The organism is Parvularcula oceani (assembly GCF_000733125.1).
Taxonomy (GTDB): Bacteria; Pseudomonadota; Alphaproteobacteria; order Caulobacterales; family Parvularculaceae; genus Parvularcula; species Parvularcula oceani.
On sequence record NZ_JPHU01000008.1, the window covers coordinates 112675 to 170345 of the forward strand.

Below are 57671 nucleotides of genomic sequence, written 5' to 3' on the forward strand. Positions count from 1 at the left end.
GCGGCCGCGACACGGTGAGCGGCGCCACCGCCTGCTCGATGACATCGCCATCGGCATTGGTGACGACGACCTTCACGCCGGACGTGCCGACATCGATTCCTAGAAACATGGCGCAGCCTCCTCAGCGGCGAATTCAGGCCCGGTCGGGTGCGGCGCGCAGGGCGGCGGCGACCGCCTCGCGCATCGGCTTCGCCTGGTAATTCGAATCGTAGAGCGTCGGACGCTTCTCGACATCGTCCTCGCGCGGCATGAAGCCCTGGAGCCAGCTGTGTTTGTCGACCATGCCCCATGCCAGCAATTCCTTGGTCTGAGGGTAGGACAGCATGAGGTCGAGATAGTCTCTCGTATAGCTCGCGATCAGGCGGTCCCGCATCTCGATGTCCGGTCCGAGATCGGTGTCGTTCACGTCGAATTCGGTCAGATAGATGTCGAGGCCCATGCCCACGACCTCGTCCACGAAGGCGCGCCAGGCGCGCTGCTTTTCCGGCGTGTATTCGTTCGGCATGTCCTCGTTCGAATGGGACTGGATGCCGAGCGCATCGATGGGCGCGCCGTTCGAGATGAGACGTTCGAGCAGGCGCAACACGCCGGTGCGGTGGGTCTCGTGTCCGCCCTCCCACGACATGTAGTCGTTATAGGCGAGGGTGGCGCCGGGCGCCGCTTCCTTGGCGGCGAAGAAGGCGTAGTCGATGGCCTCCGGCCCCATCGCCCGCGTAAACGGCGTCTCGCGCAGCTCGCCCGTCGCGGGGTCGACGGCTTCGTTGATCGCGTCCCAGGAATAGATGAAGGGACTGTAGCGGCCCGCGACGCGGCCGATATAGCTGTCGAGGAAGGCTTCCGCTTCGCCAGCGGTCGCGAATTCGGTCTCGTTGAGCCAGTCGGGCAGCCAGCGCGGATGCGACCAGATAAGGGTGTGTCCCCGCATGCCGAGGCCGTTATCCTGCGCGAAATCCGCCAGCGCATCGCCGGGCGCGAAGTTCCACGCATCGGGCTGCGGCAGGATCGTGTAGAGCTTGTGCGCGTTCTCCGCGACGAGGACGCCGCATTCGCGCCGGACGATTTCGAGGTAGCGCAGATCGTCGAGCTGCCCCGCGCTCATCGCCGTGCCGAAGCGGAGGCCCTTGGCCTGCGCTAGCTCGTGCAGGGGAACGAAGGCATCGGTGCCGGCCACGCCCTCAGGCGAAACGGGGCCCGGGGTCTGTCCCGCACAGGCCGCGGCGACGGCCGAACCGCCAAGAAGCGTCAGAGCCTGCCGCCGGGTGAAGCGTGTCATGCGGAACCTCCCATGGTCCGGCGGCTTGATCCGCCGTGTCTGCCGCGCGTCCTGTTCCACCGGCGCACGATTGTGTTAGCGCTACCACCGGGAAGGTCGCCGCGTCCAGAGCGATCACCAGAGGAGCGTACCATGCAGACATCCGTTTATGCCTTGAGCCTGCTTCCCTTGATCGGCCTCGCCGCCTGCCAGGCGGACGGATTTCAGGCCGAAGAGAGGACGGGGCAGGATATCGCGGAAGATGTCCTGACTGCCCGCTTCGACAGCTTCACCTATGAGGGGACGGTGCCCGATGGGCTGCCGGAGCCGGAGGCGGGGCAATACCGCAACCCAGTCCTCAGCGGCTTCTATCCCGACCCCAGCATCACCAAGGGCGAGGACGCCTATTACCTCGTCACCTCGACCTTCGCCTATTTCCCCGGCCTCCCGGTCTTCCGCAGCACCGACCTCGTCAACTGGGAGCAGGTCGGCAATGTGATCGACCGGCCCGGCATGCTCGACTTCGACGGCCTCGGCCTGTCGCGCGGCGTCTTCGCGCCGACGATCGAATACGAGGACGGCACCTATTACGTCGCCAATACCTGCGTCGATTGCGGGGGCAATTTCATCGTGACGGCGGAGGACCCGGCAGGGCCGTGGTCCGATCCGATCTGGCTGCCCGAAGTCGGCGGCATCGATCCGAGCGTCTTCTTCGATGAGGACGGCAAGGTCTATGTCATCAACAATGACGCGCCGGAGGGCGAGCCGCGCTATGAGGGGCACCGCGCCATCTGGATCCGGGAAGTGGACCCGGAGACCTTCCAGTCGATTTCCGAGCCGCAGGTCCTGCTCGACGGCGGCGTGCGGCCCGAAGAGAATCCGATCTGGATCGAGGGCCCGCACATCTACAATATCGACGGCCGCTATTATCTCTGGGCGGCAGAAGGCGGCACGGCCGTCAATCACAGCCAGGTGGTCCTGCGCTCTGACGACGTGCTGGGGCCGTATGTGCCCTATGAGGACAATCCGATCCTGACCCAGCGGCACCTGCCGGCGGACAGGCCGAACCCGATCACCTCGGTCGGCCATGCCGATCTCGTCCAGGACGACGAAGGCGGATGGTGGGCGACCTTCCTCGGCGTGCGGCCCTACGAGGGCGACACCTACAATACCGGTCGCGAGACCTTCCTGATGCCCGTGCGCTGGGAAGACGGGTGGCCGGTCATGGTGCAGGGCGACGAGCAGGTGCCTTACGTCGCCGACCGCCCGGCGCTGCCCGAAGGGGAAGCGCCATCCGTGCCCATCTCCGGCAGCTTCACGCTGGGAGAAGACCTCGAGGGACCGCTCGAGCCTTACTGGATGACCGTGCGCGTTCCGGACGAGGACTGGTATGCGGTGGAGGATGGCGCGCTGGTCATCGAGGCGCGGGACGAGCGGCTCGGCGACAAGGCCCAGCCTTCCGTCCTCGTCAGGCGCCAGCAGCATCGAAGCGCGGCCGCGCAGACCGAGATGACCTTCACGCCGCGGGATAGCGGGGACGAAGCGGGCCTCCTCGTCATGCAGAGCGACGAGTATTACTACGCTCTCGGCCTCGGCCTGGACGAGGCGGGCGAGCCGGTCGTTCGCCTCCGCCGCCGCGCCGGGCCCGGCATGGATGAGCGGGGCGAGGTCATCGCGAGCACGGCCTATGAGGGCGCGCCCGGCGCGCCCCTCGACCTGCGCATCGCGGCCGATGACGGAGATTACGATTTCGCCTTCCGGCCCGCGGGCGGTGAGTGGCAAGTCATCGAAGAGGATGCCGACGGCACGATCCTGTCCACGCGGGTCGCGGGCGGTTTCGTCGGCGCCACCTTCGGCATGTATGCCGAGGGCGGCGAGTAGGCGGCCCTCCCTCAGGCGGCTTCGAGGTCGCCTGAGGAACAGTTCTCGCGAATGAACTCGGCGTGCGGCGGCATATGCTCGGCGCAGGTCGCGATGGTCTGGCGGATATGGTCGAGCCGCCGGGCCGTCTCTTCGTCCGACAGCACGTTCGCCACCGGGTCGTATCCGCCCGGCTTCACGTTCTGACCGATCAGGACCGAGAACCAGCTCGTATCGTTGAACAGCTCCTCGTTCTCGCGGAACACGCGCCCGTGCGAGCGGAAGAGGCGCATCTTGTCCTCGAGATAGTCCGGGATGCTCATTTCACGGACATAGTCCCAGAACGGCGAATCGTCCCGCTGCGTCGCGTGGTAATGCAGGATGAGGAAGTCGCGGATGCGTTCAAACTCGAAGGTGGTGACGCGGTTGTAGCGGTCGATATCGGCCTGTTCGAAGCCGCGGTCGGGGAACATCTGCAACAGCTTGGCGATGCCGCTCTGTATGAGGTGGATGGAGGTCGATTCGAGCGGCTCGAGGAACCCTGCGGACAGCCCGATCGCAACGCAGTTCTTCACCCAGAACTTCTTCCTGTGCCCGGTGGTGAAGCGCAAATGGCGCGGCTCGGCGAGCGGCTTGCCGTCGAGATTGGCGAGCAGGGTCTCGGTCGCCTTCTCCTCGGAAAGATAGGGGCTCGAATAGACATAGCCGTTGCCTAAGCGATGCTGGAGCGGGATGCGCCACTGCCAGCCCGCCTCGCGCGCGGTCGACCGGGTATAGGGCAGGAGCGGGCCGGTGCTCTCGCAGGGCACGGCGACCGCCCTGTCGCAGGGGAGCCAGTGCGACCAGTCGTGATAGCCGGTCTCCATCGCCTGCTCGATGATCAGGCCGCGAAAGCCCGAGCAGTCGATGAAGAGGTCTGCCTCGAACTGCCGCCCGTCTTCCAGCGTGACGGATTGCACGAAGCCGTCTTCGCCGCGCAGGGCGACATCGCCGATGCGGCCCTCGACGCGATTCACGCCGCGGCCCTCCGCCTCCTCGCGCAGGAATCTGGCATAGAGGCCCGCATCGAAATGGAAGGCATAGGCGATCTTGGACAGGGGCGAATTGCCCGCCTGGACCGGCCGCATGAAGAGGTTCTTCTTCGCCGCGATGGACTGGAGCGAATAGCGCGCCAGCGCATCCGGGTCCGCATCCGGGTGGTTCTTGAGGAAATAGGCGTGGAAGGACACGCCCTCCATGTCGAGGCCATAGGGTCCGAAGGGGTGGATGTAACGGTCGCCCTTCCGCCCCCAATCCGCGAACTCGATGCCGAGCTTGAAGGTGCCCTTGGTGCGGCGGACGAAATCGTCCTCGTTGATGCCGAGCGTGCGGTTGAAGGTGCCGATCTGCGGGATCGTCGCCTCGCCGACGCCGACCGTGCCGATGGCATCGGATTCGATCAGCGTGATGTCGCAATAGTCGTTCTTGAGGAGCTTGGAGAGCGTGGCCGCGGTCATCCACCCGGCCGAGCCGCCTCCGACGATCAAGATGCTGCGAATCTGGCGGTCGGTCATGAGGAAGTCTCCGGCGGGTGCGGGCGGGCGGCGCAGTGGCGTTCGATATAGGCGGCGTGTGCCGGCAGCTGCGGCGCCGTGGACTGGATGGCTCTGTGGGTGCCGGCGAGGAGCTTGCCGACCGCCTCTTTCGAAAGCGTGTCGGCCAGCGGATCGTACCCTTCAGGGCGCACGCCCTGTCCCCACAGCACGGCCAGCCAGTTGTCCTCGCCGAACAGCTCGTCCTCGTGCCGGAAGATCCGGCCCTTGGAGGCGAAGAGTTCGATCCGCCTGCGCAGGCTTTCGGGGACCTCCATCTCGCGGAGATACCGCCAGAAGGCGCCGTCGCGCTCGGTGCGGTGATAATGCAGGATCAGGAAGTCGCGCACCTGTTCGAATTGCAGCGCCATGAGGCGGTTGTATTCCGTCCGCTCGATCTCCGCGAAGCGGCTGTCCGGGAAGAGGGCGAGGAGCTTGTGGATGCCCGACTGGATCAGGTGGATCGAGGTCGATTCGAGCGGCTCGAGGAAACCCGCCGAAAGGCCGATGGCGACGACGTTTCCGACCCATGCCTCTTTCCGCCGCCCTGTGGTGAAGCGCAGATGGCGCGGCTCGCCGAGCGGCTGTCCCTCGAGATTGGCGAGGAGCGTCTGTTCCGCATCCTCCGCCGACAGATGGTCGGAGCAATAGACGAGGCCATTGCCGGTCCGGTGCTGGAGCGGGATCCGCCATTGCCATCCCGCCTCGCGCGCAGTGGATCGGGTATAGGGCAGAAGCGGCTCCGTCCGCGCGCTCGGCACCGCGACGGCGCGGTCGCAGGGCAGCCAGTGCCGCCAGTCCTCGAACCCGGCCTCCATCGCGCCTTCGATGAGGAGGCCCCTGAACCCCGAGCAGTCCACGAAGAGATCGCCCTCGACGACCTCTCCCGAAGCGAGGGTGACAGAGCGCACGAAGCCGTCCTCCCCGCGCAGGGCGACGTCGACGACCTTGCCCTCGGTCCGCCGCACGCCTGCCGCCTCCGCATGGCGGCGGAGATAGGCGGCATAGAGGCCGGCATCGAAATGGTAGGCATAAGCGAGCGAGGAGAGCACGTCGCGCGGATCGCGCGAGGGCGGCAGGAAGCGGTGCAGATAGGCGGCGGCTTCGGACAGGCAGAACTCGCCGAGATCTGGGATGCGGCCTTCGGCGCGTCCTCTCAGCCAGAGCTGGTAGAAGCGGATTCCTTCGGCGTCGTGCCCGTAGCTGCCGAAGGGGTGCATGTAGCTGTGCCCCGGCCGGGTCCAGCCCTCGAACTCGATGCCCAGCTTGAAGGTGCCCTGCGTCTTCGACAGGAAGTCGTTCTCGTCGATGCCGAGCAGGCCGTTGAACTGCGAGATGGGCGGGATCGTGGCCTCGCCGACGCCGACGGTTCCGATGTCGTCGGACTCGATCAGCCGGATGCGCGTCCTGCCGCCCTTTTGCAGACGGGAGAGGGCCGCTGCCGTCATCCAGCCGGCGGTGCCGCCGCCGACGATGACGACGTCGCCGATCGGGGCCGCGCTCATCGTCCGCCCCCCGCCGAACGGCGGCGCGGGGCGTGAAGGATTCTTGCCACCTCGCCCTGGTCCTGTGCGGTTTCGGCGGCTCTCAGCACGGCCCGCCGGTGCTGCTTGAGCCGAGAGCGCGCCTCTCCGGCGGGCACGGTCTCCGTCAGCGGATCGTATCGGCGCGGCATCAGGCCGTGACCGAGCATGACGGCGAGGTGGCTGTCCTGATCGAAGCTTTCGCCGTCATAGGTCACTACCCGCCCGCGGCTCTCGAACTGTTCGATTTTCCGCGCGAGGGGATCGTCCGGCGCAGGCTGCGCGGCCCTGCCGGCAAGGATGCGGTGAAGGCGCTGGAAATCGGCGAGGCGCGCATAGGCTTCGCTCGTCACGCGGTTGAACTCTTCGCGCTCGACCCGCTGATCGGCGCCATTCGGCAGAAGGCCGCGCAGGGCCTCGATGCCGATCTGCGCGATCCGCATCTGCGGCATTTCGAGCGGCGGGAGACGGCATGCCGCAGCGCCGATCGCGACAAGGTTTCCGCGCCAGGACCGCGCCTGCCAGCCAAGGCGCCCTTCGCCGCCGGGGCCGCCGCTTCTCAACCTGATGCTGCGGCCGGCGAGGGGGATCAGGATATCCTCTGCGTCCTCTTCGAGGCGCATGCGCGTCGCCGAGAGGTTCGGCTGGGTGCTGTCCTCCGACCAGGCGAGGGCGGGGGCGGCGCCAGCGTCATGCCAGCCAGCCGCCGCATCGGGCGCCGTTCCGGTGCAGTCGAGATAGAGATCGGCGCGGAGATCCGCGCCGTCCTCCAGCCGCAGCGCGTCAATGCGATCGTCATTCCCGGGCAAGGCCTGCGCGAGGCGCGCGGCCCGCTTCGCGCCGTAGTGCAGGGCCGCGCGCTGCATGAACTTCGCATAGGCCGCTCCCGAAAGGTGCAGGCCGTATTCCGGCAGAGGCAGGCCCTCGACCTCCGCCTGCGGCAGGAAGCGGCCGCTGCGGGCCAGGACCGCGCCCAGCCAGTGCGGCTCGAAGCCGCCTTCGTCGCCTTGAACCTTCAGGCGCAGCCAGTGCTGGTGGAAGGCCGCGCCCTCGAGGCTCGGGCCCGGGGCGCCGAAGGGGACGACGAAGCTGCGGCCCGCTTCCCTCTCATGGAGGGTGCCGAGCCTGAAGGTCCCCTCGCAGGCGCGGGCGAGATCATGCTCGTCGAGCCCCATGGCGTCGTGAAGGCCCCGCATGCTCGGCAGGCTGGCGAGGGCGGGCGGCGCGCCCGCATCCTGAGGCGTCGGAACGACCACGACTTGCGTCATCCGCCCCAGGAGCCGGGCGAGAAAGGCCGCGCAGAGCCAGCCCTCCCATGTTTCGCCGAGGACGGCGATCCGTTCTGTGCGGAGGCCACTCGTCATGCCGCGGCAGCCGGGCAATGGCGCTTGAGGAAATCCTCGTGCCGCGGCAGGGCGTCGACCGTCCGCCGGATCTGGCTGCGCAGCTCGGCGAGATAGCGTTCCGCCTTGTCGAGCGGCATGCGGTCGGCCAGCGGGTCGTGCCCCTCCGGCACCACGCGCTGGCCAAGATAGACGGCGAGCCAGCTCGGCTCGAGGAAGAGGCCGTCCTTGTACTGAACCACGCTGCCCCTGCGCCTGAACAGCTCCATCTTGTGGGACAGGCTGTCGGGGATCGCCATCGTCCGGACCCTGTCCCAGAACGGCGAGTCGTCACGCTCCGTCGCAAAGTAGTGCAGGACGAGGAAATCGCGCACCCTTTCATATTCGAGCGCCATCACGCGGTCGAACTCGGCAGCATCGAGAGGATCGACGGGACCTTCGGGGAAGAGCTCGACCAGCGTCGTGATGCCGGCCTGGATGAGATAGATGCTCGTCGATTCGAGCGGCTCGAGAAAGCCTGCGGAGAGGCCGAGCGCGACCGTATTGCCGACCCACTGGCGGCGCCTGCGCCCCGTCCTGAAGCGCAGGAAGCGGGGCTCCGCCTGCGGCGCCGCATCGAGGCAGGAGAGGAGATCGTCCGCCGCCTCCTGATCCCCGATATGGTCCGAGCAATAGACATAGCCATTGCCCAGGCGATGCTGGAGCGGAATGCGCCACTGCCAGCCCGCCTTGCGCGCCGTGGCGCGGGTATAGGGGGAAGGGGGTCCCGCGCTGTCGCAGGGCACGGCCACGGCGCGGTCGCAGGGCAGAACGTCCGACCAGTCCTCGTAACCCGCTTTCAGCGCGCCTTCGATCAGGAGGCCCCTGAAGCCCGAGCAGTCGACGAAGAGGTCGCCGCCGATCCTGCGGCCGTCCTCCAGGATGACGTGGTCCACATGGTCCGTGTCCGGCACGAGCGCCGCGTCCACGATCCGGCCCTCGACGCGCTCCACGCCGAGGCCTTCGGCGAATGCGCGTAGGAAGCGGGCATAAAGCGTCGCATCCATCTGATAGGCATAGGAGAAGGACGACATGACCGAGCGGGGATCGGCCGCGGGCGGCGCGAATCGGTCCTGCTCCGCCATGACGACCGGCAGGGAATAGTCGCAGATGCGCCCGGCCTTGCCTTCGGCATGAAGGCGCCGCCACAATTGGTGAAAGGCGACGCCGCCCGCTTCGCGGCCGTAATCGCCGAAGGGGTGGATGTAGCTGTCGCCCTCCCGGCCCCAGCCGCGGAACTCGATCCCGAGCTTGATGGTGGCCTGCGTCGCGGCCATGAATTCGGCTTCGTCGATGCCGAGGCGCTCGTTGAAGAAGCGGATATGCGGAAGGGTCGCTTCTCCCACGCCCACAGTGCCGATGGCGTCCGATTCGATGAGCCGCACTTTCACGCCGAGCGGCGCGATCAGCCGCGCGAGCGCCGCCGCCGTCATCCAGCCGGCCGTGCCGCCGCCGATGATGGAGACCTCCCGCACCCCGTCCCGCGCTCTCGCATTTTCGTGCATTCCGCTCACGGTCTTAGCCCTCTGCCCTGCGACTGTAACCATTCTGCCATACAGGCGCGACTGTTTCCGGTTGCCGCAGAGACCGTCATTGATAGCGCAAACATTTTGTGCTCCCGTCGTCAAGAATGCGTCGGCCGACCGCGGCGATCGGCGTTCCGATAGAACCGCGGCGGCAAAGCCCGACTGGGCAGGGAGGAAACGAATGAGCAATCCACAGGTGAAGTCCGTCCTCGAGCGACCGGTATGGGCGCTCCTTCTCGGGACGGCGTCGGCGGCATCGATGGCCGTCGCGATGCCGGCAATGGCGCAGACCGGTAGCACGGTCGACCAGGAAGAGTTTCTGGGCGAGTCCGATACCCGCGCGCAGGACGACATCGCCGGGGACGAGCAGAACGCCGACGTCATCGTCGTCGAAGGCATTCGCCGCTCTCTCTCCAGCGCGCAGGACATCAAGCGCGAAGCCAATACCTTCGTCGACGCGATCACCGCCGAGGACATCGGCGCGCTGCCCGACCGGTCCGTCACCGAGGCGCTTCAGCGTGTTCCCGGTGTGCAGATCAGCCGCTTCGCCGCTGCCAACGACCCTGACCACTTCTCCATCGAGGGGCAGGACGTTCTCGTCCGTGGTCTGACCTTTGTGCGGTCCGAACTCAACGGCCGCGACACGTTTTCGGCGAACAATGGCCGGGCCCTCAGCTTCGCCGACGTTCCGCCCGAACTCCTCGGCGGCGTCAGCGTCTACAAGAACCAGACGGCCGACCTGATCGAGGGGGGTATCGCCGGCACGGTGAACCTCATCACGCGCAAGCCGTTCGACAAGGCCGGGCAGGTGATCGCTGGTGCCGTCGAGATGAACTACGGCGACTTCCGCGAGGAGGTCACGCCGACCGTGTCCGGTCTGTATTCGAACGACTGGTACACGGATGCGGGCCGCTTCGGTGTTCTCATCAACGGCGTCTATTCCGACCTCAAGACCCGTTCGGACGGCACTCAAGTGTCCAGCTTCCAGCCGCGGACCGACCTCGCCGGCGACGGCAGCAGGACCTTCGTCCCCGAAGGCGCCGCTCTGCGGACGCAGGATTATGACCGTGAGCGCAAGGGCTTTGGCGGCTCGCTGCAGTGGGAGAACCCTTCCGAGACGGTTCTGGCCACGGCCGAGTTCCTCCGCTCCGAAGCGACGACGTCTTGGAACGAGCACGTCATCGAGATCGCGACGGACAATGTCGGCGACACGGCGTTCTTCCCTGTGCCGGGCACCGAGTTCGGCTTCACCGATGACAGCCTTTTCTCCTACGGGCAGATTTCCGCTCCGACGGGCTGGCGCGCCGACCAGAACACGGATCCGACGACCCCGATCTACGGTCTGCAGTCGAACAACATCAATCGCGGCGTCGAGCAGGAATACCTGACGCAGGACGCCTCGTTCAACGTGAAGTTCACCCCGAATGACCGGTGGGCCTTCAACCTCGACTACCAGTTCATCGACTCCGAGGTGAGCAACACCGATATCGGCATTTGGGGCTCGAGCTTCCAGGACGTGCTGCTGGACACCCGACAAAACATTCCCGAAGTCATCCTCACCCCTCCGACGCAGGTTGAAGGGCAGCAGTTCCAGCCGAACTCCGGCATCGCCTATGACTGCGCAAACGGCATCAGCAATACCTGTCCGGATTACGCGGATACGACGGAAGAGCTCTACGACCCGCAATACTCCTTCTGGCGGGCCGCCATGGACCACCTCGAGGACAGCGAGGGGCAGGAGCACGCCTTCCGCGCGGACGTCGACTACGACTTCATGGACGAGATGGGGCCGCTGCGTGCCGTTCGCGTCGGCGGGCGCTGGTCCGAGCGTGATCAAACGACCCGCTTCTCGACCTATAACTGGGGCGCACTCAGCGAAATCTGGGGTAATGGCGGCCCGGTCTGGATGGACGAGTTCGGCGTTCCCGAAGGCGTGGTCGAGAACTTCGGCTGGAACAACTTCCAACGTGGCGAAGTCGTGCGCCCGCCGGCCTATCCTTATTTCATGGATGCCGGTGAAGACTACGACGCGACGGCAGACTTCGCCGATGCGGTCGTTACGCGTTGGCTCGATGCCGGCGGCGTGACGGGCGGCGCGACCGGCGGTTCCGGCGGCTGGCGTCGTCTGGCGGAGCGCGAAGGCGTCGTCGAAGGCACGCCGTTCCTTCCGGGTGAGATCACGGACGTCACCGAGGAGACCATCGCCGCCTATATTCGTCTCGACTACGGGTTCGATAATCTCGGCGACTCCGGCATGTCGCTCGACGGCAATTTCGGCGTGCGCTGGTTCCAGACCGATCTGACGTCCAGCGGCGCGTTCCAGTTCCCCGATCCCTCGACCCTGCCGATCACATCGGGTCTGGCTCCCAATACCGACCCTGACGGTCCCATTCCGATCGGTGGCGAGAACGTCTGCCTGGCGCCCTATCAAGACACGAGCGGCGGGGACACGCCCGTATCGGACGGACAGCCGGGTACGATCCAGGACACCTACACGATTCCGGAGTTCTGCGACCTCACCGACGCAGAGGAGGCCGCGATCCGGGCCTTCGCCAACAATGCTTCCGAGGTTCGCGACGTCGACAACAAGTATGACCTCTTCCTGCCGAGCTTCAACGCGAAGCTCCAGCTGAACGAGGACATGCTGATCCGCTTCGCCTATTCTCGGTCGATCTCCCGGCCCGAGGTCGGCCTCCTGCGCCCGAGCTATACGATCACGCCGTCGCTGACGGACGATCCGCGTACGCTCGAGTCGGAGAACCCGCGCGGCAGCAGCGGCTTCTACGGTTTCCAGGGTACGGGCGGGAACCCGATCCTCGAACCGGTGAAGTCCGACAACTTCGACCTCTCCTATGAGTGGTACTTCGCGGAAGTCGGCTCGTTGACGGTCTCGGCCTTCTATAAGGAGATCCAGAACATCATCGTCACGGGGCAGAGCTCGGCGACCTTCGAGAACAACGGCCAGACCTTCGACGTCTTCTTGACCAATGTCCCGACGAACTCCGACGATACCGGCAAGGTGAAAGGCTTCGAACTCGCCTACCAGCAGTTCTACGACATGCTGCCGGCGCCCTTCGACGGCTTGGGGACGCAGGCCACCTATACCTATATCGACAGCACTGGTGTGCAGTCGTCCGGTCTCGACCCGACGCTCTCCAGCCCGGGTCAGAGCGAGGCCCTGATCGACCTGAGCGACTTCCCGCTGCAGGGCCTGTCGAAGCACAACTTCAACATCGCCGCGATCTACGAGAAGGATAAGATCTCGACGCGCCTGGTCTACAACTGGCGTGACGATTATCTCGTCACGCCGCGTGACGCGATCACGCCGTTCTATCCGATCTTCCAAGAAGCGACGGGTCAGCTCGACGGATCGTTCTTCTATACGGTGAACGAGAACGTGAAGGTCGGTGTGCAGGGCGCGAACCTGCTGAACGACATCACGGAGACCACGACGTTCATTCCGAACTCCGACGGTCTCAGAGGGGCGCGGTCCTTCTTCCAGAACGACCGCCGCATCACGCTGTCCGCGCGGTTCAGCTTCTAACCGCTTCGGGGTCTTCCTCCGGGGAAAGGCGCCGCCGGGCGATCGGCGGCGCCTTTCTCTTTTTCAGGCCGAGACGCTAAGGCAGGGAATGGACATGACCGAGACGCTTTCGCCGATCCCGGAGCTTCACGGCGTCACGCCGGAGCAGTTCGGAACAGAAGTGCTGCCGCAGGGGAGGCCGGTCGTCATGCGCGGGCTCGTCGGCGACTGGCCGGCGGTCGGCGCCGCCCGGCAGTCGGCCGCCGCCGCCGCAGGCTATGTGCGCCGCTTCGATGCGGGCCAGCCTGTCGAGACGATCTTCGGCGATCCCGCCATCGAGGGACGCTTCTTCTACAATGACGAGCTGACCGGCCTCAATTTCGAGCGGAGGCCCGAGCGGATCGGGGCGGCGCTCGACGAGCTCTTGCAGGCGGAGGGGCAGGAGCGCGCCCGCTCCGTCTATATCCAGTCCGTGCCGACGCCGCAGGCCCTGCCGGGGTTCGCCGAGGAAAACCGGCTGCCCTTCCTGCCGCCATCGGTGCCGCCGCGCATCTGGATCGGCAATGCGCTGACCGTGCAGACCCATTTCGACCTGTCGCAGAACGTCGCCTGCGTCGTGGCCGGACGGCGGCGCTTCACGCTCTTCCCGCCCGATCAGCTTCCCAACCTTTACGCAGGGCCCTTCGAACTCACCCTGGCAGGTCCGCCGATCAGCATGGTCCGCCTCGAGGACCCCGATTATGAGCGCTATCCGCGCTTCCGGGAGGCGCTCGGACATGCGCTGACCGCAGAGCTCGGCCCGGGCGACGCGCTGTTCGTACCCTATTTCTGGTGGCACCACGTCCAGTCGCTCGAGCGCTTCAACATCCTCGTGAACTATTGGTGGAACGAGGCGCAGCCCGGCCTCGGATCGCCCTTCGATGCGCTGCTGCATGCAATCCTCGCCGTGCGGGACCTCCCGCCTCAGCAGCGCGAGGTCTGGCGCGGCGTCTTCGACCACTACGCCTTCAAGGCGAATGGCGAGCCGGTCGAGCACCTGCCGCAGCAGGCCCGGGGCGCACTCGGTCCGCATACGGAGCGGGACCGCGCCAGGATCTGGGCCATGCTGGCCAATGCGGTCGGGCGGCAGGCAGCGAGGCGCAACGGTCCGCCGCAACGGCCGCCGCGCCGCTAAGGGGGGAAGCTTACCGCCCTTCCGCCAGCTTCTCGCCGCGCATCCGCGTGTCCTCGCAGGACGGGTTGCCGGCAAGCGGTCCCTCCTTTGCACCGAGATAGAGCGGTGAGGCATCGCCGCGCCTGACGGCGATGCGCTGGAAGACGACATTCGGGTCCATCGCGTAGAGGCGCAGGACCTGCCGGCCGGGGTCGATGTCATGCGTCGTCGTCACGCGCACCGCATTGTCCGAGACGGCCTCGTTCCAAGCCGGATCATCGGGTTCGAGATCGAACCGCGCGATCTGCGGCGCCTCGTCGCCGAGCGAGACCGCATAGGCGAGGCCGTCCTGCCCTCTCACATCGAGCGAGGGCGACAAGGTCGCCTCCACCGTCACCTCGCCGCCTTGGAAGGCGGTGACGAGATAGTCGAGGCGCGGCCCCGCACCGGGCTCGGCTGCGTCCGCCGTGGGCGGCGTGACGGTCAGGGCGGAGCCGGTCCGGCCGAGATTGGGGATTTCGCGCCATGTGAGGGCGTCCCCGTCCATGCGGCAGGCCGCGCTGGTCGCCTCCATCGCGACCTCGCCGCCGATGAGGACGAAGCCGGCCGCGTCCTGCGCATTCTCGGGCTTCATCACCCGCGTCATCACCGTCGCCGCCTCGCCGCCGGGGCCGGAGACGGTGATCGGGACCTCATGCTCTCCGACCGGCACCGCATCCCAGTCCGCCGTCACGGTCAGCGTTCGCGCCAGCGCCTTTCCCTTGCGCGGGCTGACGGTCAGCCAGGGCGCGCCGGCTTCCGCGTGGAAGCGCACCGGCTTCTGTCCGCGGCTGAAAATCTCGATTTCGCGCGCCTGCTGCGAGAAGACATCCATGGGCGGCAGGGCGAGCGCCGCCTCGGCGCCCTGCTGCGCGGCCACGCCCAGGCTCGCCGCGCGCGGCACGTCGAGCCGCGTCACCTCCGGCATCGCCTGTTCGTCAGGCTGCTGCCAATAGGTGTAGCCGATATGCGTCTGCGACATCATGTGGTTCCACTTGCCGCCCGCGACCTCCTCGTGGAACAGGCGCGTCAGCTCCGCATCGCGCGCGAAGGCCGCTTCCGCCGCATCGGCCATGGCATTGGCCTGCGGCCGCCCCTGCTTCGCATAGAGACGGTTCAGCGCGACCGCGCGATAGAGGTCGTGGAGGTTCGCGCTCGCTTGGATCGGGAACCAGACGAGTTGCACGAAGGCGTCGTCGTAGCGCGGCGCCAGATCCTCGCGCAGGGCATCGGCGCGCTCTGCCAGCTCCTGATAGGCATCCGCCACGCGGTCCCATTCGCCCGAGGCGGCATCATAGGTGTCCGCATCGAGGAGTTCGGGCTTCCGGCGGGAATTGTATTTCGTATAGGTCTCGAGGAGCGAGCCTATCTCTTCGGCATGCGTCTCTCCGAACTGTTCCGCGGCCCAGTCGCGCGCATAGCCGTCAACGCGCTCGAGGGTCATCGCTTCGGGGTCCCAGGCCTGCTCGAGGAAGAAGTCGATCGGGAATTCCATCGGCTTGAGGTCGCCGACATTGACGATCCAGAGCCGGTCCGCCCCGTACTCGTAGGCGGTGTTCATCTGCTCCCAGGCGCGCTCGATCTGGGTCGTGTTGATCCACTTGTAGTTCCGCGGACCGCCGACATAGTCGAAATGATAGTAGACGCCGTACCCGCCGGGACGCTCCGCCCCGGGCTCGGGCAGGCGCCGCAGATTGCCCCAATTGTCGTCGGCGAAGAGGAGGGTGACGTCGTCCGGCACCTCCATCCCCTGGTCGTAATAGTCCTGCACCTCCTTGTAGAGCGCCCAGACCTGCGGCTGCTCTTCGGCCGGCTCGCCAGTGACGTCCTCGATGATTCCGCGCTGATCCGCGACGATGCGCTCTAGGAGGTCGATGGCCGTGCCTTCGGTCATCGCTTCGTCGCCATCGCCCCGCATGCCGACGGTGACGAGGGTCTCGCCATCGCCCATGCGCTCGATCCCCTCGCGCCAGAAGGCGCGGAGGGTCTTGGCGTTGGTGTCGTAGTTCCAGTCGCCCTCGCCATAGCGGTCCCATTCGATATGGGCGCGCATCATCGGCTCGTGGTGCGACGTGCCGAGGACGATGCCCATTTCGTCGGCGAGCTGCGCATTGCGCGGATCGTCGTCATAGAGCGCTTTCCCCCACATGGCCGGCCAGAGGTAATTGCCCTGCAGGCGGAGGATCAGGTCGTAGACGTGCTCGTAGAAATCCGCGTTGAACCCGCCGAACGTGTCATTGGCGAAGCCGAACAAAGCCGGGTTCTCGTCATTGAGGAAGATGCCCCGATATTTGACTTTGGGCGCGTCGACCCGCCGGCCGGGCGCGACGTGAAGCGCTTCGTGACGCTTGGCGGGGACATCGGCCCACCAATGCCAAGGCGACATGCCGGCCCGGTCGAGGAGGTCGTAGACGCCGTAGATCGTGCCCCGCTCATCGGCCCCGGCAATGACCAGCGCGCGTTCGACACCGGGCAGGGGGTTCTCGACCACCGCCTGGACATAGGCTTCCCATTGGCCGGCTATTCCGGCCGTGTCGAGCTTGCCCTCATCGACCAGTTTTCGGATCAGGTCCGACCTGTCGAGCGAGCCCACGAGGACGGGTAGTCCCTCCCGCGGCAGCTCGCCGAGGGTGAGGGAGGCGGGGGCGCCGCCGATCTCGCCGAGATCGTCCGCCAGGTTCCGCAGGGCGCGCAGGACGCCGTCATGCTCGTCCTCGGCGGCATAGACCGGAGCGGGCTGGCCGTCCGCGATCAGGGGAAAGCCGCCTTCGCCCGCAGCCTCGCAAAGCGCGGTGGGCGCCGAGCAGCCCTGTTGCGCAGAGGCGATCGCGAGGGGCGCGGCGGAGACGCCCACCGCGAGTAGGGCGGCGAGGGCGGAACGGCTCATCGGCTTGGGCATGGGTGTCCTCCGAGGTCGGATGAAAGAAGAGGGGCTGCGCCTCTTCCTCAGAGGATGCTCTGTCCTGTCCCCTTCCAGTCCTTGACGAAGTCGTCGAGGCCCTTGTCGGTGAGGGGGTGCTTGATCAGCTGTGAGAACACCTTGGGCGGGATGGTAGCGACGTCGGCGCCTGCGAGCGCGGCTTCCTTGACGTGGACCGGGCCGCGGATCGAGGCGGCGAGCACCTGCGTCTCGTAGCCGTGCTGGTCGTAGAGGATGCGGATCTCCTCGATCAGCTCCATGCCGTTCATGCCGAGATCGTCGAGCCGGCCGATGAAGGGCGAGATGTAGGTCGCCCCCGCCTTGGCCGCGAGCCAGGCCTGCGCCGCGGTGAAGCAGAGCGTCACATTGGTGTCGATGCCGTCCTCGGTCAGCTCGCGGCAGGCCGAGAGCCCCTCGAAGGTGAGCGGCAGCTTGACCACCACGTTCGAGGCGATGTCCGAGAGGATGCGCCCCTCCTTGACCATCACTTCCGCCTCGGTCGAGGCGACCTCCGCGGAGACAGGACCGTCGGTCATCTCGCAGATCTCCGCCACCACCTCCTTGAAGTCGCGGCCCGACTTGGCGATCAGCGAGGGGTTCGTCGTCACCCCGTCGATCAACCCCGTCGCGAACGCGCTCTTCAGCTCGCCCGTCTCCGCCGTGTCGAGAAAGATTTTCATGGCCGTGTCTCCCGGTTCGTTTCCTCGCCGGAAGACAAGCATGATGTTACCGCTAACACCATAGGCGCGGCTGTAAGGTTCGCCGGGCGGCTATCCCATATGCCCGGCGCGGAAATCATCCACTGCCTGCTGGAGTTCGGCGCGCGTATTCATCACGAAGGGGCCGTAGCGGGCGACCGGCTCTTCGATCGGACGGCCCGCGACGAGAAGGAAGCGCGCGCCTTCGGGACCCGCTTCGAGGGCGACGTGCCCTTCCCGCGACAGGACGCCGAGATTCGGCGCCGCCACAGCCACTTCGCGATCCCCGCCCTGGCTGCGCACTTCGCCGCCATAGACCGCGACGAAGGCGTTGTGCCCCTCCGGCAGGCTTTCGGCGAAGCTCGCGCCCGGCTCCAGCCGCACATCGAACAGGCGCACATCCGTTTCGGGCGCGGCGCTCCTCGCGGGGCCTCGCGTGCTACCTGACGTCTCGCCCGCGATCACGCGCACAGCGGCGCCCTCGCGGGTCTCGACAGGAATGTCGTCCTCGGGGATGTCCTGCCAGCCGGGCTCGGTCATCTTCCTGGCGGCGGGCAGGTTCAGCCAGAGCTGGAAGCCCCACATCAGGCCGTCTTCCTGCTCGGGGATCTCGGAATGGACGAGGCCGCTGCCGGCCGTCATCCACTGCACGCCGCCGGGGCCGACGACGCCGCTATTGCCGCGGCTGTCCCCGTGCCGCATGCGGCCATCGAGCATGACGGTGACGGTCTCGAAGCCCCGGTGAGGGTGGTTCGGGAACCCGGCGATATAGTCGTCCGCATCGTCGGACCGGAACTGGTCGAGCATCAGGAAGGGGTCGAGATCGGGCAGGCCCTGATGCCCCATCATGCGGGTCAGCTTGACCCCGGCGCCGTCCGAAGTCGGCATGCCCTGGCTGATCTTGACGATGCGGCGGCTCTTGCCGGCGGCGGATTGCGGTGTGCTGGACATGGCCTTGGCTCCCCTTGGCTGGACAGGGATTGTTCGGGATCAGAGCTAAGATTGCGGCGCAGAATGTAAACGCTGCCCCGCCGCAAAGCTGTCTTGCGTCACGTCATGGGCCCAGATGCGGTCGAGGCGCCGCGCCACGAGGGCAGGGGCCATGCCGCCCGCGCGCAGGACCACACGATTGAGGCGCCCCTTCAGCCCGGCTTGACGATGGAAGCTGCGCGCATTCGCGTGCGAGACTCGCTGAAGACGCGCGGTGCGGGGACGGCGCTGCGCGGCATAGCGGGAGAGGCCGGAGGCAATGTCGTCGCCTCGGCTCAGGCTCTCCGCCAGCACCCAGGCGTCCTCGATCGCCATGGCCGCGCCCTGCGCCATGAAGGGCGGCATGGGGTGGGCGGCGTCGCCGAGCAGCGCCACCCGGTCCTCGGTCCAGCGGTCGAGCGGCGTATGATCGAACAGCCCCCAGACGAAGGGCGCCTCGCAGAGGGTGAGGAGGCGCGTCAGCCGCTCGTCCCAACCCTCGAAGGCGGCACGGAGCGCGGCCGGATCGCCGGGCCTGTGCCAGCTTTCCTCCGTCCACTCGCCTCTTTCCTCGATCGCCACGACATTGATCAGCGCGCCGCCGCGCAGGTAATAGGTCACGAGATGGCGGCCCTCGCCGATCCAGCTCGTCGCGTCGGGGGGAATCGCGCCTTCCGGCAGGCGGTCCGCCGGAACCGTCGCGCGCCAGGCGATATGGCCGGTGAAGCGCGGGGCCGACGGACCGAGCATCGCCTGGCGCAGGGGCGAGCGCAGGCCGTCCGCGCCGATCAGCGCGTCCGCTTTCAGACGCGCCCCGTCCGCCGTTTCGGCGAGGACGTCCGCCTCGTCCTGCGCATAGTCCGTGATCTCGGTTCCGAGCAGGATCTCCGCGCCTGCCGCCTCTGCGGCCTGCGCCAGCGCCGCGTGCAGGTCGGCGCGGTGGATGTGCAGATAGGGGGCGCCGAGGCGGCTGCGGCAACGGTCTTTCAGCGGGACGGAGACGAGCGGCTTTCCGCTGCGTCCGTCGCGGATCACCGCTGCTTCCGGCTCAAAGGCGGCGCGCTCGATCGCGGGCTCAACACCGAGATCGCGCAGGACGTGCATGGCGTTGGGGCTGAGCTGGATGCCCGCGCCCACCTCGGTGAGGCTTTCCGTGCGTTCCGCGACCCTCACGCAATGGCCGCGCCGGGCGAGGGCCAGCGCCGCGCAGAGGCCGCCGAGCCCGGCGCCGGAGATCAGGATATTGGCCATCGCCCCCTCCCTAGCATAGGAGCGCGAGAAAGGCTGAGGAGGTTCCATGGCGGATCTGGTGATCATCGGCGGCGGGCATGCGGCGGGGCAGGCCTGCGCCAGCCTGCGCGCGGGCGGCTGGTCCGGAGCCATCATCGTGGTTGGGGAGGAGCCTTATCCCCCCTATCAGCGCCCGCCTCTGTCCAAGGCCTATCTGCGCGGCGAACTGCCCGCCGAGCGCCTCCTTTTCCGGCCCGAGAGCTTCTACACGGATCATGACGTCACCCTGCGCCTTGGCGAGCGGGCGCTTCGGATCGACCGGGCAGCAAGGCGGGTCGAGACGGATCGCGGCAGCCTGCCTTACGACGCGCTGCTTCTGGCGACCGGTGCGCGGCCCCGGCCGCTGACCTGCGCGGGCGCCGATCTCGGCGGGGTCTTCGGCCTGCGCAGCATCGCCGATGTCGATGCGATCAAGCAGCGCTTCGACAGCGCGCAGCATCTCGTCATCATCGGCGCGGGCTATATCGGCCTCGAAGTGGCGGCGGTGGCCAAGCGCCGCGGGCTGAACGTCACTGTCCTCGAAGCGCAGGACCGGGTCATGTCCCGCGTGACGAGCCCGCTCGTCTCGGACTTCTTCACTAGGGTCCATCGCGAAGAGGGCGTGGATCTGCGCCTCGACGCGCAAGCCGAAGCAATCGAAGGGGAGGGCGCTGTCGAGGCTGTGCGCCTCGCGGACGGAACGCGGGTTCCCGCCGATCTCGTGGTCTACGGCATCGGCGTTCTGCCCAATCAGGGGATCGCGGCCGAGGCGGGGCTGGCGACGGATAACGGCATCCTCGTCGACGAGAACGCGTGCACGGAGGACCCGGCGGTCTATGCCGTGGGCGACTGCACGAACCATCCCAACCCGCTGCTCGACCGCCGCCTGCGGCTCGAATCCGTTCACAATGCGCTGGAGCAGGCCAAGACGGCCGCTGCCGCGCTGTGCGGCAGCCCGAAGCCTTATGCGCAGATCCCGTGGTTCTGGTCGGACCAGTACGAGCTGAAGCTCCAGACGGTCGGCCTTCAGGACGGGTACGATGCGACTGTGGTGCGCGGCGCGCCCGAAGCGCGCAGCTTCGCGGTCTTCTACCTCGCGAAGGATAGTCTGATCGCGGTCGATGCCGTGAACGAGCCCGCGGCCTTCATGGCGGCGAAGAAGCTCGTCGGGCGCAGGGTCGAGCGGCACCTGCTCGAAGACCCAGAGACCTCTCTGCGCGACCTGGCTCTGGCCGCGCAGAGAGGCTGAGGCGCGTCAGCGCGGCTGCATGCGGATGCCGCCGTCCACGCGGATGCTCTCGCCGTTGACGTAGTCGGTCTCGACGATCCACTGCGCGGTCCGCGCAATTTCGTCGGGTTTGCCGAGGCGGCGGGGGTTGAGGACGGTGGCGGACAGGGCGTCCACCACCTTCTGCTCCATCGCATCGAAGAGCGGGGTATGGATCAGGCCCGGCACGATGGTGTTGCAGCGAATCCCCGCCTGGGCGAGGTCGCGCGCGATGGGCAGGGTCATGCCGACGATCCCGCCCTTGGAGGCTGAATAAGCGGCCTGCCCCATCTGGCCCTCATAGGCGGCGACGGAGGCGGTGTTGACGATCACGCCGCGCTGGCCGTCCTCGGTGACGGGGTCCTGTCCCGACATGACCTCGGCGCAGAGGCGCAGCACGTTGAAGGTGCCGACGAGATTGATGTCGATCACCCGGCGGAAGCTGTCGAGCGCATGCGGGCCGTTCTTGCCCACCGTCTTCTCGCCGATGGCGATGCCGGCGAAGTTCATGCAGATATGGATGGCGCCGAAATCGCTCACCACCGACTTCACCGCCGCCGCGACGTCGTCTTCCTTGGTGACGTCGACGCGGTAGTAGCGTGCATTGTCGCCGATCTCGCCCGCGACCGTCTCGCCCTTCTCGTCGTCGCGGTCGAATATCGCGACCTTGGCCCCGAGTTCGGCGAAGCGGCGGGCGTTGGCCTCGCCGATGCCGGATGCGCCGCCAGTGACGACGGCGACCTTGTCCTGGATATCCATGAAGCGGCTTCCTTCCCTTGGTGTTCTATGAAGCGGCGATAGCGCCCGCAGCGCCGCGGGTCACCGCCGAGGATCAGTCGAGGAAGCTGCGATAGCTCTGCGAGAAGACGTCGCGGCCGATGATGTATTTCATGATCTCCGAGCTGCCCGCATAGATCCGCGACATGCGCGCATCGGTGAAGATGCGGGAGATCTCGTATTCCTTCATGTAGCCAGCCCCGCCATGGAGCTGGAGCCCCAGATCGGCCATGCGCCATTCGGCCTCCGAGGTCTGGAGCTTGGCCTTGGCCGCCATGTTCGGCGACAGGCGGCCCTCATTGTGCTCTGTCACGCAGTGGTCGACGAAGACCTGGAGGATCTCGAGTTCGGTATCCATCTCGGCCATCTTGAACTGCGTGTTCTGATGGTCGCTGACCCGCCCGCCGAAGGAGGGGCGCTCAAGGACGAAGTCCCGGGTCACGTCGAAGGCCCGCCGCCCGCTGGCGAGATAGCCGCAGGCGGCGATCAGGCGCTCTTCGGCGAGGCCCTGCATGAGATAGCGGAAGCCCTGTCCGGGCTCGCCCAGCACGTTCTCCTTCGGCACGCGGACATCGTGAAAGAAGAGCTCCGCCGTGTCCTGAGCGTGCAGGCCGATCTTTTCGAGGTTCCGGCCCCGCTCGAAGCCTTCCATGCCCCGTTCGACCACGAGCAGCACCATGGAGTGCGGCTTGTCGAAGGGTTCGCATTTGGCCGCGACTATGACGAGGTCGGCATTGATGCCGTTCGAGATATAGGTCTTCGCGCCGTTGAGGCGGAAATGATCGCCTTCGTCCACGGCGCGGGTCTTGATCGCTGACAGGTCGCTGCCAGCATCGGGCTCTGTCATCGCGATGGCGAGGATCGCTTCGCCCGAGGCGGCCTTGGGCAGGAAGCGCTCCTTCTGCTTATCGGTGCCGAGGTTCTGGAGGTAGGGGCCGACGAGGCGGGAGTGCAGCGTGTTGTACCACTCGCCGCAGCCGGCCCGCACCGTCTCCTCGATGATGATCTGCTCGTAGCGGAAATCGGGATCGCCGAGGCCGCCATATTTCTCGTCGGGCCAGACCATGAGCATGCCTTGCGCGCCTGCCTTCTCGAAGACGCGGCGGTCCACGATGCCTTCCTCGCGGTAGCGCTCCATGTTCGGCGCGACCTCTTCGGCGAGGAAGCGCCGATAGCTCTCGCGGAACAGGGTCTGCTCTTCGGTGAAATTGCGCATGGCGTCCTCCGTCTGTCCGTTTTTGGCGGAAGTAGAGGACTGTGCGGGGCGGCCCGTCAATGCGCCGCCCCTTGCGGCTTTCAGGCCCCGAACAGGCGGGCGAGCGTGAGGGAGTCGGGAAAGCCCGTCGCGGCCAGCCCCACCGCGTCCTGATAGCGGCGGACGGCGTTCCGGGTCGCAGCGTCGAAGCGGCCGGTCTGCGAGACCTCGTATCCTTGCTCGGCGAGGCGCCCCTGCATCCGGCGGAGGACCGAGGCATACAGCTCGCGGCTTCGCTCGCCGACGGCGATGCGGACGGTCTCGTCTCTCTCCCGCACACGGTCGCCGGACAGCTCCTCGACCATGGCGCCGACCGCGTCATAGAGCCTGGCCTGCGGGTTCCGCTCGCACCAGGAGGCGAGGGAGGTCGCGATCAGGCCGTCGGTCTGCCAGCTGACGATGTCGTAGGTCTCGGGCAGGAAGCGGTTGGCGGCGGTCAGATAGCCCGCCACCCAGAGCAGCATGTCCTTCGCCGCCTCGTCGCGCGCCTCGAACGCGGAGGCGAAGTCGGTACACGAAGCCGCCCCGGCGCCCTTGGCGGCGAAGCGGCCTTCTGTGTCCTCGGCGTGCGCGACGCCGAGGACGAGGAGGCAGGCAAGGCTTGCGCCGAGGCCCTTAAGCATGGGCGCTGCCGCGGCGGCGCAGGCCGAAGACCGAGGCGAGACCGGCCAGCATCATCCAGAAGGCCGCCGGCAGCGGGATGGCGTCGCCGAGCGCGATCTGGAGCAGGATCGGGTCATGATCGCTCACCGCATCGGCGAAGAGCGTGTTCAGGTGCACGAAGTCGAGAGACACGCCATAGGCTTCGAGCAGCTGGGCCGAGAGGAGGATGTGATCGAGGGCCTGGCTGTTGCCCTCGAAATTGTAGGTATAGGCGTCCGTCATCTCCGCGATCAGCTCGATCGCGTTGGTCAGCACGCCATCCTCGCCCATCAGCGCCTGGAGGGCCGGGCTGAACTGGAAGGCGTTGAAGTCGCCGAGCGCGATGACATTCGCGTCCGGATCGCTGGCGAGGAAGCTGTCGACGAAGGCGTTGATCGCCTCGGCCTGCGCGACGCGGCGGTCTTCGCCCCCATCGATCGGAGGCTGGGTCGCCCCGAAGGCCGGGCTCGATCCGATTCGCGAGGTCAGGTGGTTGTTGATGATCGTGAACTCTTCGCCGCCGAAGGTGAAGGTCGCGACCAGCGGCGTGCGCGTGCGGTCGAAGGCCGGATCGTTCTCCGCGCCGGGCAGGAGCTGGCTCGATTCGAGCGCGACATCGCCCGTATAGAGGAAGGCCGGCAGGATCGTGCCGCCGTCCTGCGGGTCGAGGACGGTGTAGTCATAGCGCGGGCCGCCCGCTTCCACGATGGCGTCGGCGAGGGCCTGGAGGGTCTCTTCGGGAGAGGCGCTGCTGGATTTCAGGACTTCCTGAAGGCCGATCACGTCGGGGTTCTTGAGGTTGCCGACGATCTGCTGGGCCAGGGCCTCGATCCGGTCGCTGTCCGAGGCCGTGGCCTGCTGGATGTTGTAGGTCGCGACCGTCAGAGCGCGGGGTCCGGAGACGAGCGTCGTGACCTCGGGCGTGTTGTTCGCCGCTTCGGTGACGGCGACATCGGTGGCGGTGACGATCTCGTAGTCCGAGAAGCTGTAGCCGAGATGGCCGGTCACGTCGCCGAGGCCGTCTCCGACATTCGGAGAGGCGACATCGGTGCCGTTGCCGGGCTGGATCTGGATCCGCTCGGGGTTGAAGTCGCCCTCGGAGATCGTGATGCCGCCCGCCTCGTTCATGCCGGTGGCATAGGCGCCGCTATTGCCGACCGCGTAGACCTCGCCGAAGCGGTTCGCCGTCGAGACGGCCTGCGCGCCGGGAAGGCGGACGAGCATCCCCTCAAGCGATTCGTAATAGTCGATCCCGTCCGTGCGCGGATCGAAGGAGGTCAGCCCGTCATCGTCGATGGTCTCGGTCGGCGCGGTGCGGCCGTCGAGGCCCATGATGACCGCTTCGGGAAGGGCATTGCCGCTGCTGAGGACTTGCGTCGTGGCCGAGGTGATCTCGGTCAGGGTCAGCGCCTCGGCCTGGCTGGACGGGCGGTATTCGGTGACTTCGCCGGAAATCGAGACCGCATCGCCGACCGCGACGGCGGGGCTGCCGCCCGTGAAGACGAAGACGCCGTCAGAGGTCGCGATATCGCCGTCGCCCTCGGCGTCCTGGACGTAATAGCCGTTGGAGGCGAGGCCGGTGACGATGCCCGTCGTCTCCACGGCCTGGCCTTCATAGGCAGAGACATGGCCAGCGCCCTGGATCTCGTAGATGGCGAGCGTCTGCGGCGCGGGCGGCTCGGTCGGCGCCTGGGGCTGGCCGAAGCTCTGCCCCGCATTGATGCTGCCGGCCGTGTTCGGCTGCGGCGCGGTCCATTCGAAGTCGCTGCCCTCGAACCCCATGCCGGTGCGCTGGAGCGAGTAGCCGACCGGCGTGCTGCCCGGTTCGGAAACGCCGATATCGGTGGAGGTCAGGCCGTCCGCGGCGCCGCCCGAGGCGGTGAAGCTGCCCTCATAGCTGAGGAATTCGACGACCGATCCGGCATCGTCGACGAGCGCGAAGCCGTCCGGCGAGCCGTTCTGGATGCCCGAATAGTCGAAGGTCGCGAAGCCGTAGCCGTTCGCCTGATCCGTCAGCGTGCCGAACAGGTCGATCGTGCCGTAGGCCGCGTTGTTGTTGCCGTTGTAAAGAACGAGCTTCCAGCCATCGAGGCTCGTATCGGCCTCGCCCGCGATCTCGAAGAACTCGCCGGTGTCGCCGCCGGTGTTGTCGTAGTGGAACTCGTTGACGAAGACCGTGGCGGCCTGGGCGCCGATGACGCTCTGGCTGAGATAGGCGAGGGCGGTGGCCGCAAGGAGGCGGCGGCGCGTTGCGGGGCGTCGGATCATGATTGCTCTTCGGAGTCGTGTGGAACGATGCCGGGACCGGCGGGTGATTACCGGAGTGTTAAGGAGCTTCCTCTTCAGTTTCATGACAGCCCGCGGCCCGTCGCGGCCGAAAAAGGAGGAAAGCGAAGGATTTGGGTACCCGATTTCTGCCGCCGGGCGAACCGGCCCGTAGCGCCGACAACCTCTCCGGGAAGCGGAGGAAGGGAAGGCGGCGTTGATCGAATCGGGGCGATCGCGCAGGCTCGCGGCATCAATGATCGGAGCGGCCTCGATGCACGGACCCCTCAGCGGATTGCGGATCGTCGAATTCGCCGGAATCGGGCCGGGGCCGTTCTGCGGCATGATGCTCGCCGATCACGGAGCGGAGGTCGTCCGTATCGAGCGGGTCGGCGCGGCCCCGGTCCTCGATGCGAGCCCGCTCGACCGCTCCCGCCGCACGATCGGTATCGACACCAAGTCCGAGGAAGGCGTCGCGCTCGCCCGGCGCCTCGCTGCGGGCGCGGACGGCCTGATCGAGGGGTTCCGCCCCGGCGTCATGGAGCGGCTGGGCCTCGGGCCTGATACCCTGCTCGGGGACAATCCGAAGCTCGTTTATGGCCGCATGACCGGCTGGGGGCAGGACGGCCCTTACGCGCAGGCCGCCGGCCATGACATCAACTACATCGCGCTGTCCGGCATGCTGCACACTTGCGGGCGGGCGGGGGAGAAGCCGACGCCGCCGGTCAACTATCTCGGCGATTTCGCAGGGGGCGGCATGATGCTCGCCTTCGGCATGGTCAGCGCGCTCCTCCATGTGCAGCGGGGCGGCGAGGGACAGGTGATCGACTGCGCCATGACCGACGGCTCGGCGCTGATCGGCGCGATCACCTGGGGCATGCATGCCAGCGGCATGTGGAGAGACGAGCGCGGGGTGAACCTCCTCGACACGGGCGCCCCCTTCTACGAAACCTATGAGACGAAGGACGGCAAGTTCGTCGCTCTCGGCGCCATCGAGCCGCACTTCTACGCGCTGCTGCTGGAGCGCCTCGGCCTGGCCGGGGACGAGACCATGCGCGCGCAGATGCAGACCGGCCGGTGGGAAGAGCAGCGCGCGCTCCTGACGCGGCTCTTCCGCATGCGGACGCGGGAGGAGTGGTGCGAGATCCTGGAAGGCACGGATGCCTGCTTCGCGCCGGTCCTCTCCCTGTCTGAGGCGCCGCGGCATCCGCACAATGCCGCGCGGGGCACCTTCGCCGAGGTGGCAGGCCGCATCCAGCCCGCCCCCGCCCCGCGCTATTCGGAAACCGGAACCCGGCCGCCCGAGCAGGCAGCCGCGCCGGGCGCCGATACGCAGGCCATCCTTTCGGAGCTCGGCCTCGAAGCGGGCGAGATCGCCCGCCTGCGCGAGGGCGGCGTGGTCGGCTGAGCCCTATTGGAACGCCTGGAGGCCCGTCATGGCGCGCCCCAGGATCAGGGCGTGCACGTCATGCGTGCCCTCATAGGTGTTCACCGTTTCGAGGTTCATCGCGTGGCGCAGCACGTGATATTCCTCGGAGATGCCATTGCCGCCATGCACGTCCCTGGCGAGCCGGGCGATATCGAGAGCCTTGCCGCAATTGTTCCGCTTCATCATCGAGATCGCTTCGGGAACATAGGCGCCCTCGTCGAGGAGGCGGCCGAGGCGCAGAGCGCCCTGAAGGCCGAGCGCGATCTCGGTCTGCATGTCGGCGAGCTTCTTCTGGACGAGCTGGGTGCCCGCGATCGGCTTTCCGAAGACGATGCGCTCCATCGCGTAGTCCCGCGCGGCCATCCAGCAGAATTCCGCCGCGCCCATCGCGCCCCAGGAAATGCCGTAGCGCGCCTTGTTGAGGCAGGAGAAGGGCCCGCGCAGGCCCCGCACATTGGGAAGCAGCGCCTCTTCGGGCACTTCGGCATCGTCGAGCACGATCTCGCCCGTGACGCTCGCGCGCAAGCTGAGCTTGCCCTCGATCTTGGGCGTCTCGAAGCCCTTCGTGCCCCGCTCGACGACGAAACCGCGAATGTCTCCGTCGAGCTTGGCCCAGACCACGGCGAGGTCGCAGATCGGCGAGTTGGTGATCCACATCTTCGAGCCGTTGAGGCGGTAGCCGCCGGACACTTTCTCCGCCCGGGTCCGCATGGCGCCGGGGTCCGAGCCGCCATCGGTCTCGGTCAGCCCGAAGCAGCCGACCTTCTCTCCGCTCGCGAGGCCGGGAAGATATTCCTTCTTCTGTTCCTCGGTGCCGAAGGCCTCGATCGGATACATGACGAGCGAGGACTGCACGCTCATCGCGGAGCGGTATCCCGAATCGACCCGCTCCACCTCGCGCGCGATCAGGCCATAGGCGACATGGCTGGCACCCGCCCCGCCATACTCCTCGGCCACGGTCGCGCCGAGCAGGCCCTGCGCCCCCATCTCGGACAGGATCTCGCGGTCGAAGCGCTCTTCGCGATTGGCCGAGATCACCCGGGGCATCAGCCTGTCCTGGCAATAGCTGTGCGCCGAATCGCGGATCATCCGCTCCTCGTCGGAAAGCTGCTGATCGAGAAGCAGCGGATCGGACCAGTCAAAGCGGGTCTCGGCCTTGGGCGGCACGGCGGTCGAGGCGGACATGATCGCTCCTTTCGAACTGATCGTATGGCGCTTGGGGGCAGCGTAGCGCCTGCGGGGCCGCGGGGCCACTCTGCAAGGGGTGATGGCGGCGACTTGCCTCGGCGGGCGGCGGCTGGAACAAGGGCCGGACGCCACTCGAAACAGCAGTATGGATTTCTCCGCCGACGCCCCCACTCTTGCAAAAGCGCTGTTCGACCTTCTCGAGGTGGAACGGCTCGACACCGATCTTTTCCGCGGCGGGCGGGACGAATATCCCGACGGACGCCCCCGCATATTCGGCGGCCAGGTCGTCGCGCAGGCTCTCGCCTCCGCCGCGCATTCGGTCGAGGAGGGGCGGGCGCCGCACTCCCTCCACGCCTATTTCGTGCGCGCCGGCGATGTCGACGCGCCGGTCATCTACAAGGTCGAGCGCGACCATGACGGGCGCAGCTTCTCGAACCGCCGCGTGGTGGCGACCCAGCATGGCAAGACGATCCTGAACATGATCGCCTCCTTCCACACCGAGGAGGAGGGGTTCAGCCATCAGGACGAGATGCCGGACGTGCCGGCGCCGGAGGATCTGCGCAGCGACGCCGAGGTGGTGGACGATCTCGAAAACGCCCATCCGAAATTCCGCGCCTGGATGTCGCGGCCCCGCCCCATCGAGATCCGCCGGGTGAATGCCCGCATGATCGATCCGGAGCCCGCCGAACCGCTTCACCACATGTGGTTCCGCGCGGCGGCGCCGGTGACGGGCGACGAGATGCTGCACCGGGCCGTGCTCGCCTATGCTTCGGACATGGCGCTTCTGGGCACCGCGATGATGCCCCACGGGGTGAACTGGATCACGCCGGGCCTTCGCTCTGCCAGCATCGACCACGCGCTCTGGTTCCACGCGCCGACGGATATGGGCGAATGGCACCTCTACACGACGCGCAGTCCCTGGGCCGGCGGCGCGAGGGGCTACAATACCGGCAGCATCTTCCGCCGCGACGGCACGCTCGTCGCCAGCGTCGCGCAGGAGGGGCTGATCCGGATGATGGACCGCAAAAGCTGATGGCCGATGTCCTCTACTTCGTCCGTCACGGCGAGACCGACTGGAATGCCGAACGCTGGATGCAGGGGCAGTGGGAGTCGAGCCTGACAGAGCGCGGCCGCGCGCAGGCCGAGGCCAACGCCGTCCTGCTCGCGAGGCTCGGGGTCGACCGCATCTATGCCTCGCCGCTGCGGCGCACGCGGGATACCGCCGAGACGATCGCAGCCCGCACCGACTGCCCCGTGACCTATCACGACCGGCTGAAGGAATGGCATGCCGGCGAATGGTCCGGTTTCCTCTACCAGGAGGTCATGGAGCGCTGGCCGGACGAATGGGCGGCCTGGCGGGACGATATGTGGAACTACCGGCCACCCGGCTGCGAGAACTTCGTCGATCTCGAGCGCCGGGGCGGCACCTTCCTGAGCGAGGTTCTGGCGGGCGCCGCGCAGCGCGTCGCCATCGTCAGCCACGGCTTCATCGGCCGCGCGATGATCAAGGGCCTGCTCGGCCTGACCGAGGCGGACGCGCTGACGCTCCGCCAGGGCAATGACATGATCTATGCCCTGACCCGCGCCGAGGGCGGCTGGCGCGCAGAGCGCTATGTGGCGGGCGAGGGGCCCTTCGCCGGTCTCAGCGAAGGGCAGGAGGCGCCGAAGACGGCTTGAGGCTCAAAGGACCTCGAACAGGCCGGCCGCGCCCATGCCGCCGCCGACGCACATGGTGACGACGACCCAGCGGGCGCCGCGCCGCTTGCCCTCGATCAGGATATGCCCCGTCAGGCGCGCGCCCGACATGCCGAAGGGGTGGCCGATGGAAATCGCGCCGCCATTCACGTTGAAGCGCTCATTGGGCAGGCCGAGCCGGTCGCGGCAATAGATCGTCTGCACCGCGAAGGCCTCGTTCAGCTCCCACAGATCGATATCGTCGCGCGACAGGCCGAAGCGCTCGAGCAGCTTCGGCACGGCGAAGACGGGGCCGATGCCCATCTCGTCGGGCTCGGTCCCGGCCACGGCAAGCCCGACATAGCGGCCGAGGGGGGAGAGCCCGCGCCGCTCGGCCTCCTTCGCTTCCATCAGGACCGAGGCCGAGGCGCCGTCCGAGAGCTGGCTCGCATTCCCGGCGGTAATGGTGCCGTCCTCCATGACGGGTTTCAGGTCCGCCAGCGCCTCCATCGTCGTCTGCGGCCGGTTGCCCTCATCCTCGGTCAGCGTGACTTCGCGCTCGGAGGTCTCTCCCGTCTTCTTGTCCTTCACTGCCATCACGGCGCTCACCGGCACGATCTCGTCGTCGAAGCGCCCTTCGGCCTTGGCCTGCGCCACGCGCTGCTGGGACTGGAGCGCATAGGCATCCATGTCTTCGCGCGCGATGCCGTAGCGCTGAGCGACGACTTCGGCGGTCTCCAGCATCGGCATGTCGATGAAGGGATGCATGGCCACGAGTTCGGGATCGGGCGCACGCCAATAGCGGTCGGTCTGGGTCGTCGAAACCGAATCGAGCCCGCCCGCGACGATGACGTCCATCCTGTCCGTGATGATCTGCTTGGCCGCCGTCGCGATGGTCATCAGGCCCGACGCGCAGGCCCTGTCCATGGTCAGGCCCGGCACGCTGACCGGCAGGCCTGCACGAAGGGCCGCCGTCCGGCCGACCGCATGCTGCGGGCCCTGCGGCCGCGCCGTGCCCAGAATGCAATCCTCGACCTCGGCCGGATCGACGCCGCTGCGCTCGACGGCGGCCCTGATCGCATGGGCGCCGAGGGTGGGGCCGAGCACCTGGTTGAGCGAACCCCGATAGGCCTTGCCAATGGGCGTGCGGGCGGTCGAGACGATGACGGCTTCGCGCATTGGTTTCCTCCCGAGGCCGCTGCGTTTCGAAGGGTCGGCCTGCTGTTGTCGTTTGGCGGCCGGCATTCGCGCGCAGCGGCGTGCTCGTCCCGCACCGTTCGTTCCTGCTTATCTGCCGGGCCGCTTTCTTCGCAAGGCGCACATGCGGCGCAGGCCCGTGTGCGGGATGGTTTCCATCGAATCGAAAAGGGAGTACGACCGGCGGACTATAAAAAAGAGCGTCCGGCAGGGGCGCGGCAGGGAGGGACGGTTCATGACACGTCCGATCGCAAGGCCCGGCGGCGTGCCGCCTCTCGGCAGCGGCACCAAGCTGCTCTACGGCGTCGGCTCGCTCTCTTACGGCATCAAGGATGCCGCGTTCCGGACCTTCCTCGTCTGGTACTACAACCAGGTGATCGGGGCGCCCGTCGCGCTGATCTCGGGGGCGGTCTTCTTCGCCCTGCTCGTCGACGCAGTGTCGGACCCGGTGGTGGGGCAGCTCTCCGACCGCCTGCGGACGAAATGGGGGCGGCGCCATCCCCTGATGTATGCTTCGGCGCTTCCGGCCGCCGCATCCTTCCTGCTCCTGTGGATGCCGCCGGAGGGGCTCAGCGGCACGGGCCTGTTCTGGTATGTCGTGGTGGTCTCCAGCCTCGTGCGGACCTTCATCACCTTCTACGAGATCCCGAGCAGCGCGCTCGCCCCGGAACTCGCCAGCGACTATGACGAGCGGACGACGCTCGCGAGCTACCGCTATCTCTTCGGTTATCTCGGCGGCTACGGCATGGCGGCGCTGGCGCTCTTCGTCTTCCTGCGCCCGACAGAAGGCTATCCCGTGGGGCAGCTCAATCCTGCAGGCTACATGACCTTCGGCATTGTCGGCGCCGCGCTGATGCTGGGCACGGTGCTCCTCTCGACGATCGGCACCCACAACCGCATCCCCTATCTCAGCGTGCCGGAGAAGCGCGAGGGGGAGGGCGTGATCCGGACCTTCCAGCACATCTTCCGCACCTTCCGGCATGGGGGCTTCCTGGCGATCCTGACCTTCGGGGTGATGAAATACACCGCCATCGGAATAACCGGCGCGCTCAGCCTCTATTTCGCGACCTATTTCTGGGGGCTCAATGCCTGGCAGGTCGGGGTCCTCACCTTCGAAGGGATCGTTGCGGCGGGCGCGGCCTTCGTGGTCGGGCCCGTCCTGTCGCGCAGGATGGGCAAGCGGGCGGGCGCCGTGGCCCTCGCCGTGGCCGCGGTTCTCTTCGCGATGACGCCCTTCGCGCTGCGCTTTGCGGGCGCCTTCTGGCCGAACGGCCACCCGGCGCTCCTGCCCTCGCTCTTCGTCTTCCAGGCGCTCTACGTGTCCTGCGGCGCGGCCTCGGCCATGCTGGTCCATTCCATGATCGGCGATGTTGTTGACGAACGGGCGGTGGCGACCGGGCGGCGGGCAGAGGGCCTTTTCTATGCCGCCAACAGCCTGATGCAGAAATGCTCTTCGGGCCTCGGCGTCTTCGCCGCCGGCCTGCTCCTCGCCGCCGTCGGCATGCCGGAGGGCGGGCGGGGGACGCCGGTGCCGCCCGAGGTGATCCGCGACCTCGCCCTCGTCTACGTGCCGACGCTGCTCGTCCTTTATTGCGGCGGCGCGGTCTTCCTCAAATTCTACCACATCGACCGCGAGCGCCAGGCCGCCACCAGGGCCACCATCGAAGCCGGCGCCCCGCCGGTGAAGACGACGCTCGCCAGCTAACGACACGATCAGGAGGCAGAATGTCTGCGTCAGAGAAAGCAGAAACCGACCCGCTCGAAGCGTTCCGCGACGAAGTCCGCGCCTTCCTGGCGGAAAATTTCGATCCCTCGCTCGTCGGCAAGGACAATGTCATGTCCTCGGTCGAGGGCGATGACGAGATGAGCCCCGAGGCCGCCAGGTGGAAGACCGCCATGGGCGAGCGCGGCTGGGGCACGCCGACCTGGCCCAGGGAGTATGGCGGCGGCGGGCTCAGCCGCGCCGAGGCCAAGGTGCTCAACCAGGAAATGATGCGCGCCAAGGCATGGAACCCCATCGGCGGCATGGGCGTCATGATGCTCGGGCCGACCCTCTTGGAATTCGCCTCCGAAGAGCAGAAGCAGCGCCACATCCCGCCGATCTGCCGCGGCGAGATCCGCTGGTGCCAGGGCTATTCCGAACCGGGCGCGGGCTCCGACCTCGCCAGCCTGAAATGCAAGGCGGAAGACAAGGGCGACCACTATCTCGTCAACGGCCAGAAGACATGGACCTCGGGTGGTCAGTGGGCCGATTGGTGCTTCGCGCTGGTGCGCACCTCGACCCACCACAAGCATGAGGGGATCAGCTTCCTCCTCCTCGACATGAAGACGCTCGGCGTCGAGGTCCGGCCGATCCGGCTGATCTCCGGCGCCTCGCCCTTCTGCGAGACCTTCTTCACCGACGTGAAGGTGCCCAAGGAGAACCTCGTCGGACAGGAGGGGCAGGGCTGGACCATCGGCAAGCGCCTTCTGGAGCATGAGCGGACGAACCTGTCCGGCGGCTCGCGCCTCGCGGGGTTCATGGGCCCCTCCGTCGCCGATCTCGCTAAGCGCTATATCGGCACGGACGAAGAGGGGCGCATCGCGGACCCCGACCTCCGCACACGCATCATCCGGCACGACATGGAGGCGCGCAGCTTCATGCTGACCGCGCAGCGGGTGATGGAGAACGCCAAGACCGGCGGGCCGACCACGATCAGCTCCATCCTCAAGAATGTCGGCACCAAGGTGCAGCAGGAGCGGGCCGAGCTGATCCTCGAGATCATGGGCATGAACGGCCTCGGCTGGGACGGAGAAGGCTTCGCCGAGGACGAGCTTTCCGCAACCCGCAGCTGGCTCTGGGGCAAGGCCACCTCGATCTATGGCGGCACGGCCGAGATTCAGAACAACGTCATCGCCAAGCGCATCCTCGGGATGCTGGACCACCAGTAAGGGCAGGGGAGCGAGCTCATGGTTACCCTCAACGAAGAACAGACGATGCTGCGCGACATGGCGCGCGACTGGGCCGCGAATGAAGCACCGGTCAGCGCCTTCCGCGCTTTGCGGGATCGGAAGGCGGTGGCGGGCTTCGACCGCTCGACCTTCGAGGAGATGGCGCAGATGGGCTGGACCGGCGTCATCGCGCCGGAGAGCTATGGCGGCTCGGAATTCGGCGTCCTCGGCCTCGGCCTCGTGCTGGAGGAGACCGGCCGCACGCTGACGGCGAGCCCGCTCCTGTCCAGCGGCCTCGTCGCCGTCAGCGCGCTGATGCTCGGCGGCAGCGACGCGCAGAAGGAGCGCTGGCTGCCCGGCCTCGCCAGCGGCGAGACCATCGGCACGCTGGCCGTCGACGAAGGCCCGCGCCACGATCCCGCGAAGATCGAGGCCAAGGCCGAAAAGAGAGGTGATGGCTTCGTCCTGTCGGGCACCAAGGCCTATGTCCCGGAGGGCGACAGCGCCGACCTCTTCATCGTCGCCGCGCGCACCGGCGAGGGGATCGGCCTCTTCCTCGTTCCCGGCAATGCGGAGGGCGTCAGCCGCTCCGCGCGCAGCATGGTCGACAGCCGCAGCCACGCCTTCGTGCAGTTCGAAGGCGTCTCTCTGCCGTCCGACGCGCTGCTCGGCGAGGAGGACGGCGCCGCGCTTCTCGACAAAATCCTCGACCGCGCCCGGATCGGCACGGCCGCGGAGATGCTGGGCCTGTGCTCGCAGGCCTTCGACATGACGCTCGACTATCTCAAGACGCGCGAGCAATTCGGCGAGATCCTGTCCCGCTTTCAGGCCTTGCAGCACCGCATGGCCCACCTGTTCACGCAGATCGAACTGATGCGCTCGACGGTCGAGGCGGCGCTGGTCGCGGTCGATCAGGACCGGGCCGACCTGCCGGTCATGGCCTCGCTCGCCAAGGCGGTCGCGAACGAGACGACTCACCTGATGAGCCGCGAGCTGATCCAGCTTCACGGCGGCATCGGCATGACGGATGATTACGATGCCGGCTTCTATCTCAAGCGGGCCCGGATTCTCGAGAACGCCTATGGCAATGCGAGCTTCCACCGCGAGCGCTTCGCCCGGCTGAGCGGGTACTGAGCATGCGGCCCTTCCGGCTCGCCGGCGGCGGGCCGGAGGCGCCAGAGCCGGCCATGGACGAAGCGGCCTATGACCGCTTCGTCCGGGAAAATCTGCGCCGGAACTATATCGCGCATTTCACGCATGGCTGCCTCGGCATGACCGGGTTCCGCCTGATCTTCGCGCCGACCTTCGTTCCCGCCTATCTCTTCGCGCTGACCGGTTCGCCCTTCCTCGTCGGCCTCGGCCAGTCGCTGCTCCAGGTCGGAGCGATCTTCTCTCCCGTGATCGGCGCGACCCGGATCGAGCATCAGCGTCGCGTGCTGCCTGCGGCCGTCTCCATCGGCACCATGATGCGGGTGGCGATCCTCGGCCTCGCGCTCAGCGGCTGGATCCTGTCGGGCGCGCCGCTCGTCCTTGCGACTTTCTTCTTCCTGACGATGCTGGGTTTCTATCTCGGCTCCCAGCGCGTGGCCTTCCAGTTCCTGATGGCCAAGGTCATCCCGGTCCGGAAGCGGGGCCAGCTCCAGGCCTGGCGCAACCTCTTCGGCGGCGCCATCGCGGCGGCGCTGTCCTTCTGGGCCGGTGCGACGCTGATCGAGAACGACGTGCTCGGCAACGGCTACGCCGCGACCTTCATGATCAGCTTCGTGCTGACGAGCGCGGGCCTCTCCGTCCTCTACCTCCTCCTGCGCGAGCCCGATGCGCCGACCGTGCGGGAGCGCAAGCGGGTGCGCGACCGGCTGCGCGAATTTCCCAAGCTCATCGAGGATCGCGACTATCGCAACTTCCTCCTCGCGCAGCTCCTGACGACGGCGGGGCGGATCTCGCTGCCCTTCTGCATCCTCTATGCGGGCCAGAAGATGGAGGTCGACGGGACGGCCATAGGGCTTCTTTCCGTCGCCTTCCTCGGCGCGGACACCGTCAGCAATCTCGTCTGGGGTTATCTCGGCGATCGGCGGGGGTTCCGCGCGGTGATGATCCTGGTCGTGCTGACCTGGATCGCCGCGCTCCTCGTCCTGATCTTCGCGCAGGCGCCGTGGCAGTTCTTCCTGGCCTTTTTCGGCCTTGGCGCCGCCATGTCGGGCTACCTGCTCAGCGCACCGACGCTGGTGCTCGAATTCGGCGATCGGGCCGACGTGCCCATGCGGCTCGCCCTCTCCACGACGGCCGAAACCAGCATGGCCGCGCTCGGCCCGCTGGTCGGCGGGCTGATCGCCAGCGCATTCGGCTTCGTTCCCGTCTTCGTGCTCGCGATTCTCTTTCTCGCAGTTGCAGCATTTGTACTTGTGACTTCGGTCAAGGAGCCCCGCTATAGATTCCCTACAACAGGATAGACCGATGTTAGCGGTAACTATCGAATGTGCAGTGCAGCATTCAGCTTGATCTGTTGACGACCCCTCAAATCCGTTCTCACATCCGAAGGAACGGTATGGGCCCGACAGAGGCCCCGCAGGGGAGGATGCACAATGACACTCAAGGCAACGCTACAGGCGACGGCCGCTCTCGCGCTGGTCGCTCCGGCCGGCGCATGGGCGCAGGACGACGACAGGCCGGGGCCGATCCTGCAAGAGACCGAGCCCCTCGCATCCTCCATCGAGCCGGAGGACACGATCATCGTGACCGGATCGGTGATCCGCGGCACGCCCGAAGACGCGGCCCTGCCGGTCGATGTCATCGGCGAGGATGAGCTTCGAAAACTCGGCACGCCTACGCCGGTGGAGCTTCTCAAGAACCTGCCGGTTTCCAGCGGTGTCATCGGCGACACGAACCAGTTCGACGGGCGGGCGCAGGCGACCGAAGGCCGCGCCTCGGTCAACCTCCGCGGCCTCGGGCCGGAGCGGACCCTCGTCCTGCTCAACAACAAGCGCCTCATCGCGACGGGCGCGATTCCCTTCGTCGACATCAACCTCCTGCCGATCAACGGCATCGGCAGGGTCGAGATCCTCAAGGACGGCGCGGCGGCGACCTATGGGTCGGACGCGATCGCAGGGGTGGTGAACTTCATCACCCGCTCCAATCAGGAAGGCCTCCGCCTCACGGGCGACTACAAGTTCATCGACGACTCGGACGGCGACTACAATCTGGGCGTCAGCTATGGCTGGCAGGGAGAGCGCCTGTCGCTCTTCGGTTCGGCGGGCTATCAGCACCGCTCGCTGCTCCTCGCGCGCGACCGCGACTTCGCAGTCCGTCCGTATGAGGAGAACCCCGAAGGCGGCTGGACCGGCGGCGGCAATCCCGCGACCTTCCTGCCGATCGGGGTGCTCGGCTTCACGCCCGAGGGCGCGCCGATCACGGGGCCGAATGCGGGCCTGACCCCCGATGCCGATTGCGGGGTGCTGGGCGGCTATGTCGATGCCCGCAATTTCTGCCGGACGCAGTACACCGTCTTCGACGCCCTCGCCGAAGAGGAAAATCGCGGCCAGGTCTATGGCGAGGTCACCTATGCCGTGTCCGAGACATCGGAGCTGGAACTCACCGCGCTCTACGGACAGTCCGAGGTGCCCCGCTATCTCAGCTCCCCCTCCTATGTCCTGACCCAGCCCCCGGGCGGGCAGGGCAGCGGCTTCTTCGTGCCCGCCTCGAACCCCGGCTTCCAGCAATATGCCGCTGACAATCCCGGCGCCTTCGCGCCCGGGACGGTGGGCGTGCTCTTCCCGACGCTGCTCTACCGGCCCTTCCTGCTCGGCGGGAACCCGGAATTCGATGGACCGACCGCGGCACAGGAGGGGTTCCGGGAGTCCGAATCATGGCGCTTCACCGGCTCGCTCTCGGGCGAGTTCGGAAGCGACCACGCCTATGAGCTGAGCGCCACCTATCACCGCTATGACCGGTACTTCTCTGGCTGGGACTCCTTCGGGGACCGGGTGAACCTCGCGCTCAACGGCCTTGGCGGCCCGAACTGCGACTTCACCAATCCGGCCAATGCAGGCGATGCGGCGGCGGGCTGCTTCTACCTCAACCCCTTCGGCAATGCGATCCGCCGGAACCTCGGCACCGGGGCGGTCAATCCGGATGCCGCCGGGCCGTTCAACGACAACAGCGAGCTGAACGACTGGTTCTTCGTGCAGACGAGCTCGGGCACCGAGAACGAGCTCTTCGTTCTGGACGGCGTCGTCAGCGGTCCGGTCGGCTTCGAGCTTCCGGGCGGCGAAGCGCGCTTCGGCGCGGGCGCCCAGTACAGGGAGCAGAATTTCGAGACGATCTATGGCGAGAACAACAATCTCGCCAACTTCCCGTGCCCGTCCTCGTCGATCAATCCCAACGCGACCTGCGAAGCGCAGACCGGCGCGCTCGCCTTCCTCGGAACCAACGCCAATGCGGAGGGCAGCGTCGAGGTCTGGGCGGTGTTCGGGGAATTGCAGCTCCCGATCACCGACCGGCTGAACGTCCAGCTCGCGGCCCGCTACGAGGATTATGGCGGCGATACCGGATCGACCTTCGATCCAAAGATCACGGGCCGCTGGCAGATGAACGACACCTTCGCGCTGCGCGGCTCGGTCGGCACGACCTTCCGCGGACCCGACGCCTCGTCCACCGTGCCGGGCTCGATCACGGTGCTCCAGCTGATCCAGACGACCTTCAAGCCGGTCGACGTCATCGGGAACGAGGCGCTCCAGCCTGAATCCGCGACCAATTACTCGGCCGGCGCGCTCTTCAGCCATGGCGGCCTCAACGCCAGCGTCGACTATTGGCGCTACGAGATCGAGGACACGATCGTCACCGAGCCGCTCAATGGCCTCGTCTCGACGCTGTTCGCCGATCCCTCCAACTGCACGGACCCTGCCTTCGGGGGCCTGCGCAGCCGCTTCACCTTCACCGAAGGCGTCTGCGACATCAACAACATCGCTCGTGTGCGGACGAACATCGTCAATGGCGGCAGCGTCGACACGTCCGGCCTCGACTTCATCGTCAACTATGTGAAGGACGACGTGCTGAACGGCGGGACGTTCGGCATCGGCGCGACCGCCACCTACATGATCGAATACGAGGTCAGCGACCAGATCGTCGAGGGCATCGTCGTGCAGCCGGCCTTCGATGCGGCCGGGGCGCTGAACTTCCAGACGACTGCCTATCCCGTGCCGGAGTGGAAGGGCCAGGCCTATGCGGATCTCGGCTGGGACCGGACGGATCTGCGCCTAACGCTCAACTATATCGGCGGCTATGACGACCGCCGCGCCCAGGAGGGCACGGGCCCCTTCCGCCTGCGCGAGGACATCGTGGGGAACCCGCGCCTGCTCCAGGGCGCCGAGATCGACGAGCAGATCACTCTCGACTTCAACGTGCAGGTCGATCTGGGCAATGATCTTCTCCTGGCGGCGACGGTGTTCAACATCACCGACGAGGATCCGCCTCTTGCCCGTCTCGACTACAGCTACGATCCCTTCACGGGGAATCCGTTCGGCCGGACCTACAAGATCGGCCTGACCAAGGACTTCTGAAGCAGGACCAGCGGCCGGGCGGGTGCCCGGCCGCCCCTTATGGCCTCACCGGTTCGCGGAACAGGCCGTAGGCGACGGTCGAGGCATAATCCGCGATCGCCGTTTCGCGGTCCTGCTCGGACGCCCAGCGGCGTAGCTCGTAGCCAGCGTTCAACATGGCGAGCAGCGCCTGCGCCGCGATCAGCGGATCCACCGCCCGCACCGAACCTTCCGTGATTCCGTCGATCATCATGCCGGCAAAGCGCCGGGCCATGCGGTTCGACCGCGACAGGACATCGTCGCGCAACTCTGAAGGGAGGGCGGAGAGGGCGGTCGTCCGCAGGAGCGGCGCGTCGCTGTAGAATTGCACGTCGAGAAGCGTGGTCACCGCCGAGGCGATCTGGTCCCAATAGCGCCCGTCCTGCTTCTGGGCGGCGCGCTGGACCAGCGAAACTCGCCCATAGCTGCGCGAGAAGCATTCGAGGACCAGCGAATCCTTGCTCGCAAGGTGGTGGTAGAAGCTGCCCTTGGTGACATTCAGTTCCGACGCGATGCGCTCGACCGAGGCGCCGCGATAGCCGCGCTCGTTGATGAGGGAAGTCGCGGCCCTGAGGAATGCGTCGGGCATCCCCTCAATGCCGCTGCGCAGGGCGTCCTCATCGATGGTGAGCGGGACGGGCGTCCACCGCGCGCCTTCGGGCGCGAACCCGTCGCTGAGGACCTCGAAGAGGCGGTATGCCACGCGCTCGAAATCGCCCAGGGAATAGCGCCGCAACCAGGCCTGCATCCAGAAGACGTTCTCCAGAAGGACATGCGCCCGCGCCGTCATGAGCGGGCGGCTGGCCGCCCCGTCATCGCCGAAAAAGCCGCGCACGGCTCGGAAGAGGGCGACATAGCGGGTGTTCAGAAGCGATTGCTGAGGCTCCTCCATCGCCCGGATATGCGACAGGTTCGCGATCGGCGCTTCTTCTTCCAGACGGATCCGGCTGTACATTCTGAGGGTGCCGCGCAGGAAACGGTCCACCCGCTCGCGCGGAGTGTCTGCCTCGGCCGCCCTCTCGGCAAGTTCGGCGAACCGGTCGAGCGCGTCCTCCAGAACAGCCGCGGCCAACAGATCCTTGCGCTTGTAGTAATAGGTGACGCTGGTCGTGTTCAGATCGATCGCCTTGGCGACATCCGAGAACGTCATGCCCTTGACGCCGCGATCATTCATCAAACGCGTAGCGGCTTCGAGGACGAGACGGCGCTTTTGCTGGTAGCGCTCGGTTTCCGGAGCGGCGACGACATTGATTGACATGCTTTGTCCTAGCAGTGGCAGGAACAGTCGTCACGCTGCAATGCGGTCCCCACGCCGCCCCGCAAGCTCTGGCCGGCCGGGGCCGATTGTCTTAGAAAAACGGGTATGCGAACGCTCATTTCGAAGGAGGCAATATGTTCGACCTGACAGGCCGCGCGGCCATCATCACCGGCTCGTCCCGCGGCATCGGGAAGGCCATCGCGGAGGCCTTCGTCGCGCAGGGCGGCCGGGTCGTCATCTCGAGCCGCACGGAGGAGGCCTGCCGGGCGGTTGCGGACGAGCTCAACGCGCGGCGCGAAGGCAGCGCGATCGCTCTGCCTGCGAACATCTCCTCGAAAGCCGATCTCGAAACCATGGTCTCCAAGGCCAAATCGGCCTTCGGCAGCATCGACACGCTGGTCTGCAATGCCGCCTCCAACCCCCATTACGGATCGCTCGACGACATCACCGACGAGAAGTTCCGCAAGATCCTCGACAACAATGTCCTGTCGAACCACTGGCTGATCCAGCTCACGGCGCCGGACATGATCGCCCGGGGGGCGGGCGCGATCATCCTCGTCTCCTCGATCGGCGGGATGAAGGGATCGGAGACGATCGGCGCCTATAATGTCTCGAAGGCCGCGGACTTCCAGCTCGCGCGCAACTACGCGGTCGAATACGGCCGGCATGGCGTGCGGACCAATTGCATCGCGCCGGGCCTCATCAAGACGGACTTCGCCAAGGCGCTGTGGGACAATCCCGAAGCGAAGGCGCAGTTCGAGCGCCACCACCCGATGCGGCGCATGGGCGAACCGGAAGACATCGCGGGCGCGGCCGTTTTCCTCGCCTCGGATGCCGCCCGCTACGTCAACGGCCAGACCATCGTCGTCGATGGCGGCTCGACGATCCAATAGGCAGCCGGCCCCCCGGGCGCGAACTCGCCCCGGGGGCAGCCTTGCGGTGCGGGGCGGCTAGTCTGCCGCCCCGTGATAGGCGTCGCTCTGGCGGCGGACCAGTTCGATCAGGTCGCCCTGCACGACGTTCACGTCGATCAGGTGCAGGCCCCAATCGGGCAGCACGCGTCCCATGACCTGCACCTCGCCGCCGATGTCGTCCGTGCGCGGATCGGACGGATCGGCATTCACGTCGAGCGAGAGGTATTGCGCTCCGTCTTCCGACTTGCATTGCGCGGTCAGGAGGCCGGGCACCTTGACCCAATCCGTGTCGACCTCGGCGCCCTCGACCCAAGGCTGGGGCTGACGGCCGGCGCTCGTGAAGGTCCGCGCGCCGAGATAGGCGTCGAGTTCGTCCTTGCCGAGAAGCGCGGCCGGGTCGACGCAGGCGACGTCCAGCGCCTCGTCATCCGACCGGCCGAAGCGGGTGGATGCAGGCGGCGGCGCATTGGACTTGAAGGTCACGAAGCTGATCGCGCATCCGGTCTGGGACGCCTCCTCGCAAAGCGGCACGTTCTCGAAGGTGCCGCCGACCGTCTCGCCTTCGGGAACGCCAACATTGAAGCCGATCAGCATGGCCGACAGCATCCGGTCCTGGAGCGGCTGGCCGTCGATTTCATTCGCGACGAGCTGGGTCAGCATGCGCGTTCCCTGGCTGTGGCCGATCAGGACGAAGGGACGGCCTTCGTTCTCGTTTTCGAGGTAATGGGAGAAGGCGTCGGCGACGTCGCGATACGCCATCTCGCCGTCCGCGCCGCTCTCCTGTCCGGTCATGATGCTGCGCAGCGCGCTCAGCGTCACCTGGCGGTACATCGGCGCATAGACGCGGCAGGCTTCGGCGAAGCGGGCCGCCTGCGCGGCGGCGACCCGCCGCTCCGCCTCGTCGATGCTGAGATCGCTGTTCGGCGTCGGATCGGTGGAAACCGTCGGGTAGACATAGAAGCAGTCCGCGGCCGGATCTTCGGCCGCTTCGAAGGCCATCTCTTCGGTGCTGCCGTCCGCCTCGACCACGGTCGCGGTGAGGTCCACGGCACAGGCATCGGCGCGCCCGGGCAGGCAGAGCCAGTTCGCCTCGTCGGCGTAATCGGGCGCGGCTGCGGGCGAGGGACCCTGCGCCTCGGCTGCCTGCGCGCCCGCCGCCGGCGCCAATGCGGCGAGCAGCAGTGCGGTGATCGAAGTCATCATGATGGTTCTCCCGTGAATGTCAGCTCGCGGCGGCCTTGGCCGCATCTTCGCCCAGAAGGAGCGCGCGAAGCTCGCCCTTGAGGATCTTGCCATTGGCGTTGCGCGGCAGCGGCTCGTCGCAGAAGGCGATGCGCACCGGCACCTTGAAGGCCGCCAGATGCCGCTTCACCCAGGCTTGCAGCTCCTCTTCGGTCGCGGCTTCGCCCGGCGCGAGATGCACGACGGCGGCGGGCTCCTCTCCCAGCGTCTTGTGCGGCAGGCCGACAAGCGCGGCATCGGTGACCGCCGGATGGCCGAAGAGGCAGTTCTCGACCTCGATCGAATAGATGTTCTCGCCGCCGCGGATGATGACGTCCTTGGCCCGGTCCACGATATAGCAGAAGCCTTCCTCGTCGAGCCGCGCGATATCGCCGGTCCGAACCCATCCGTCCACAAAGGTTTCCGCCGTCGCCTCGGGCTTGTTCCAATAGCCGCGCACGATCATCGGCCCCCGCGCCCAGAGCTCGCCCGTCTCGCCCACCGGCATTTCGCGGCTGCCGTCGAGGCTCATGATCTTGAGGTCGGCGACGGGAACGGCGGGCCCGCAGGAATCGGGGCGGTTCAGATAGTCCTCGGATCCGTGCAGCGTGACGGTGGCCGAGGTCTCAGTCATGCCCCAGCCCGATCCCGGATCGGCGCCGAACTCCGCCTTGATGCGCCGCACGAGTTCGGGCGCGGCGGGCGCCCCGCCATAGGCGACCGCTTCGAGGGAGCTGAGGTCGTATTTGTGCCGCGCGGGGTGCTCGAGAAGCTGCCAGGCGATGGCCGGCACGCCGCCCGTCGCCGAAATCTTTTCGCGCTCGATGATCGCGAAGGCTTTCTCCGTATCCCATTTGTGCATGAAGACGAGCGTGTGCCCGCCGAACAGCGTGCCCATCATGCGCGCATTGCACGCCGTGACATGGAAGAGCGGGATGACGAGAAGGCCGCTCTTGGGCTCGGGCTCCGGCGGCGCCTCGCCGCGCCGCAGCGCCGCCTGCGCCGAGGCATAGGCCGAGGACAGGATGTTCGTGACCGCGTTGCGGTGAGAGCCGACCGCGCCCTTGGGCGCGCCGGTCGTGCCGCTCGTATAGAAGATCGTCGCGTCCTGATCGGGGTCGATCATGACCTCGGGGAGCGCCTTTTCGGGAAGCTCTGCATAACCCTTCGGCTCGCCGATCAGGCCTTCGAGCGGGGAGGCCCCGCCGCCGGGCGCGCCGTCGCCGCGGCCGACCAGAACCTCGCGCAGATCCGGCAGCCGGTCCTTGTGCGGAGCGATCCTCTCCCAGCGCTCGACGTCGCAGACGAGGACGCTCGCGCCGGAATCCCGAAGGCCGTATTCCAGCTCCTCTCCCGTCCACCACGCATTCAGCGGCACGACGATCGCGCCGATGGAGGTGACGGCGCAGAACACCACCGGCCATTCGGGCAGGTTCCGCATGGCGAGCGCGACGCGGTCGCCGGGCTCCACGCCCATCTCCTTCAGCGCGGCGGCGAGATGCGCGGTCGCCCGGAACCAGGCTTCGAAGCTGACCCGCTCATCCTCGTAGATCGTGAACGGACGATCGCCGTGGCTGCGCGCGTGGCGCGTCAGCGCGCCGAGGTCGGGCGGGCAGTTCTTCCATATCCGCGTCGGCACGCCGTGAATCTCGACCGTCTCCATTTCGAACGGAGCGCCCGGTGCGCAGAGCCTTGCCCTGACATCGGCCAGGGACAGGGCGGGCCATGCCGCAGGCGGCCGCATGGCCGCTTCGTCTTCTCGATGCGTTTCCATCTCTTCCGATCCTTGGCGACCGCGTTTTGTTTTTTCGGTACGATAGGTGCGGCCTTGTGGGCGCACAAGGATAGAAGGCTGTGGATTGGGGAAGACAGGCAGGGCCGCTGTGTTAGAACCTTCGGTATGAATGCCGGCGCGCGGATGATAAGCCGGAAAAAATCTTCACGGAGGAAGCCATGAGCCCCGTCAGCACGCGCCGCGAAGGCGAGATCCTGATCGTCATTTCCGACAACCCGCCGGTGAACGCCCTCGGCCACGCGGTCCGCAAGGGCCTCGCCGATGCGATCGGGGAGGCGTCTAGGGACGAGGGCATCAAGGCGGTGGTGATCCGCTGCGAGGGGCGCACCTTCTTCGCCGGCGCCGACATCACCGAATTCGGCAAGCCCCTGCAGGAGCCCGGGCTGCCGCAGGTCGTCGACATGATCGAGAAGAGCGCCAAGCCGGTGGTCGCGGCGATCCACGGCACCGCGCTCGGCGGCGGGCTGGAGGTCGCTCTCGGCTGCCATTACCGCGTCGCCGTGCCGAGCGCGAAGCTCGGCCTTCCCGAAGTGAAGCTCGGCATCCTGCCCGGCGCGGGCGGCACGCAGCGCCTGCCGCGCGTCGTCGGCGTCGAGGCGGCGCTGCCCATGATCGTGAAAGGCGATCCGATTTCCGCGAGCCAAGCCAAGGAAATCGGCCTCGTCGACGAGATCGTCGCCGATCAGGGGCTCGAAGAGGCCGCCATCCATTACGCGCAGCAGGTCATCGGCAAGACGCCGCCGCGCACGGGCGAGCGGACGGACAGGCTGTCGGTCGATGACAGCGTCTTCGAGGACTTCAAGCAGAAGAACGCCCGCCGCCTGCGCGGCTACGAGGCGCCGCTCGCCTGCATCGAGGCGGTGCGCGCCGCGATCGAGCTGCCGCTCGAAGAGGGCCTCAAGAAGGAGCGCGAGCTCTTCATGAAGCTCGTCGCCGGCGAGCAGTCCGCGGCCCTCCGCCATGTCTTCTTCGCCGAGCGCCAGGCCTCCAAGATCGACGACGTCCCGAAGGACACGCCGCTCATTCCCATCGAAAAGGTCGGCATACTCGGCGCGGGCACGATGGGCGGCGGCATCGCCATGAACTTCCTCTCGGCGGGCATTCCGGTGACCATGCTGGAGCGCGAGCAGGGCCCGCTCGACCGCGGCACCGGGATCATGCGCAAGAACTACGAGGCGACGGCGAAGAAGGGCCGGATGACGGATGAGCAGGTCGAGAAGGCCATGGGCCTCCTCACGCCGACGCTCGACATGAATGACCTCGGCGATTGCGACCTCATCATCGAGGCGGTCTTCGAGGACATGGACATCAAGAAGGACGTCTTCGGAAAGCTCGACGCCGTCGCCAAGGACGGCGCGATCCTCGCCTCGAATACGAGCTATCTGAACATCGACGAGATCGCTTCGGCCACCAAGCGCCCCGAGAGCGTGATCGGCCTGCACTTCTTCTCGCCGGCCAATGTCATGCGCCTGCTCGAAATCGTGCGGGGCGAGAAGACATCCGACAGCGTGCTCGCGACGGCGATGAAGCTCTCCAAGACGATCCGCAAGGTGGCCGTGGTCTCCGGCGTCTGCTTCGGCTTCATCGGCAACCGCATGCTCGCGCCGCGCCAGGCGGAGGCGAACAATCTGATGCTCGAAGGCGCCAAGCCCTGGGACATCGACCGCGTGCTCGTCGAGTTCGGCATGCCCATGGGCCCGTTCCAGATGGCCGACCTCGCAGGTCTCGACATCGGCTGGAACAAGGAGAAATCGAGCTCTTCCACCATCCGCGAGGTCCTCTGCGAGCGCGACCGGCGCGGCCAGAAGACCGGCGCGGGCTTCTACGACTATGACGAGAACCGCCGCGGCACGCCGTCCAAGGAGGTCGAGGAGGTCATCGCCTCCTTCGCCGAGAAGTCGGGGCGGGAGCAGCGCCAGATCGGCGATCAGGAGATCCTGGAGCGGCTTCTCTATCCCATGGTGAACGAAGGTGCGAAGATCCTGGAAGAGGGGATCGCCCAGCGGTCCTCCGACATCGATATCGTCTGGATCAACGGCTATGGCTGGCCGCCCTATACCGGCGGACCGATGTTCTGGGCCGAGCGTCGCGGCCTCAAGACGGTTCTCGACGGCCTCGAGAAGCACAAGCCGCACCTGTCCGATGACTTCGAAATCTCGGGCCTCCTGCGCCGCAGGGCCGAGGCCGGCGAAGGTTTCGGCGGCTGAGGGAAGACAGTCATGGCCATGGATGAAGAGAGCTTCGAACTCCTCCTCGAAACGGTGCGCCGCTATGTGCGCGACCGCCTGATCCCGCTCGAACGGCAGGTCGACCGCGAAGACCGCATGCCCGAGGAGGTCATCTCCGAGATGAAGGAGATGGGCCTGTTCGGCCTGACCATCGCCGAGGACTATGGCGGCCTCGGCATGAGCATGGAGGAGGAGGTCCGCTTCGTCTTCGAGATGGGCCGGACCTCGCCCGCCTTCCGCTCGGTCTTCGGCACCAATCTCGGCATCGGCAGCCAGGCCATCGTCTTCGGCGGCTCCGAAGAGCAGAAACGGCACTACCTGCCCAAGATGGCGAGCGGCGAGATCATCGGCTCCTTCGCGCTGACCGAGCCCGATACGGGCTCGGACGCGATGTCGGTCACGACCAAGGCGGTGCGGGACGGCGACGACTACGTCCTCAACGGCACCAAGCGCTGGATCACCAATGCGCCGCGTGCGGACGTCTTCTCCGTCATGGCCCGGACGGCGCCGGAGCGGAAGGCGAGCTCGATCTCCTGCTTCCTCGTGCCCGCCGACACGCCGGGGGTCCGCCTCGGCAAGCCGGACGAGAAGATGGGCCAGCACGGCACGGTGACGTGCGACGTCGTCTTCGAGGATGCGCGCGTTCCTGCCTCCGCGCTCCTGGGCGGCGAAGAGGGGACCGGCTTCAAGACGGCGATGAAGGTGCTCGACAAGGGACGGCTGCATATCGCGGCGCTCTGCGTCGGAATCGCCGAGCGCCTGATCGAGGAATCGATCGCCTTCACCACCGAGCGCAAGCAGTTCGGCCAGCCGGTTTCGGAGTTCCAGCTCATCCAGGGCCTGCTCGCCGATTGCGTGACCGAGGCGCAGGCGGGCCGCGCCATGGTGCTGGAGGCCGCACGCGCCAAGGATCGCGGCGACCGTATCGTCGGTCAGATCGCGGCGGCGAAATATTTCTGCTCGGAGATGGTCGGCCGCGTCGCCGACCGCGCGGTCCAGATGCATGGCGGCGCGGGCTATATCTCCGAATACCCGGTCGAGCGCTTCTATCGCGATGTCCGTCTGTTCCGGATCTATGAGGGCACCTCGCAGATCCAGCAGCTCATCGTCGCGCGCGAGGCGATCAAGGCCTATAAGGAGGGCTGAAGCCGCCTCACTGCGCGACGAGGTCCTTCTTGAGCCGCGTCGCGCACCACACGAAAAAGGCCGAGGCGATCACGTAGAAGCAGGCGATGGTCACCATCGACGCCTCCGTGCTCGATGCATTGGCTTCCAGGCAGAAGCGGTACTGCGCCTCGCTGACCTGGCCCGGCAGCGTGCTGAGCATCTGCGCGATGCGGTCGTCCGAGAGGACCTCCGCGCCCTGCCTCGCGGCCGTCGCCGCCTGCTGGACCGCATCGCAGAGCGCGCGGTCGACGCTACCCGCAAAGCCTTCCGCCCTCAGGCTGCGTCCGAACCAGAAATCGCTGACCAGCCCCGCGAAGAGCGGCCCGAGGCCATAGCCGAACAGGTTCACCACGAAAAGGAGCACCGCCGTGGCGGTGGCGCGCACGCGCATCGACACGACGCCCTGGCCGATCGTGTACTGGGCGGCGAGATAGCCGTATTTGACGAAATGGCCCGCGGACAGGCCGATCACGCAGAGAACCATGCTGCCCGTCAGGAACGCCATCAGATAGAACGGCACCGACAGGGCGAGCCCGCCCGCGGCGAGCCAGGCGATGGCCGCCTTGTTCCGCGATTGCAGCCGGGTCGCCAGCACGCCGAGGCAGACCGTGCCGATGGCCCCGGCGAGATTGGCGGGCGTGTTGAACCAGATCGCGGCCTGTCCCGTGGTCACGCCGAAGGTCCGCACCAGGTACAGCGTCTGGAAGCTGGCGATACCGTAGCCGCAGAAGGCAGCGATGGTCGCCCCCGCCGTCATGGTCCAGTAGGAGCGCTTGGACAGCATTTCGCGCAGCGCGGGGCCGAGCGCCGCGCGCTCCGTCCGGCTCGCATCCGGCGGGTCGGTATAGCCGCGAGGCGGCTCCTTGACCGTTGCCAGAAGGACGAACCCGACCAGCACGCCCGGCAGGCCGAGAACGAAGAAGGCGACGCGCCAGCCGAACCAGTCCGTCACCGGACCGCCGATCAGGCTGGCGAGCATGGTGCCGAGGGTCACGCCCATCGCGTAATAGCCCAGCGCCGAACTGCGCTCCTTGGGCGGGTAGTAATCCGCGAGCAGCGAGTTGGCCGGCGGCGTGCAGCCCGCTTCCCCGATCCCGACGCCGACGCGGCAGAGGAGCAGGATCCAGAACCCGCCGATCACCGCGCCGAATATGGTGATGTCGGTCGCAAGCCCGCACAGCGCCGTCATCAGCGACCAGAGCACGACCGAAGCGGCCATGATCTTCACTCGGCTGCGGCGCTCGGCGAGGCGGGCGAGGGGAATGCCGACAATGGTGTAGAGGAGGGCGAAACCGAAGCCGGTCAGAAGGCCGAACCCCGTATCCCCGATCTCCAGCTCGGCCTTGATCGGGGCCGCCGCGACGGAGAGCAGGCCGCGATCGACGAAGTTGAGGATATAGATGAACAGCAGGGCGTTGAGGACATAGGTCCGGTAGGCCGGCGTACCGTATCCCTGAACGTGCCCGGCCGTGCCCTGGGCGCCCGCTGCGGCTGTCTTCGCCATATCCCTGCCCTCTCGCTGCGATCATGGCCGCGGACCCGCGGCTTTGCGCGCCCGGCGGCTGCAGCTGCCGGACCGGACATTCGAACGAAGTGTTCCAGTCCGAGCCCGCGCGGGCAAGAGGCTGCGCGCGGTCAGCTGCGGCGGCGGGCGCGGATGATGGCGGCGACGGGCAGGGAAAGCGCGATCCAGCCGGCCGCGTCCCACATGCCGTTTCCGACCAGCGCGGCGATCAGGCCGAAAAGGCTGACGAGGAAGAGGGCGAGCGGCACGGCGAAGACCTGCCGCAGGCTGCGGGGAGCGGCGCGATATCGGTTCATGACGCGGAGCGGACTGCGAGAGCGGCCGGACGCCCGCTTTCGCGCGCGCTCTGCGGCTTGCGCGCGAGCCAGAGATAGAGGCCGGTGCCGAGGACCACGATGGTCGCAAGGTCGAGCAGCGCCCAGAGGATCTTCAGCGGCAGATGTCCGTAATCGCCGAAGTGAAGCGGCTGGGAAAGCGCCAGCGCCTTCGCATACCAGGGCATCTCGCGCAGCCCGGCTAGACGTCCCGTTTCCGCTTCGATCAGGGCCGGAGTGATGAGGTTCTCGGTCAGCGGCGTCTCCCCGTGCAGGAAGACGGCGTAGTGATGGTCCGTCGAATAGGCGCCGCCGGGGAAGGCGACGAATTGCAGGGTCATGCCGGGCGCGGCCTGTCGCGCCTTCGCGATGGCGGCATCGAGCGAGCTTTCGGCGCGGGCGACGCGCCCCTCCTCGAACCCTTCGGTCAGGTCGGAGAGCTGCTGCGCCTTCCAGAGATCAAGGATCGGCGTCGCCAGCGTGTTCACCACGCCTGTCAGCGTCACGACGCTCAGCCATGCCACCGTCACGATGCCGAGGAGGTTGTGATGGTCGAGCCATTTGATACGCCGGGAGCGCTGCCGCCGCAGCGTGCCGAAATCGTGCTTCCGCATGAAGGGCGCGTAGAGCACGACGCCCGAAACGATGGCGGCGAGGAGCAGCACCCCCATCGCGCCGAGGAACAGCATGCCGGGCAGGCCCAGGAACATGTCCGTATGCAGCTGGAGGAGGAAGTCCATCACCCCGCCGCCATCGGGCGCCGGCGGCACCAGCTCGCCGCTCGTCCGGTCGAAGGAGGCGAAATGCATCCGCGAGCCGGGCGCGTCGGGCGTCGGCCCCGTCGTCACGTTCACCACCGGCCGGTCGATGTCGAAGCTCATATAGAGCGGCACCTCGCCCGGACGGTTGGTCAGCGCCGCTTCGAGGATCGCGTCATAGGACAGGAGCGGCCCGCCGGGACGGGCGGGCTCCCACGCCTCGGTCTCGAAGGCGGCGTCGATCTCGTCGTGGAAGACGAGCGGGAGCCCGGTGATGCACAGCATCAGGAGGAACGCCGTGCAGACGAGGCTCGTCCATTTGTGGACGAAGGACCAGGCTCGGATCGTGCGTGGCGTCATGGCAGCGTGCCGGAGCTTTCGCCCCGGCTTTCCTAGAATTCGACGGAGGCGGAGAGGAGGACCGTCCTCGGGCCGCCCTGGACGAGGTAGTTGGCACCGGGATAGCCGCCGGTCGAGGCCCAGTAGTCCTCGCCGGTCACGTTCTGCACGCGGCCTCTCAGCGTGACCTCCTCGCCATAGGCGCGCAGCGCATAGCGCGCCCCGAGATCGAGCCGGGTCCAGGACGGGATTTCTCCGGTATTGGCGGCATCGATATATTGCTCGCTGGTATGGGCGATCCGGCCGTCGACCGTCAGGCCGGGCAGGGCGGGAATGTCCCATTCGGCATTGAGGTTGATCTGGAGGTCGGGAATGCCGATCGGCGTATTGCCTTCGTTCAGGCCGCCATCGGTGCGGGCATATTCCGCATCGAGCAGCGTCGCCCCGCCCAGAAGCCGGACCTGCTCGCCCAGCTCGCCGAACACGGTCAGCTCGATCCCGCGGCTTTCCTGCGCGCCGGCATCGGTGAAGACCTGATCGACGACGATGGCGCTCGGCTGCTCGATCTCGAAGACGCTCAGCGTGCCGCCGAAGCTGCCGCCGTCATATTTGAGGCCGGCCTCGATCTGCTCGCCGCGGAAGGGTGCCAGGACCTCGCCGGCATTCAGGACCGGCGTGCCGCCGCTGTTCGCAGGAGCGATCTGGCCAGGCTGAAGGCTCTCGGCATAATTCGCATAGACCGACAGATAGGTGTTCGGCTTGACGACGAGGCCGAAGGCTGGGGTCACCGCATCGTCCGCATAGCGGGACAGCTCGTCGCCCGTATTGTAGTCGAAGGATGCGGTCTCGATGTCCTGATAGCGGATGCCGGCGGTGGCCAGCACCGCGCCGTCGAGGAGCGAGACCATGTCGGCGAGCGCGAAGCTCGAATTCTCGACCTTCTCGGTCTGGAGCGGATCGTCGAGTTCGCCGCCGACGAAGAAGTCGGGGGCGGGCGGCGCGACGGGGATCGGATCGTAAAGGTCGCTGGCAAAGCCCGCGAAGCTCGAGAAGGCATAGGCGTTCTCGGAGTCGATCCCGATCGCGGAGACCGAGGCGATGATGCGGTGGCGCAGCGGCCCGGTCTCGACCTCGGCGCGCACCCCGGCATCGGCCGAGATCACTTCGTCCTCGCGGGTATTGTCGAACCGGTACGCCGTCGTCGCCCCGGCCTCGGTGGCGCTCGGATTGGCGAGAACGTTCGCTTCCTCCCCCTTGCGGCCGCCAAGCGCCGCCCATGCGCTGACGGCGTCAGAGAAGTCGGCCTCTGCCCGGATCACGCCGAAGAGCTGCTCCTCGTCCGTGAACGTCCAGGGCTGCGCGTAATTCGCGTCGTCCTCGGGCGCCTCGGGGACCGCGCCGAGCGGCGTGACCTGCGGGCGCGGCGCGTTGATGCGGTGGTTCTGGTAGCCCGCATCGGCCGAAAACCGGAACATCTCGCCGTCATAGTCTGCGCCGAGCGAAAGGACCGTCAGCTCCCGGTCCTGATCCTCGATGGCCGTCTCCCCATTGCGGCGGACCGCATTGACCCTGACGCCGAAGGCATCACCCTGCCCGAAGCGGCGCGCGATATCGGCGGCGCCGTAAAGATGGTCCTCGCTCTCGATGCCGAGGGTGAAGCGGCTGAACGCCTCCTCGGGCGCCCGCTTGGGAACGATGTTGAACGCGCCGCCCACCGCGCTGCCGCCCGGCGCCGCGCCGTTGAGGAAGGAATTGGCGCCGCGGAAGACCTCGACCCGGTCGATCAGCTCGGCCGCCACATATTGGCGCGGCAGGATGCCGTAGACGCCGTTATAGGTCATGTCGTCCGAATAGACCGGGAAGCCGCGGACGACGTAGAGCTCCTGGAAATTGCCGAACCCCTTGGCCACGCGCACGCCCGGATCGTTCTGCAGCACGTCGCCGACGCTGCGCGCCTGCTGGGCGCGGATCAGCTCATCGGTATAGGCCGTCGCGGCGAAGGGCAGGTCCATGTAATCGACATTGCCCAGGATCCCGGCCCGCGCGCCGCGAGCGACCTGATCGCCTGCATAAAGCTCCGTCAGATCGACCTGCGAGCCCTCGACGACGATGACGTCTTCGTCCTGCGCATCGGACTGCTGCGCGGCGGCGGGTGCCGCCAGCATGAGCGCGGAAAGGATGGCGGAGCTGCAAAAGAGAGAAGGCTTCACGAAAGACGTCCTGCGAATGAGAGTGCTTCTGCGAGCCATTCGCAAAATACGAGGCACGTGACAAGGCCATCGCGTCTGGTGCCTGAGATGCGCTCCGCGGAGCGGCTGGCGCCGACGGCTACCAGAGAGGGCGTTCCGGCGAGGCCTCGCGCGCAAGGACTTCCAGAATGCGGTGCAGCGCATTGCGGTCCTTCTCGTCGAGCGAGGCGAGGAGGTCGCGTTCGTATTCCGCCGCCATCTGCGCGATGATGTCGTAGAGGCGCTGGCCTTCCTCCGTCAGGTGGAGGAGGGAGCGCCGGCCATCCGTTTCCGAAGCGGTCCGCCGCAGCCGTCCCGCCTCGATCAGCGCCGCGACCGCCCGGCTGACGGCCACCTTGTCCATGGCCGTCCGCTCGGTGAGCTGGCTCGCGGACAGGCCCGGCGTTTCCCCCAGCACGGCCATCACCCGCCATTGCGGCACGCTCAGCGCGAAATCGGCGGCATAGCGGTCGGCGATCCGCTGCGACACGGTGTTCGAGAGCACGGAGAGCCGGAAGGGCAGGAAATCTGACAGTCGGAGCGTCACGGGGCGGTCCTCGAAAGCTGCGGGCAGGCCGGACGATGCCTTGCAGCCTACATAGCGAATGGTTACAATAGAAACCAGTTTCAGATGCAACCGACCGCCCGCGAGCGGCGCACCGCAAGGAGCGACAGATGGCAGACCTCTTCGAAAACCCAGCCGGCCTCGACGGCTTCGAGTTCATCGAGTTCTCCGCCCCCGAAAAGGGCGTGTTGGAGCCGGTCTTCGAGACGATGGGCTTCACACGCGTGGCCCGCCACCGCTCCAAGGACGTGGAGCTCTGGCGCCAGGGCGGCATCAACCTCGTCACCAATTACGAGCCGCGCTCGCCCGCCTGGTACTTCGCGCGCGAGCACGGGCCGAGCGCCTGCGGCATGGGGTTCAGGGTGCGCGACGCCAAGGCGGCCTATGAAGGCCTTCTCGAGCGCGGCGCCGAGCCCGTGGACATGCATGTCGGCCCGATGGAGCTGTCGATTCCCGGCATTCGCGGCATCGGCAATTCGATCATCTATCTCATCGACCGCTATGAAGACGGCGAGGGCGGCCTCACCATCTACGACATCGACTTCGAATACCTGCCGGGCGTCGACAGGCACCCCGAAGGCGCGGGCTTCGATCGGATCGACCACCTGACCCACAACGTCTATGGCGGCCGCATGGCCTATTGGGCCGACTTCTACGAGAAGCTCTTCAATTTCCGCGAGATCCGCTATTTCGACATCAAGGGAGAATATACCGGCCTGACCTCCAAGGCGCTGACCGCCCCGGACGGCAAGATCCGCATCCCCCTCAACGAGGAAGGCGAGGGCGGCAAGGGCCAGATCGAGGAGTTCCTGCGCGAGTATAACGGCGAGGGCATCCAGCACATCGCGCTGATCTGCGACGATCTCGTCGCCTGCTGGGACCGCCTCAAGGAGAAGGGCGTGCCCTTCATGACGGCGCCGCCGGACACCTATTACGAGATGCTGGAACAGCGTCTGCCGGGCCATGGCCGCGCCGTGGACGAGCTTCAGACCCGCGGTATCCTGCTTGACGGCACGACCGAGGACGGACAGCCGCGCCTCCTCCTGCAGATCTTCGCCGAGGCGCAGGTGGGCCCCGTCTTCTTCGAGTTCATCCAGCGCGTCGGCGATTACGAGCAGGGCTTCGGCGAGGGCAATTTCAAGGCGCTCTTCGAATCGATCGAGCGCGACCAGATCAATCGCGGCGCGCTCAAGGCGCCCAGCGAAGAGAAGGAGCCCGCATAATGGCCACTCCGACGATCTCAGGCTTCCACCACGTCGCCTATCGCTGCAAGGACGCGAAGGAGACGGTGGAGTTCTACCGCGACGTGCTGGGCATGGAATTCCAGCTCGCCATCGCCGAGGACAAGGTGCCCTCGACCGGCGAGCCGGATCCCTACATGCACATCTTCATGGATGCGGGGAACGACAACGTCCTCGCCTTCTTCGAGCTGCCGACGCGCGACGAGATGGACCGCGACCGGAACACGCCGGTCTGGGTCCAGCACATCGCGCTGCGCCTCGGCAGCCTCGACGAGCTGATGGCGGCCAAAGAGCATATCGAGAGCAAGGGCATCGACGTGCTCGGGCCGACGAACCACGGCATCTTCAAGTCGATCTACTTCTTCGATCCCAACGGCCACCGCCTCGAGCTTGCAGCCGACACCCGGACCGAGGAGCAGATGGCCGAGCTGAACCGCGTCGCGCCCGACATGCTCGAGGAGTGGTCCAAGACCAAGAAGGCGCCGCGTCACGCGGCCTGGCTCCACGAGATGATCGCGGACGCCGAGGACTGAGAGGGCAGGACCCTTCGCCATCACGCCGGTGCTGCGGGCAAGGCCTCCAGCATCGGCGCCAGGCGCGCTTCCAGAAGATCCGTCAGCGCCCTGACGGCGGCGGGCACCAGGTTCGCCCGCGGCCACACCGCATAGATCCCGACATCCGCGCTGCCGCCATATCCGGGCAGGACCCTGACGAGGCGTCCTTCCTTCAGCGCATCCGCCACATCCCAGACCGAGCGCAGCGCGATCCCTTCGCCGCAGAGCGTCAGCTCCCGGACGAACTCGCTCGAATTCGTCCGGATGGCGCTGCGCCCGTCGAGCCGCACCGGCCCGTCCGGCCCCGTGAGCTGCCAGGGCAGCTGCCCGTCGGCTGCGAGCAGGCGATGCCCCTTGAGCGCGGCGAGGTCTACTGGCGTCCCCTCCGCCTCGAGATAGCGGGGCGAAGAGCACAGAACCCGTTGGCTCGCCCCGATCCGCCTCGCGTCGAGATGGCCCGGCAGCTTCGGCGTGATCCGCAGCGCGAGGTCCACGCGTTCGCCCTGCGCATCGAGCATCCTGTCGGACAGATCGACCTCTAGCGTGACCTGAGGGTGCAGCCGGGCGAACTCCGAGACGACCGGCGCGAGGAACAGCCTGCCGAAGGAGGTCGGCACCGAAACCCGCAACCGCCCCGCCGGCACGCTGACCGCGCCCGAAATCCGATCCTCCGCATCGCGCGCGGCGGCGAGAATTGCCCGCACATCCTCATAGAATGCCCGTCCCTCCGGCGTCACCTCGAAGCGGCGCGTTGTGCGATGGACGAGCTGCGTGCCCAGGCGCGCTTCGAGCGCGGAGAGCCGCTTGGAGATCATCGCGGGTGAAGCGTGCAGGCGCCGCGCCGCCTCGGACAGGCTGCCCGCCTCGATCAGCGCGCAGTAGAGCGCGTATTCGTCCCGCTGCATCTTTTCCTCAGGTGAAAAGCTGAATTGAGAATAATGCCACTACTGAAAAGATGGCGCGCCGTCTATCATCATGGCGAAGCGAGTTATGGGAGCCCGTAATGGCCTATTCCGATCGTGCCGTCCTCGAAGTCGATGACCGCCTGATCGCCTTCCTCGAGCAGGAATGCCTGCCCGGCACCGGCGTGGAGGCGGACGCCTTCTGGTCCGGCCTCGCCTCGCTCTACGACCGGTTCGCGGGCGAGAACCGCAGCCTGCTGGACGAGCGCGAGCGCCTACAGTCCGAGCTCGACCGCTGGCACGCAGAGCATCCCGGCCCGATCAGCGATCCGGCTGCCTATGAGGCCTTCCTGCGCGAGATCGGCTATCTCGTTGCCGAGCCCGACCCCTTCTCCGTCTCCACGGACAATGTCGATCCGGAGGTCGCGACCCTCGCCGGCCCCCAGCTCGTGGTGCCCGCGCTCAATGCCCGCTTCGTCCTCAACGCCGCGGCCGCGCGCTGGGGCAGCCTCTACGACGCCCTCTACGGCACCGATGCGCTGCCCGGCGCGCCCGAAGGCACCGGCTATGACGAAAAGCGCGGCGCGCAGGTCGTGGAGCGCGCCAAGGCCTTCCTCGACGAAGCGGTCCCGCTGGCCGAGGGACGCCATGCGGGGGTCGCCGGCTATGCGGTGAAGGACGGAAAGCTCTCCCCGGCGCTCGCCGAGCCTTCGGCTTTCACGGGATATGACGGAGACCCCGCAGCGCCGTCCCGCATCTTCCTCAAGCATAACGGCCTG

At 67.1% G+C, this 57671-nt stretch carries 43 protein-coding genes (2 of these 43 only partly in view); 18 read left to right on the forward strand and 25 right to left on the reverse strand.

Annotation, left to right across the window (positions count from 1 at the left end; genetic code table 11):
• On the reverse strand, positions 1–109 hold the beginning of the coding sequence (gene xylB / locus IE88_RS0110115; protein ID WP_031553912.1) for a xylulokinase. The gene continues 1346 nt to the left of window position 1, outside the view; the window shows 109 of its 1455 coding nt (coding positions 1–109); the start codon lies at positions 107–109; its stop codon lies beyond the left edge, outside the window.
• 24 nt (positions 110–133) lie between these two features.
• Positions 134–1273, reverse strand: coding sequence for an endo-1,4-beta-xylanase (locus tag IE88_RS0110120; RefSeq protein WP_031553916.1), 1140 nt, complete (start codon positions 1271–1273; stop codon positions 134–136).
• A 132-nt stretch (positions 1274–1405) separates the two neighbouring features.
• Here IE88_RS0110120 and IE88_RS0110125 point away from each other — a divergent pair, with 132 nt between their 5' ends.
• Positions 1406–3133 (forward strand): glycoside hydrolase family 43 protein, encoded by a 1728-nt coding sequence (locus IE88_RS0110125; RefSeq protein WP_081871593.1) that lies wholly within the window; start codon positions 1406–1408, stop codon positions 3131–3133.
• Between the two features lie 11 nt (positions 3134–3144).
• On the opposite strand, the gene IE88_RS0110130 is transcribed toward IE88_RS0110125, so the two are convergent.
• Genes IE88_RS0110130 through IE88_RS0110145 form a run of 4 tightly spaced genes read right to left on the reverse strand, consistent with a single transcriptional unit; the run spans position 3145 to position 9093 of the window.
• Positions 3145–4665: a tryptophan halogenase family protein gene (locus tag IE88_RS0110130; RefSeq protein WP_031553923.1), complete on the reverse strand. Its 1521-nt coding sequence runs from the start codon at positions 4663–4665 to the stop codon at positions 3145–3147.
• Entirely contained in the window at positions 4662–6188 is a 1527-nt protein-coding gene (locus IE88_RS0110135; protein WP_031553927.1) for a tryptophan halogenase family protein, read from the reverse strand. Before IE88_RS0110135 ends, IE88_RS0110130 begins: the two co-directional genes overlap by 4 nt.
• Positions 6185–7570: a tryptophan 7-halogenase gene (locus IE88_RS0110140; RefSeq protein ID WP_156032559.1), complete on the reverse strand. Its 1386-nt coding sequence runs from the start codon at positions 7568–7570 to the stop codon at positions 6185–6187. Before IE88_RS0110140 ends, IE88_RS0110135 begins: the two co-directional genes overlap by 4 nt.
• A complete protein-coding gene (locus tag IE88_RS0110145; protein ID WP_031553933.1) occupies positions 7567–9093 on the reverse strand; it encodes a tryptophan halogenase family protein in 1527 nt (508 codons plus the stop codon). The genes IE88_RS0110140 and IE88_RS0110145 overlap by 4 nt, the downstream gene beginning before the upstream one ends.
• Positions 9094–9295: 202 nt before the next feature.
• On the opposite strand from IE88_RS0110145, the gene IE88_RS0110150 reads away from it, so the two are divergent.
• Both IE88_RS0110150 and IE88_RS0110155 read left to right on the forward strand, forming a co-directional pair.
• The gene (locus IE88_RS0110150; RefSeq protein ID WP_051881883.1) at positions 9296–12658 is read left to right on the forward strand and encodes a TonB-dependent receptor; all 3363 of its coding nucleotides are present in this window, start codon (positions 9296–9298) and stop codon (positions 12656–12658) included.
• A 94-nt stretch (positions 12659–12752) separates the two neighbouring features.
• Positions 12753–13811, forward strand: a complete 1059-nt coding sequence (locus IE88_RS0110155) for a cupin-like domain-containing protein (protein ID WP_051881905.1) — start codon at positions 12753–12755, stop codon at positions 13809–13811.
• 10 nt (positions 13812–13821) lie between these two features.
• Here IE88_RS0110155 and IE88_RS0110160 read toward each other — a convergent pair whose 3' ends face one another.
• The 4 genes from IE88_RS0110160 to IE88_RS0110175 all read right to left on the reverse strand — a co-directional run bounded on the left by IE88_RS0110160 (position 13822) and on the right by IE88_RS0110175 (position 19667).
• Positions 13822–16728 carry a glycosyl hydrolase 115 family protein gene (locus IE88_RS0110160; protein WP_202900484.1) on the reverse strand — a complete coding sequence of 969 codons (2907 nt, stop codon included), beginning with the start codon at positions 16726–16728 and terminating at the stop codon, positions 13822–13824.
• A 47-nt stretch (positions 16729–16775) separates the two neighbouring features.
• Positions 16776–17429: a fructose-6-phosphate aldolase gene (fsa, locus tag IE88_RS0110165; RefSeq protein WP_031552282.1), complete on the reverse strand. Its 654-nt coding sequence runs from the start codon at positions 17427–17429 to the stop codon at positions 16776–16778.
• Between the two features lie 90 nt (positions 17430–17519).
• Positions 17520–18398, reverse strand: a complete 879-nt coding sequence (locus tag IE88_RS0110170; RefSeq protein WP_051881885.1) for a pirin family protein — start codon at positions 18396–18398, stop codon at positions 17520–17522.
• Positions 18399–18443: 45 nt separating this feature from the next.
• Positions 18444–19667 (reverse strand): FAD-dependent oxidoreductase, encoded by a 1224-nt coding sequence (locus IE88_RS0110175; protein WP_051881886.1) that lies wholly within the window; start codon positions 19665–19667, stop codon positions 18444–18446.
• Between the two features lie 46 nt (positions 19668–19713).
• Here IE88_RS0110175 and IE88_RS0110180 point away from each other — a divergent pair, with 46 nt between their 5' ends.
• Positions 19714–20934, forward strand: coding sequence for an NAD(P)/FAD-dependent oxidoreductase (locus IE88_RS0110180; protein ID WP_031553952.1), 1221 nt, complete (start codon positions 19714–19716; stop codon positions 20932–20934).
• A 6-nt stretch (positions 20935–20940) separates the two neighbouring features.
• Here IE88_RS0110180 and IE88_RS0110185 read toward each other — a convergent pair whose 3' ends face one another.
• The 4 genes from IE88_RS0110185 to IE88_RS0110200 all read right to left on the reverse strand — a co-directional run bounded on the left by IE88_RS0110185 (position 20941) and on the right by IE88_RS0110200 (position 25894).
• Positions 20941–21711, reverse strand: a complete 771-nt coding sequence (locus IE88_RS0110185; RefSeq protein ID WP_031553955.1) for a 3-hydroxyacyl-CoA dehydrogenase — start codon at positions 21709–21711, stop codon at positions 20941–20943.
• A 73-nt stretch (positions 21712–21784) separates the two neighbouring features.
• Positions 21785–22945, reverse strand: coding sequence for an acyl-CoA dehydrogenase family protein (locus IE88_RS0110190; protein ID WP_031553958.1), 1161 nt, complete (start codon positions 22943–22945; stop codon positions 21785–21787).
• 80 nt (positions 22946–23025) lie between these two features.
• Positions 23026–23607: a peptidoglycan-binding protein gene (locus IE88_RS0110195; protein WP_031553961.1), complete on the reverse strand. Its 582-nt coding sequence runs from the start codon at positions 23605–23607 to the stop codon at positions 23026–23028.
• Positions 23600–25894 carry an endonuclease/exonuclease/phosphatase family protein gene (locus tag IE88_RS0110200; RefSeq protein WP_051881889.1) on the reverse strand — a complete coding sequence of 765 codons (2295 nt, stop codon included), beginning with the start codon at positions 25892–25894 and terminating at the stop codon, positions 23600–23602. The genes IE88_RS0110195 and IE88_RS0110200 overlap by 8 nt, the downstream gene beginning before the upstream one ends.
• Positions 25895–26165: 271 nt before the next feature.
• Here IE88_RS0110200 and IE88_RS0110205 point away from each other — a divergent pair, with 271 nt between their 5' ends.
• The gene (locus IE88_RS0110205) at positions 26166–27299 is read left to right on the forward strand and encodes a CaiB/BaiF CoA transferase family protein (protein WP_031553967.1); all 1134 of its coding nucleotides are present in this window, start codon (positions 26166–26168) and stop codon (positions 27297–27299) included.
• A gap of 3 nt (positions 27300–27302) precedes the next feature.
• Here the strand turns inward: IE88_RS0110205 and IE88_RS0110210 are convergent, their stop codons facing one another.
• The gene (locus IE88_RS0110210) at positions 27303–28505 is read right to left on the reverse strand and encodes an acyl-CoA dehydrogenase (RefSeq protein ID WP_051881891.1); all 1203 of its coding nucleotides are present in this window, start codon (positions 28503–28505) and stop codon (positions 27303–27305) included.
• Between the two features lie 148 nt (positions 28506–28653).
• On the opposite strand from IE88_RS0110210, the gene IE88_RS0110215 reads away from it, so the two are divergent.
• Both IE88_RS0110215 and IE88_RS0110220 read left to right on the forward strand, forming a co-directional pair.
• Positions 28654–29541: an acyl-CoA thioesterase gene (locus IE88_RS0110215; protein WP_031553973.1), complete on the forward strand. Its 888-nt coding sequence runs from the start codon at positions 28654–28656 to the stop codon at positions 29539–29541.
• Positions 29541–30185 (forward strand): histidine phosphatase family protein, encoded by a 645-nt coding sequence (locus IE88_RS0110220; protein ID WP_051881893.1) that lies wholly within the window; start codon positions 29541–29543, stop codon positions 30183–30185. Before IE88_RS0110215 ends, IE88_RS0110220 begins: the two co-directional genes overlap by 1 nt.
• A 3-nt stretch (positions 30186–30188) precedes the next feature.
• On the opposite strand, the gene IE88_RS0110225 is transcribed toward IE88_RS0110220, so the two are convergent.
• On the reverse strand, positions 30189–31361 hold the full coding sequence (locus tag IE88_RS0110225; protein ID WP_031553980.1) for an acetyl-CoA C-acyltransferase: 1173 nt from the start codon (positions 31359–31361) through the stop codon (positions 30189–30191).
• Positions 31362–31614: 253 nt separating this feature from the next.
• Between IE88_RS0110225 and IE88_RS0110230 the strand changes: the two genes are divergently transcribed.
• From IE88_RS0110230 to IE88_RS0110250, 5 genes are all read left to right on the forward strand, one after another.
• Positions 31615–33084, forward strand: a complete 1470-nt coding sequence (locus IE88_RS0110230; protein WP_051881894.1) for an MFS transporter — start codon at positions 31615–31617, stop codon at positions 33082–33084.
• Between the two features lie 20 nt (positions 33085–33104).
• Positions 33105–34310: an acyl-CoA dehydrogenase family protein gene (locus IE88_RS0110235; RefSeq protein ID WP_031553986.1), complete on the forward strand. Its 1206-nt coding sequence runs from the start codon at positions 33105–33107 to the stop codon at positions 34308–34310.
• Positions 34311–34328: 18 nt separating this feature from the next.
• Entirely contained in the window at positions 34329–35444 is a 1116-nt protein-coding gene (locus IE88_RS0110240; RefSeq protein WP_031553989.1) for an acyl-CoA dehydrogenase family protein, read from the forward strand.
• 2 nt (positions 35445–35446) lie between these two features.
• Complete coding sequence (locus IE88_RS0110245; protein ID WP_202900485.1) at positions 35447–36760, forward strand: MFS transporter; 1314 nt, start codon at positions 35447–35449, stop codon at positions 36758–36760.
• 132 nt (positions 36761–36892) lie between these two features.
• The gene (locus tag IE88_RS0110250) at positions 36893–39865 is read left to right on the forward strand and encodes a TonB-dependent receptor domain-containing protein (RefSeq protein ID WP_036767019.1); all 2973 of its coding nucleotides are present in this window, start codon (positions 36893–36895) and stop codon (positions 39863–39865) included.
• A gap of 37 nt (positions 39866–39902) precedes the next feature.
• On the opposite strand, the gene IE88_RS0110255 is transcribed toward IE88_RS0110250, so the two are convergent.
• Complete coding sequence (locus IE88_RS0110255; RefSeq protein WP_031553998.1) at positions 39903–41141, reverse strand: TetR/AcrR family transcriptional regulator; 1239 nt, start codon at positions 41139–41141, stop codon at positions 39903–39905.
• A 134-nt stretch (positions 41142–41275) separates the two neighbouring features.
• Between IE88_RS0110255 and IE88_RS0110260 the strand changes: the two genes are divergently transcribed.
• The gene (locus IE88_RS0110260) at positions 41276–42034 is read left to right on the forward strand and encodes an SDR family NAD(P)-dependent oxidoreductase (RefSeq protein ID WP_031554002.1); all 759 of its coding nucleotides are present in this window, start codon (positions 41276–41278) and stop codon (positions 42032–42034) included.
• A gap of 57 nt (positions 42035–42091) precedes the next feature.
• Here IE88_RS0110260 and IE88_RS0110265 read toward each other — a convergent pair whose 3' ends face one another.
• Positions 42092–43258 (reverse strand): DUF3089 domain-containing protein, encoded by a 1167-nt coding sequence (locus IE88_RS0110265; protein ID WP_031554004.1) that lies wholly within the window; start codon positions 43256–43258, stop codon positions 42092–42094.
• 19 nt (positions 43259–43277) lie between these two features.
• Positions 43278–45050, reverse strand: coding sequence for a class I adenylate-forming enzyme family protein (locus IE88_RS0110270; protein WP_051881897.1), 1773 nt, complete (start codon positions 45048–45050; stop codon positions 43278–43280).
• Between the two features lie 179 nt (positions 45051–45229).
• On the opposite strand from IE88_RS0110270, the gene IE88_RS0110275 reads away from it, so the two are divergent.
• Positions 45230–47278, forward strand: a complete 2049-nt coding sequence (locus IE88_RS0110275) for a 3-hydroxyacyl-CoA dehydrogenase NAD-binding domain-containing protein (protein WP_031554010.1) — start codon at positions 45230–45232, stop codon at positions 47276–47278.
• A gap of 12 nt (positions 47279–47290) precedes the next feature.
• A complete protein-coding gene (locus IE88_RS0110280; protein WP_031554013.1) occupies positions 47291–48445 on the forward strand; it encodes an acyl-CoA dehydrogenase family protein in 1155 nt (384 codons plus the stop codon).
• Between the two features lie 7 nt (positions 48446–48452).
• Here IE88_RS0110280 and IE88_RS0110285 read toward each other — a convergent pair whose 3' ends face one another.
• The 5 genes from IE88_RS0110285 to IE88_RS0110305 form a co-directional block, all read right to left on the reverse strand.
• Positions 48453–49970, reverse strand: a complete 1518-nt coding sequence (locus IE88_RS0110285) for a spinster family MFS transporter (RefSeq protein ID WP_031554027.1) — start codon at positions 49968–49970, stop codon at positions 48453–48455.
• A gap of 131 nt (positions 49971–50101) precedes the next feature.
• Positions 50102–50287 (reverse strand): hypothetical protein, encoded by a 186-nt coding sequence (locus tag IE88_RS0110290; protein ID WP_031554030.1) that lies wholly within the window; start codon positions 50285–50287, stop codon positions 50102–50104.
• Entirely contained in the window at positions 50284–51423 is a 1140-nt protein-coding gene (locus IE88_RS0110295) for a PepSY-associated TM helix domain-containing protein (RefSeq protein ID WP_031554033.1), read from the reverse strand. The genes IE88_RS0110290 and IE88_RS0110295 overlap by 4 nt, the downstream gene beginning before the upstream one ends.
• A gap of 32 nt (positions 51424–51455) precedes the next feature.
• Positions 51456–53567: a TonB-dependent receptor gene (locus IE88_RS0110300; protein WP_420330134.1), complete on the reverse strand. Its 2112-nt coding sequence runs from the start codon at positions 53565–53567 to the stop codon at positions 51456–51458.
• 163 nt (positions 53568–53730) lie between these two features.
• Positions 53731–54177 (reverse strand): MarR family winged helix-turn-helix transcriptional regulator, encoded by a 447-nt coding sequence (locus tag IE88_RS0110305; protein ID WP_202900486.1) that lies wholly within the window; start codon positions 54175–54177, stop codon positions 53731–53733.
• A gap of 128 nt (positions 54178–54305) precedes the next feature.
• Between IE88_RS0110305 and hppD the strand changes: the two genes are divergently transcribed.
• Together hppD and IE88_RS0110315 are read left to right on the forward strand one after the other, a co-directional pair.
• Complete coding sequence (gene hppD, locus IE88_RS0110310; RefSeq protein WP_031554043.1) at positions 54306–55418, forward strand: 4-hydroxyphenylpyruvate dioxygenase; 1113 nt, start codon at positions 54306–54308, stop codon at positions 55416–55418.
• Positions 55418–55969 (forward strand): VOC family protein, encoded by a 552-nt coding sequence (locus IE88_RS0110315; RefSeq protein ID WP_031554046.1) that lies wholly within the window; start codon positions 55418–55420, stop codon positions 55967–55969. The genes hppD and IE88_RS0110315 overlap by 1 nt, the downstream gene beginning before the upstream one ends.
• 20 nt (positions 55970–55989) lie before the next feature.
• Here IE88_RS0110315 and IE88_RS0110320 read toward each other — a convergent pair whose 3' ends face one another.
• A complete protein-coding gene (locus IE88_RS0110320; protein WP_031554049.1) occupies positions 55990–56895 on the reverse strand; it encodes a LysR family transcriptional regulator in 906 nt (301 codons plus the stop codon).
• A 98-nt stretch (positions 56896–56993) separates the two neighbouring features.
• On the opposite strand from IE88_RS0110320, the gene IE88_RS0110325 reads away from it, so the two are divergent.
• Positions 56994–57671, forward strand: the 5' end (the start) of a protein-coding gene (locus IE88_RS0110325) for a malate synthase G (RefSeq protein ID WP_031554051.1). The gene runs 1467 nt beyond the window's last position; 678 of the gene's 2145 nt are visible here — the first part of the coding sequence; its start codon is at positions 56994–56996; its stop codon lies off the right edge, out of view.

What these genes read in the sequence shown, in the direction of transcription:
- IE88_RS0110120 (WP_031553916.1), bottom strand. Translation starts at nt 1,273, where the DNA reads ATGACACGCTTCACCCGGCGGCAGGCTCTGACGCTTCTTGGCGGTTCG.
- IE88_RS0110125 (WP_081871593.1), top strand. Translation starts at nt 1,406, where the DNA reads ATGCAGACATCCGTTTATGCCTTGAGCCTGCTTCCCTTGATCGGCCTC.
- IE88_RS0110130 (WP_031553923.1), bottom strand. Translation starts at nt 4,665, where the DNA reads ATGACCGACCGCCAGATTCGCAGCATCTTGATCGTCGGAGGCGGCTCG.
- IE88_RS0110135 (WP_031553927.1), bottom strand. Translation starts at nt 6,188, where the DNA reads ATGAGCGCGGCCCCGATCGGCGACGTCGTCATCGTCGGCGGCGGCACC.
- IE88_RS0110140 (WP_156032559.1), bottom strand. Translation starts at nt 7,570, where the DNA reads ATGACGAGTGGCCTCCGCACAGAACGGATCGCCGTCCTCGGCGAAACA.
- IE88_RS0110145 (WP_031553933.1), bottom strand. Translation starts at nt 9,093, where the DNA reads ATGCACGAAAATGCGAGAGCGCGGGACGGGGTGCGGGAGGTCTCCATC.
- IE88_RS0110150 (WP_051881883.1), top strand. Translation starts at nt 9,296, where the DNA reads ATGAGCAATCCACAGGTGAAGTCCGTCCTCGAGCGACCGGTATGGGCG.
- IE88_RS0110155 (WP_051881905.1), top strand. Translation starts at nt 12,753, where the DNA reads ATGACCGAGACGCTTTCGCCGATCCCGGAGCTTCACGGCGTCACGCCG.
- IE88_RS0110160 (WP_202900484.1), bottom strand. Translation starts at nt 16,728, where the DNA reads ATGCCCAAGCCGATGAGCCGTTCCGCCCTCGCCGCCCTACTCGCGGTG.
- fsa (WP_031552282.1), bottom strand. Translation starts at nt 17,429, where the DNA reads ATGAAAATCTTTCTCGACACGGCGGAGACGGGCGAGCTGAAGAGCGCG.
- IE88_RS0110170 (WP_051881885.1), bottom strand. Translation starts at nt 18,398, where the DNA reads ATGTCCAGCACACCGCAATCCGCCGCCGGCAAGAGCCGCCGCATCGTC.
- IE88_RS0110175 (WP_051881886.1), bottom strand. Translation starts at nt 19,667, where the DNA reads ATGGCCAATATCCTGATCTCCGGCGCCGGGCTCGGCGGCCTCTGCGCG.
- IE88_RS0110180 (WP_031553952.1), top strand. Translation starts at nt 19,714, where the DNA reads ATGGCGGATCTGGTGATCATCGGCGGCGGGCATGCGGCGGGGCAGGCC.
- IE88_RS0110185 (WP_031553955.1), bottom strand. Translation starts at nt 21,711, where the DNA reads ATGGATATCCAGGACAAGGTCGCCGTCGTCACTGGCGGCGCATCCGGC.
- IE88_RS0110190 (WP_031553958.1), bottom strand. Translation starts at nt 22,945, where the DNA reads ATGCGCAATTTCACCGAAGAGCAGACCCTGTTCCGCGAGAGCTATCGG.
- IE88_RS0110195 (WP_031553961.1), bottom strand. Translation starts at nt 23,607, where the DNA reads ATGCTTAAGGGCCTCGGCGCAAGCCTTGCCTGCCTCCTCGTCCTCGGC.
- IE88_RS0110200 (WP_051881889.1), bottom strand. Translation starts at nt 25,894, where the DNA reads ATGATCCGACGCCCCGCAACGCGCCGCCGCCTCCTTGCGGCCACCGCC.
- IE88_RS0110205 (WP_031553967.1), top strand. Translation starts at nt 26,166, where the DNA reads ATGCACGGACCCCTCAGCGGATTGCGGATCGTCGAATTCGCCGGAATC.
- IE88_RS0110210 (WP_051881891.1), bottom strand. Translation starts at nt 28,505, where the DNA reads ATGTCCGCCTCGACCGCCGTGCCGCCCAAGGCCGAGACCCGCTTTGAC.
- IE88_RS0110215 (WP_031553973.1), top strand. Translation starts at nt 28,654, where the DNA reads ATGGATTTCTCCGCCGACGCCCCCACTCTTGCAAAAGCGCTGTTCGAC.
- IE88_RS0110220 (WP_051881893.1), top strand. Translation starts at nt 29,541, where the DNA reads ATGGCCGATGTCCTCTACTTCGTCCGTCACGGCGAGACCGACTGGAAT.
- IE88_RS0110225 (WP_031553980.1), bottom strand. Translation starts at nt 31,361, where the DNA reads ATGCGCGAAGCCGTCATCGTCTCGACCGCCCGCACGCCCATTGGCAAG.
- IE88_RS0110230 (WP_051881894.1), top strand. Translation starts at nt 31,615, where the DNA reads ATGACACGTCCGATCGCAAGGCCCGGCGGCGTGCCGCCTCTCGGCAGC.
- IE88_RS0110235 (WP_031553986.1), top strand. Translation starts at nt 33,105, where the DNA reads ATGTCTGCGTCAGAGAAAGCAGAAACCGACCCGCTCGAAGCGTTCCGC.
- IE88_RS0110240 (WP_031553989.1), top strand. Translation starts at nt 34,329, where the DNA reads ATGGTTACCCTCAACGAAGAACAGACGATGCTGCGCGACATGGCGCGC.
- IE88_RS0110245 (WP_202900485.1), top strand. Translation starts at nt 35,447, where the DNA reads ATGCGGCCCTTCCGGCTCGCCGGCGGCGGGCCGGAGGCGCCAGAGCCG.
- IE88_RS0110250 (WP_036767019.1), top strand. Translation starts at nt 36,893, where the DNA reads ATGACACTCAAGGCAACGCTACAGGCGACGGCCGCTCTCGCGCTGGTC.
- IE88_RS0110255 (WP_031553998.1), bottom strand. Translation starts at nt 41,141, where the DNA reads ATGTCAATCAATGTCGTCGCCGCTCCGGAAACCGAGCGCTACCAGCAA.
- IE88_RS0110260 (WP_031554002.1), top strand. Translation starts at nt 41,276, where the DNA reads ATGTTCGACCTGACAGGCCGCGCGGCCATCATCACCGGCTCGTCCCGC.
- IE88_RS0110265 (WP_031554004.1), bottom strand. Translation starts at nt 43,258, where the DNA reads ATGATGACTTCGATCACCGCACTGCTGCTCGCCGCATTGGCGCCGGCG.
- IE88_RS0110270 (WP_051881897.1), bottom strand. Translation starts at nt 45,050, where the DNA reads ATGGAAACGCATCGAGAAGACGAAGCGGCCATGCGGCCGCCTGCGGCA.
- IE88_RS0110275 (WP_031554010.1), top strand. Translation starts at nt 45,230, where the DNA reads ATGAGCCCCGTCAGCACGCGCCGCGAAGGCGAGATCCTGATCGTCATT.
- IE88_RS0110280 (WP_031554013.1), top strand. Translation starts at nt 47,291, where the DNA reads ATGGCCATGGATGAAGAGAGCTTCGAACTCCTCCTCGAAACGGTGCGC.
- IE88_RS0110285 (WP_031554027.1), bottom strand. Translation starts at nt 49,970, where the DNA reads ATGGCGAAGACAGCCGCAGCGGGCGCCCAGGGCACGGCCGGGCACGTT.
- IE88_RS0110290 (WP_031554030.1), bottom strand. Translation starts at nt 50,287, where the DNA reads ATGAACCGATATCGCGCCGCTCCCCGCAGCCTGCGGCAGGTCTTCGCC.
- IE88_RS0110295 (WP_031554033.1), bottom strand. Translation starts at nt 51,423, where the DNA reads ATGACGCCACGCACGATCCGAGCCTGGTCCTTCGTCCACAAATGGACG.
- IE88_RS0110300 (WP_420330134.1), bottom strand. Translation starts at nt 53,567, where the DNA reads ATGCTGGCGGCACCCGCCGCCGCGCAGCAGTCCGATGCGCAGGACGAA.
- hppD (WP_031554043.1), top strand. Translation starts at nt 54,306, where the DNA reads ATGGCAGACCTCTTCGAAAACCCAGCCGGCCTCGACGGCTTCGAGTTC.
- IE88_RS0110315 (WP_031554046.1), top strand. Translation starts at nt 55,418, where the DNA reads ATGGCCACTCCGACGATCTCAGGCTTCCACCACGTCGCCTATCGCTGC.
- IE88_RS0110320 (WP_031554049.1), bottom strand. Translation starts at nt 56,895, where the DNA reads ATGCAGCGGGACGAATACGCGCTCTACTGCGCGCTGATCGAGGCGGGC.